A 57,671-nucleotide genomic window follows, 5' to 3' on the forward strand; every position below is an offset into this window, starting at 1 on the left:
GCGGAACCGGCGGCCCGACGACCTCTACCGGCCCGACGGGACGCACCGTCACCGCCCCCGGCAGAACCACCAGTCCCACGAGCCGGACCGGCGGCTCGACGCCCTGTATCGGCAGCCCGACGGAGTGGCTCGCCGGGCCAACGGGAGGGCCCGTCGGCCCGGTGCGTCGTCATGCCTGCACCTCGGTTCCGGCCGAGGACGCATCATTGAAGCGGGTTCCCCCCGAGATCGATTCGCTCGGATCCTCAATGCGTATCCGGCGGAAGGACATGTGGCCCCGTGACGCTGTCGGGCCGCGCTGCCCCTGGTAGCGCGAGCCGTGCGCACCGGAGCCGTAGGGAGCCTGAGCGGGGCTGGACAGGCGGAAGAAGCAGAGCTGGCCGACCTTCATGCCCGGCCACAGCTTGATCGGCATGGTGGCGGTGTTGCTCAACTCGAGCGTGACGTGCCCGGTGAAGCCGGGATCGATGAAGCCGGCGGTGGAATGGGTGAGCAGGCCGAGACGCCCCAGGCTCGACTTGCCCTCCAGACGGGCGGCGACGTCGTCGGGTAGAGTGACGCGCTCGTAGGTGGAGCCGAGCACGAACTCGCCGGGGTGCAGGACGAAGGGATCGTCGGGGCCGACGTCGATGACGTGTGTGAGGCCGTCCTGCTCCACAGCCGGGTCGATCACCGGATAGCGGTGGTTGTCGAACAGGCGGAACCAGCGGTCCAGCCGCACATCGATCGAGGCGGGCTGGAGCATCTCTGGATCATAGGGTTCGAGGACGACACGGGCGGCGTCGAGCTCGGCGCGGATGTCGCGATCGGAGAGGAGCACGGGTCGATTGTGCCATGCGCCTGACGCTGCCCCACGGGGGTCGCGATCGGAGAGGAGCACGGGTCGATTGTGCCATGCGCCTGACGCTGCCCCACGGGGTTAGCGCAGTCGGCGCAAGGCCCGCGCCGGCGCGCTCGCAGCGGGAGGACGCGCCGGTCGCACGTCAGCTGGACAGGGGGATCCCGCGGGCGTCCACGCCCCACGGCTGCGAACCGGGCTGCGCGCACAGGATGAGGATGCCCTCGACGAGCGCCCAGATCTCAATCCCGATAACGATGAAGACCCCGATGACGATGAAGCTCAGGATGAAGCCGATGATCGTCCCCACCAGCTGGCCGACGGCCTTGTTGGTGTAGCCCAGATAGAAGTTGTGGACGCCGAACGAGCCCAGGAAGATGCCGAGCAGACCGGCGGCGACCTTGGACTTCTGGTCGTAGTAGGCGCCGGGCTGCTGGAAGCCCATCTGCCCCGGGTCCGCCCCCGGATAGTAGCTCTGCTGGGCCCCGGGGCCCGCCGCATAGGCCGCACCGGGCTGCTGGTAGCCCGCCTGCTGATAACCGGGCTGCTGGTAACCGGGCTGCTGGTAGCCCGCCTGCGCACCCGAGGCCGCGGAGGAAGGATAGGGGCTCTGAGCCGAGTAGGGGGCCGCCGCCTGGCCGCTGTCGGCGCTGGGGGTGCCGCCGCCGGGCATCGCCTGCGGATATCCGGAGGGGTCATACGCGTTACTCATCAAGGGCCTCTCACTGGTGGGGAAGGGTCGCCCGAGTGACGACCCCGGCCCAGGCTAACGGGTCTGCGGCCCGCATCTCCACAACTGCGGGGGGCGGAGTACGACTCGGAGAGCCTGATTGGACACGTTTTCACGTTCGGGGCCACGTGAGGTATGCTGCTCCAGCACCTCACGGCAGGTGAGCGCGGGTGTAGTTCAATGGTAGAACTTCAGCTTCCCAAGCTGACAGCGCGGGTTCGATTCCCGTCACCCGCTCCAGCAGGGCCCGGGGCCGCAGCGGTTCCGGGCCTCATTCTTGACCCGGCGTTCCCGCGCCTGTCGCCCGCCCCTGACCGCCTTCGCCTCGTCGCGCCTCTCGGCCCGGCAGGGGTTCAGCGCCTGCGCCCGGCGGCCACGAGCAGCAGACCGCCGATGACGGCCGCATTGTTGAACATCCCCGACACCGCCGCGCGGCGCTTGGCCTCGTCCTCCAGCTTCCAGAAGGGGTGCCCGACGACCGTCGTCGGGATGAGCATGCCGATGAGAGCCGCGGCGGACAGGCGCGGCGCCACGCCCAGGGCGAGGGCCCCTCCGGCGATCGCCATGCCCGCGCCGTTGAGCCGGACCAGATCCTCTCCCGCCACGTCGATCATGACCCCGTACTCCTCCTTGGCGGCGTCGACCTTGGGGGCGAGGAGATGCGCGCCCTTGACCTGGTTGATGCCGCCGCTGACGAAGACACCGGCCAGAAGGCCTCGGGCGAGGAGGTGAAGAGGACCGGTCATACGTGCGCTCCTTGGGGTGAGTGGTCCAGATGCGTCTTCGCCCCAGCGTATCGGTCGAAGCCGCCCGGCGCCGCCACCTGGCCGCCCGGGTCGGCGCCCGACGAGGAGGGAACCCGACGAACAAGTGTTCGAGAAGCCGACTCTTCCGCCGACGGCGCCCGGCGAGGAGGGGACTCAGGTCAGGGCGTTCCATATGCTCGACGCCACCGCGCCGGTCGCCGCGGCGTCGACGAGGAACCAGGTGGCGAGCCACAGCACCGCGGGCACGCCGGTGAGCGCCGCCAGCGTGCGATGATCCTGCGCGCCGTCCCGGGAGACGGCGACATCGCGCAGGGAGTCCCAGGCGCCCACGAGCAGTGCCAGCCCCACCCCCGCGACGATGCCCGCGCGCAGCGGGACTCCGGCCACGGCGTCGCCCCACCGCCACAGGACGAACGTGAGCGCACCCACGAACGCGACGAGGAGCACCGTGCGCACGGAGCGGGACATGACCAGGAGCACGACCAGAACCACGGCGGCCAGGATGAGGACGAGGCCGCTCCAGCCTCCCAGCGCGGCGAGGGCGATGAGAGCGCCGAGCACCGCCGGAGTCGGGTAGCCCGCCCAGGTGGTGAAGATCCGTCCGGGGCCGCGCTCCTTGCCGGCGGTCACGGCATGCCCGGCGAGGTTCTTCTCGACGACGAAGCCCTGGAACCTGCGGCCCACGAGGACACCGGCGCCGGCGTGCCCGGCCTCGTGCACGATGGTGACGAGGGTGCGCCCCCAGCGCCGCGCCGTCGGGACGACCAGCACCGCCGCCAGAACCGCGAGGGCGATCCACAGGGCGTACCGGCCCGAGGCGCCGTTGGACAAGGGAAGGGCGGCGTCGGGCCACCACGAGTTCCAGTCGATGTTCACGGCGGGAAGTGTGCCAGGTATGGCTGCAAGGAGCCTGTGCGGTCCGGGCCCGGGCCTCAGCCGCGGAGCACCCGGGGGAGGAGGGCGCCGTCGTCGGGCTCGCACCGATATGCCCGACTCGACGCCCGCCAGCGCCGCCGAACCGATCTCGAGCCGGAACTCGACCGATCTCGGCGAAGCACGACCGATAGGGTTCCGAGCATGACCGACCGCCCCTCCCGGCTCGTGGTGGCCGCCGCCGTCGTGGACCGTCTGGCCGGCCCCACGGCCATGCTGTGCGCCGCCCGCTCCTACCCGGCCGAGCACGCCGGCCAGTACGAGCTGCCCGGTGGCAAGGTCGAGCCCGGCGAGGCGCCGACCCGGGCGCTCGCGCGAGAGCTGGCCGAGGAGCTCGACCTGGTCGTGGCCCTGGGCCCCGAGGTCCGTCCGGCCCCCGAGCTGGCCGTGACGGCCCCGCCCCGGGACGCCGCCGCGGACGGCTCCTCCACCCGCCTCCCCGGCGACGACTCCCCCGCCTGGCCCGCCATGCACGGATACCGGATGCGCGTCTGGCTCGCGGAACCGGCCGACCCGGACCACGGACCGCGATGCGGGCGGGCGCACACGTCGGTGCGATGGGTCGCATGGGACGACCTCGAGGCGCTGCCCTGGCTGCCCGCCGACCTGCCCATCCTGGCGGCGATCCGCGCAGCGGCGGACGCTTCGGCGCCCCGTCCCCCGCACGTCGTACGTTCTATATGACGGTTATCGCATTTCCGTCACCTCGTAGGTTAGGGTGATGGCATGCCGAAGATCATGGGAGGTTCGCTCGCCGAGCACCGCGAACGAACCCGCACCGCCTTGTTCGATGCGCTCTCGAGGCTGATGGCCGCACGCTCCTTCGACAAGATCACCCTGTCGGACGTCGCCGCGCACGCCGGCGTCGGGCGCACCGCGGTCTACAACCACTTCGCCGACAAGGAGGATCTCCTCCTGGCCTTCATGGAGCACGAGACCGCCCGCTACGCCGAGGAGCTCTCCGCCGCGCTGGCGGGCGTCGAGGACCCCATCGATCGGCTGCGCGTCTACGTGCGCCAGCAGGCCCTCATCAAACGGCACTTCCACTTCCCCGCGTCCGGCCCGCTGGCGAACTCGGTCTCCCGCGGAACAGCCGGTCGGCTGCGCGCGCACGCCGGGCTCATGGCGCAGATGCTCGCCCAGATCCTCAACGACGCCGTCGCCGACGGGGCGATCCCGCCGCAGGACCCGGCCCAGGTCATCCCACTCGTGCACGCCTGCGTCATGGGCGGGCGCCCGACGCCGACGGACCCGGTCGCCCGCACCGCCTACCTCGACGCCCTGGACACCTTCGTGCTGCGCGCGGTGGGCGCCTCCGCACCGGCGCACGGCGTCCCGATGGTGCCCCCCACCCACGCGACCCAGGAGGTCGGCGACGAGACGCGGGCCGGGATCGCCGGGCCCGCCGTCCGCGCGGTCGCCGGCTGACCGCACTCCCGGCCGTCCCGTCCTCGGCGTCCCCAGTGGCCTCAGCCCCAGTGGGGAGGCACGTCGCGCAGAAGCCGGCTGTCGTTGGCGCCGACGCTCTCCTCGTCGCCCCGGTACCCGAGCGCCTCGTCCTCGCGCGCGAGCGCGTCCGTCAGGGGGTCGATCCCCCGGCGCCGCTCGACCTCGGCGTCCGCCTCGGGACGATCGCCGCGCGCGACCCGCGCCCGGTCCTGCGGCGAGAGCGCGACGGCGCGCCGCCGCCGGCTCAACGGGTCCGCCGCACGGCGTTGGAGAGCACCGCGCTGATGCCCGCGCCGTGACGCGTCAGCGCGAGCGCGGCCCGCAGCTCCTCGATCTCGGCTTCCTCGTCGCGCTTGACGCCGTCGGAGCGGATCCACGCCATCATGTCGTCGAGCTGGTCATCGGAGTAGGCCTGCAGCGGCAGCCCCTCGACGATCGGGGGCCGCCGGGTGCGCCCGTCGTCGGCGCCGTGCGCACCGACGGCTCCCGGCCGCGTCGCTCGGGGACTCGCCTCAGGCCCACGAGCGCTCCTCGGCGGTGGCGGCGCCGCGGGCTCGGGCGGTGGCGGCGGTGGCGCCGTCTCCTCCACGTGCGCGGGCGGCGCCGGCTCGCGGAGCACCTGCTCGGCCCTGGAGCGCGCGGTCAGGACGGACATCACCAGCGCCTCGACCCGGCGCGCCTCCGCCTCGGGATCGACGAAGACGCCGGCGGAGAAGGCCGTGTGCACGAGCCAGCCCCGCCGCTGGAGTCGTTCCACCCAGTGGCGGTCGCGGCGTCGCAGGCTCGGCTCGGCGACGTAGGCGTCGTCGTCGGTCAGCACGGCCACGAACAGCTCACCGGGGTAGTCGGGGTGCCCGATGGCCAGAGGGATGCGCGGACCGCCGGGCACGCCGTAGCGGGGCACCACCTCCAGTCCTTTGCGCCACAGGTGCTCGGCGAGATCGACCAGGAGCCGATCGGGCACCGCGGCGTCCTCGATCTCCACGGCGTCCGTCCCCGAGGCGCGCAGGAGTACCTCGCGCAGCAGCCGGGCGCCCGGGGCGTGCAGCCGCTCGGGGTCGAGGTCGTCGGGCCCCAGGCAGGAGACGACCCGCGTGCGGTTGCGCGACACGCACAGCGCCTCCACGAGCCCCACCATCCCGCCGGCCCGGGAGACGGGGCCGAAGCTGTGGATGGTGCGGCCGTGCGGAGTCTTGGCGTAGCCGACGGAGACAATGGCGTGGTCCCGGCGCAGCGAGCGCGCCTCGGACAGGTCCACGACGACGAAGGGCTCGGCGATCCCGGCGGCGAAGAACTCCTCCAGGGCCACGGAGCCCGCCACCGCGGCGGCGGCGGCCCTGCGGATCTCCTCGGCGTGCCGTTCGTTGAGAGCCACGACCGCCAGGGAGCTCTCGGGATGGCTCAGGGCGTGGTCGATGACCAGATCGACGACGTGCTCGACCTCGGCGGGTACCGACTCCACGGCCATCTGGCCGGGTGCCGGCATGCCCCGCCCTTCCACGAGGTCGAGGGACAGGTTGGACGTCCCGGGCGGGGAGGGCACGGCCTCGACGACGCCCTCGTAGCCGTTGGTCGCCAGGAAGGCGGCGATTCGCGGGTCGAGGGTGTTGCGACCGGTGGGCAGGGTGACGCTGGGCAGCAGCGGCCCGAGCTCGGCGGCCAGACCGGAGGTCGCCCGCCGCGGGTCCCCCACGACCAGGACCTGCTCGGCCCGTACGAAGGCCGGCATCACCTGCGCGACCGGCATCTGGGCGCTCGCGTCCAGGACCGCCAGATCGACGACGGCATCCGGCGTCAGCACCTGGGGGACGAGCGTGGGCGGGACGATCCACACCGGCTTGGCGATCAGGGACACCGGGTGGGCCGCGATGATGTCGCGCAGCGGAACCCCGTCGTCGCGGGACAGGGCGCGGTACAGCTCGCGAGCGTCATCCTTGTCGGCCTCGACGGCGGCGCGCACTCGGCGGGCGCAGGCGTGGGCCACGGGAGCGGCCAGCGAGCCCGCCTGGGCGGTGTCCAGCTCTCGCAGCGAGTCGGCCATGTCGTTGAGGGCGCGGGCGTCGAGCCCGCCCAGGGCCGGGTCGTCGCGCAGGATCCGCGCCAGCAGCGAGGACCACCAGCAGTAGGTGAGCTCGTCCTCGATCTGGCCCGAGTCGATGCCGCGGTCGGCCAGGTCCTTCGCCAGCGGCACCAGGCCCAGGTCGTCGAGCTGCGCCGTGACGCGACCGAGCTCGGGGAGGATCTGAGCCGTGGTGTCGTCGTCGGCCAGGGCGCGCACATGGGTCTTGAGGTCCCCCAGGCTCATGTCCATGAGGTCCGGGGCGCCCTGCGCGCGCCCGAGCACGGGCTGGACCTCGGCGACGGCCCGGCGGGCCCGAGTGGCGATCGTCCTCATCTCGTCCAGCCCGGACGGAAGAGTGGGCCATCCGCCCTCGGGATCGTGGCGCCGCCAGACCTCACGGCGCTGCTGGACCTCGACCAGCTCGGCGTGCAGGTCATCGACATCGCGCCCCGGGCGCACGAGGTCCTTGGCCTGCCGGATGAAGCGCCGACGGGTCGAGGCGCTCATCTCGATGCTGCGCTCCTCGCGCCATCGCCTGGAGGCCGTGGCGATGACCATGTCCGCGGCCGAGCGCTCGAAGACCTCGGGGATGAAGATATCGAGGGAGTCGCGCACGCCGTCGAGCATGTCGAGCTGCTCGCACCAGTCGGCGAGGGTGGAGGCGCAGGTGAGCCCGGTATCGGAGGCCACCTCGGCGGTGTGCCGCAGAACGGCCGGCAGGAGCTCATCGGCGAGCCGGCCCAGCTGGGCGAGCACGTCGGTGGCCTCGTCGATATCGGTGATGCTGATGCCGTTCCAGACCGACGAGCGCGTCCGCGGGGAGAAGACCCCCAGCATGTTGGCGCGAGTGAGGAGGGCGACGGCACGGCTGCACCCGTCGTCGTCGAGGCGCTCGAGTCGCTCCGGCGCGATCCGCTCCTTGGTGCGCGCCCGCACGCGCCCGGTGGTGAGGTCGGCGAGCCTCTGCAGGGCGTCGTGGGCGGACACGCCCCAGGGCTCGCGGCGTCTGTGGAGCGCCTCGACGTACCGGGTCAGGTGCGCGCGCACGGACGTCAGGCGCTCGCGCATATCGACGATCGCGGCGACGTCGAGCGCGGGCGGCGTCGCCCCGAGGGCCTCCTTGATGCCCTCGCCCGCGTGACGGCGCCAGGAGGCGTCCTCGGTCAGGTCCAGCACGATCTCGCCCAGCCCCAGGTCTCGCAGCGCATCCGCGACGGCGTGCCCGTCGGCGCTGGTGGCGGGCACGTGGAGCACGGTGCGGCCCGAGGCGGCGGCGTCGGCGGCGATGGCGGCCAGGGACGCGGCCGCGTCGGAGCCGGGCGGGGCGTCCAGCAGCAGCGAGGCGCCCGAGCCGACGGCCTCGACGGCGTCGAGCTGCGCGGGGTCGAGGTCGCCCGCGCCGCGCTCGGCGCCGGGCGGGCGGTCCTCGGCCCCGGGGGCGGGCAGCTCGACGTCGAGGGCGTCGCGGGCGATGTCGTCCCCGGCGAGCGCGGCGACGAGCGCGGAGGTGCGGGCGCGCTCGATGGTGGCGTCGAAGTCCTCGATGAGAGCCTGACCCGGATGGACGAAGGCCCCCACGACGAGGCGCTCGTGAATCTCGAAGCCGGGCAGGTACTCCCGGCCCAGGCTCCCGATGCGCGCCAGAGCGGCGCGCGGGGTGAAGCCCTCCGCGGACAGGGCGGCGTGCGCGATGGCCTCGACATCGGTGGTCGAGCCGTAGCGCTGCAGGGCCCGGGTGAGCACGGGGTTGACCTCGATGGAGGGGTCCAGGGTGAGCGAGGGCTCGGCGGTGGCGCTGGACAGCCGCACGGGGCGCAGGAGCACGGGGGCGTTGACGTGACGCACGATCATCCGGGCTCCGGACGCGTCACCGTGCTCGGCGGCCCTGGCGTCGCGGCGGGAGGCCGACATGCCCGATGCGGCCGACGGCGGTGTGCCCGCCGCGCCCGACGCAGCCGATGCCGGCGCACCCGCCGCGCCGGCATCGGCCGGGCTGACGGGCCCGGGATTGGCCGGGCTCACCGTCTCGGGGCTCGCCGGGCTCGCGGGTGCGGCGGGACCAGCGGAGTCGCCCGTCGCGTCGCCCGCTCGGGGCCGCGGGGCGAACGGGGCCATGAGGCGGGGCGCGGGTTCGTCGGCCGGCACGGTCTCGGTCCAGGTCGCCACGCCGATGGCGAGGTAGACGGGGGCGACGCCGAACTGGCGGGCCAGCAGATTCATGTGCCCCGCGACATCCCTCAGGCTCTGGCGCGCCCGCCCCAGGGCCTCGTGCTCGCGCACGAGGTTGCCCAGGTGCGTAGGACGTCCGGCGTAGAGCTGCGCCAGCCCGGAGGGATGGGCGGTCGTGAGGTCCACGACAGCATCGAGCAGTCCGATGTCGTCCAGGCTGGAGGCGCCCCCCACGTCGATGAGCTCGTCGCGCCAGGCGGTCAGGGCATCATCCACCAGGGCCCGGCGCTCGGGGGACACGGGAGGCGCCGGAGGCTCGACGGGCGGAGCGGGTTCCTCCTGCGGCACGGGCGGCGATGGAGTGGACGCGACAACATCTTCGGGCTGACCCGTCGGCTCGCCGGCGCGACGCCGGCTGCGTCCGAATGAGAAGAGTGAAGGCGTCATATACCCAACATATCGGCAGGAGGTCGCCGAAGGGCGCAGGCACTCCGACCCGAGCCACGACATGTTGGGCGGCGCGGGTGTGACCTCCTCCGCCGATCTCGGACCGGCTCCAACCCGGTTGCGGCCCGGTCGGATCGCGACCCGGAGCTCTCTCGAGCCGGTCCTCGGCGTCGAGATCGGTTCGCCTCCGCACCGAGAGATCGTCCGGGGTTCTCGCGCGCCGAGCGTCGGCCCGACCGCACCCGAGGGCCCGGTTGAGACCCGGCGGGCCGGTCGAGATGCGGAGCCGCCCGATACGCGAGAGGCCCGCCTGCTCGGGCTGGTGGCGGGGCCGGCATCCAACGGAGCCGCCCGATACGAGAAAGGTCCGCCCGAGCCGGGCCGCAACGTCCTCACGCAGCGAGGAGGCCGCCGGATACGCGAGGGGCCCGCCCCGATGATCCATCGGGGCGGGCCCCTCGCATCATGTGCCCCCGGCGCGATTCGAACGCGCGACACCCGCTTTAGGAGAGCGGTGCTCTATCCCCTGAGCTACGAGGGCCCGCGCCCAACCCTACCGCACGCGGCGCCGAGGCGGAGCCACGGGGCCGCGGCAGGATCGAGATGCTCCCGCTGCTCGGACCTTCAGGCGCGCCCCCAGGGGATGCCCTGGCTGCGCCCTCCCGCGGAGGCCTCATCCTTGGTCCGGGCGGGCACCACCATGACCGGGCAGGACGCGTGCGACAGGACGCCCTGGCTCACCGAGCCCAGCAGCAGCCCCGAGAACCCGCCCCGGCCGCGTGAGCCCACGACGACCAGGTCCACGGCGGTGGAGAACTCCGCCATGAGCTCGGCCGCGTTGCCGTCCAACGCGTGACGACGCACCACCACCTTGGGATGTCCCTCGATCGCGTCCGCCACGGCGCGGTCCAGGCCGGAGCGGACGTCGGCGAGTACCTGCTCCCGATCAACGGCCGCCGGCAGCCACGCCAGCGCGCCGGCGCCGGAGGCCATGGGCACGGCGGCGATGGCGGTGAGCTCGGCATCCCAGACATCGGCCTCGTGCACGGCCCAGCGCAGCGCCTTGCGGGCCGAGTCCGAGCCGTCCACGCCGACCACGATGCGGCGCACGGGCGTGTAGTCGGAGCCCTCGGTATGACGGGGAACCACGATCGCGGGGCAGTGGGCGTGGGCCGGCAGCGCCGACGAGACGGTTCCGAGCAGGCGGTCGGCGAAACCGCCGCCGCCGCGAGTGCCGACGACGGTCAGGGCCGCCTCGTCGGACAGGTCGACGAGCACTCCGGCCGGGTCGCCCGTCTCCAGGGAACTGGTCACGGGCACTCCCTTGTCCCGGATTCGGGCGACCGCCTCATCGACGACGGCCTGGGCGCCCGACCGCACGGCCGTGTCGTCGAGAGCCGCGTACCCGCCGTCCAGGGAAGCAGTGGTGAAGGAGGGCAGGGAGTACGCGCACAGGATGTGGACCCGCCAGTCCTCGCAGGCGGCCCGGGCGACCGCCCAGTCGACCGCACCGAGCGACTCCGGTGATCCATCAACTCCGACCAGGATGACTCCGCCTTCGGACATGACTTGTGCCCCTTTCTCCAGGCGCCGGGAATCCGATACGGATCATTCTGCCTCGCGATGCCGTGTGGTCAAAGCCACTGAACGCCACCGCCTTGTGTGGCTTGCGTCAACAAACGAGTGTCCTGCCTCAGCCCGGGCTCCGGAGGCTCGAGGAGGGTCGTGGCTCGGGCGGGACCCCGGGGAAGAAGGCGGGCCCCGGGGGAGAGCGCGGTTCCCGGCCAGAGGGCGGAGCCCGAAGAGAACGGGCCCGCTCAGAGGCCGGTGTCCGGAGGAGCACGGCCAGGGCCCGACGAAGGCGGGCAGAACCCAACGAGTACGGGAGGCGCAAGCGCGGGAGGCGAGGAACGCGAGAAAGCGGCCGTCCCGAGGGGACGACCGCTCCACCGCGCCGGCGCGACGACCTCAGCCGACTCGCACGTAACCGATCGGGGTCTCGTAGATGTCGCGGTAGACGACGCCGGTGGACTCCGTGCCGGCATCGATCATCTTGCCGTCACCGGCGTAGATGCCCACGTGGTGGCCGAAGTAGACGATGTCGCCGGGCTGGGCCTCAGCGGCGGAGACGAGCCTGCCCGCCGAGCCCTGCGCCTGGGCGGTACGCGGAAGAGAGATGCCCATCTGCGCGTAGACGTACTGGACGAGGCCCGAGCAGTCGAAGGCGTCCGGCCCCGCGGCGCCGGAGACGTAGGGCCGACCGACGTACTGCATGGCGATCGCCACAGCGCCCCCGGCGTTGGATGCGGGTGCCGGGGCGGGGTTCGACGTGGAGCGCCCGGAATCGGCCGCGTTCTCCGTGGCCGAAGCGTTCGTGGCGGTGGTGGAGTTGGAGGCCGACTCGTCGGTGCTGGTGTTGGCCTGCGGTGCGGGCTGCTCGACGACGGGAGCCTCGGCGGTCACGTCGGCAGCGACGTCGGCGGCCTCGGTGGAGGCGTCCGGAGAGACGTGAACCGCGGCATTAGTGGATACCGCCGCACGAGCATTGGCCGCGAGCGTGCCAACACCGGCCTCCTTCAAGGAGCCGGCGGAGGCCTCGGCCTCCGTGCTCCCGGCCGCGTGAGCGCCCGAGGCGATCATCGTCAGCGCGAGACCCGAGGAAGCGGCAGCGGCGAGGCTGCGGCGCGCCACCGGGGTGACGGACGTGACGGGACGGGCATCCTTGCGATGACGAGCCTTGGTGCTGGACATTTCTCTCCTTGTTGAGCTGCCGAGGTGAGCTGTCGGGTTCGGACTGGAGAAGCCCGGCCTGCTCTCGCAGACTTCACCCCTGAGGTTCGCGGAGCGCAGCGCACCGCGATCCATTCTGTGGTTCCCCCGTTCCTGCCATAGCTTGGGAAAGGAGCCCCAGTTCGAGCGGCAGGACGAAGCCTCGAACCGAGGATCACGAGGAGGGCCTCGCAACAGGGGCAACGGTACCCGAGGGAAGCCCGGCGTGTCACGGCCAGATCACGCACACGACTGTGGGAGATCACACTTTTGTTTCGTGCGCCTCCTCCCCCAGGATGAAAAACCGTCCCCGATCTTGAGAAACTGAGACCGGGGACGGCCTGGGACGCGAAGAAACGCGCCTCTCACATACGGAGGAAGGTACCGCCGGACCGGACGGGGAGGTAGCGAACGCCGGTGCTCTCGTCCTCGGCGGAGACCATCATGCCGTCGCCGGCGTAGATGGCGACGTGGCCGGGCCACCAGATGACGTCGCCGGGCTGGGCCTCGGCAGCCGAGATGGGGGTGCCGGCGCTGCGGATCCCCTCGGACGAGTGGGGCAGCGAGGTGCCGAACTGGCCGTACACGTAGGACACGAGACCGGAGCAGTCGAAGGCGCTCGGCCCCGAGGCGCCCCACACATAGGGGGAGCCGACGTACTGCATGGCGAGGGCGGCGATCGAGCCGGCCGAGGAGGCGGGCGCCGGAGAAGCGGGGGCGGGCGACTCCTCCGCGGAAGCCGCCGGGGCCTGCTCCTCCTCGGCCGGTGCCTGCGCCGGGGCCTCCTCCTGAGGAGCGGCCTCCTGGGCGGCGGGCCGCTGCTCGACGACGGGCGCCGGGGCCTCGGCGGTGACGTCCGCGACCGGGTCGGCGGCCTCGAGCCTGGACGTCTGGGACGTGGTGATGGCCGCGTTCGTGGTGACGGCCTCACGAGCGTCATTGGCGAGGGTGTCGACCCCCGTCTTCGTCAGCGCACCGGCGGAGTCGCCGACGTCCGCGCCATCCCCGGCGGCATTGGCGCCGGAGGCGATGATTGTGAGAGCCAGACCCGAGGATGCGGCGACGGCGAGGCCGCGGCGGGCAACGGGACCGGCGGTGGACAGCGGGGTCAGCGGAGGAGCGGCCTTGCGGTGACGGGCCTTGTCGCTTGAAGTCACTGAATTTTCTCCTGAAGAGCCGACGGAGTTAGCTGTCGGGTTCGGGCGGGAGACGCCCGGCCCGCTTGCGCGGGCTTCACCCCAAGGCTCGGGCCAACCGCGTGGGCGGGACCCGAGCCGGAGAAAGTGGTTCCCCCGGGCCTGCCGATGGTGTCTTGAGTACGATCACGGAAGAGGCGAGGCACCGGCAGGCTTAGGCTCTGCCCGCCTCTCCACAGCCGACTTCATCGACTGCGCCAATTACGTTAGCGGACTTTTACCTCCCGTGTGAAGCCGGTGGACGCCGGACCTCTGTGGGATCACCCACGCGCCCGGGCCCCTCGTCACAGCAGCCGCGCCACCCGCCGCGGACCCGGGAAACTCGGGGAAAACGACGTCGGTACCGCCCGGAACCCGTCGTCGTCGAGGCGCCTCCGCGCACCCCGCCGGAGGAGGGGCGGAGGCGGGAGGCGCCGAGCCCGAGCGGGAAGGCCGATGGAACGGGGAAGGGGAGCGAGTCCCGTCGGGCGAGGGCGCGACGGCTCATCGCAGTGAGACGCGACGGACGACCGTGGCAGTCCCCGGCGGAGCTCATCGGGCGCGGGCGAGATCGGACGGGACTCGGCCCGCATGCGCTCACCTGCGCAGGAAGAGATGGGGCGCGAGGTCGCGGGAGAGCATCACGGGCTCCTGCGTGGGACCGGCCACGCGCACGCCGCCGGAGGCCGCACGCAGACGGACCGTCTCACCGACCCGGATATCGGCGTCCTCGACCCGGGCGATGAGCTCGGCATCGGCCTGAATGGGCTCGCCCACGCGCGAGACGACCGCACTGGTCTCCCCAGATCGGCTCAGGTGCGCCGCGCTGACCTCATCGGCGGCGGGCGCCGGGCGCGCCGCGGCGTCCAGGGGGATGTCGTTGCCGAACGGGTCCGTGTCGGTGTCCCGGAGGATCTCCGCCAGACGCTCCTCGACCTGCTCGCTCATCACGTGCTCCCAGCGACAGGCCTCCTCATGAATCAGGCGACGGTCCATGCCGATGACGTCGAGGAGCAGTCTTTCCGCAAGTCTGTGCTTGCGAATGACCTCGGTGGCCCGGGCTCGACCCGTCTGCGTGAGCTCAAGCGACCGGTTCTCCGCCACATGAATGAGGCCGTCGCGCTCCATACGGGCGACCGTCTGGGAGACCGTGGGCCCGGAGTGGTCGAGACGCTCCACAATGCGCGCCCGCAGGGGAGGAACGCCGTCCTCCTCCATCTCGTAGACGGTCTTGAGATACATCTCCGTCGTGTCGATGAGCTCACTCACGCTCAGCGCCTCCTCGCGATTCGACGGCGTCGGGCGGACGCCATGCGGGCGGCGGGTCCCGACCGGCCCGCGCCCCGGATTCCACAATATCCGGGCGTCATGGAGCCAACCCGCGATACGGCGGAGAGACCGGGCCCCGCGCCCCGGGGCTCCCGGTTTCTGCCCCCGCCGATCTCCTCCAGCATGTACAGGCCGAGCCCCGCGCCCAGGGGCTCCCGCGTCCCCGCCCCAGCCGCGCCCACCGGATGCCGTCGGGCGGGGCGGGGTCCCAAAGCCCTCCTCGCGGGCCCGAGGACGCCTTGAGCCGCGCCGCGTAGGCGGCCGCCTGCCGGCGGCTCTCCTCGCGGGCCCGAGGGCACTGCCTGGCGACGTCGATGATGTCGCCCCGTCGGGGCCGGCGGCTCTCCTCGCGGGCCCGAGGGCACCGCCTGGCGACGTCGATGATGTCGCCCCGTCGGGGCCGGCGGCTCTCCTCGCGGGCCCGAGGGCACCGCCGAGCGCGCCGCGGCTCACCCGGCGTCGTCGTCCGGCGAGGAGCCCCGCCGCGGCGGCAGCGCCCGCCCGTGCGATCCGCCCGCCGACAGGTGGCGACGAGTAGAGGAGTAGGTCAGGCTCACGTGCCAGTGGCGGCGGGCCCACACGGCTGCGATCAGGGAGACCGCCACCGCCGCGGCGCCGCCCACCAGCAGGGACGTGCGCGGCCCCCAGGTGTCCGAGACCCACCCGATCAGCGGCGACCCGATCGGCGTCGTCCCCAGGAGGCACATCATGTACAGGCTCATGACGCGCCCGCGCATGTCCGGCGCGGTGGTCAGCTGCACCGTCTGGTTGGCGGCGGTCAGGACGGTGAGCACGCACAGCCCGACCGGGATCGTGGAGGCGGCGAAGAGCCAATAGCTCGGCATGACGGCCATGACCAGCGTGAAGGCTCCCAGGAGGAACGAGGCGCCGACGACCGTGCGCACGCGCGGGGAACGACGGCGCGCCGCCCACAGGGCGCCGGCGAGCGAGCCGATCGCGAAGACCGAGGAGACCGTGCCGTAGGCGTCGGACTCCATGGCGAAAGCACTGCGGACCATGGCGGCCATGGTGACCTGGAAGTTCAGCGTGAGCATCGAGACCACCGAGATGACCACGATGATGACGATGATGTCCGCGCGGTGGCGCATGTATGCCAGTCCCTCGCGCACCTGTCCCTTCGCCCGCGCCGCGCGGGGGAGATCGTAGAGCTCGGAGACGCGCATGGTCATCAGCACCAGGGCCGGGAACAGGAAGGTGAGCGCGTTGACCAGGAAGACCCAGCCCGCCCCGATCCAGGCGATCACCAGACCGGCCGCCGCGGGTCCCAGCAAGCGGGCGGCGTTGAAGGAGGCCGAGTTCAGGCCCACTGCGTTGGCGAGGTCTCCGGCGGGGACCATCCGCGCCACGAAGATCTGCCGGGCGGGAGCGTCATAGACGCTCGCGACGCCGGTGGCGAGGGCTGCGAGATAGACATGCCACAGCTGGGCGCGCCCCATCAGGACGTCAACGGCGAGGAGCGCCGAGACGACGCCCATCGCCGTCTGGGTGATGACGAGGAACCTGCGCTGGTCCACACGGTCGACGACGAGCCCGGCGTGCGCGCTCAGAAGCATCGCCGGCAGGAACTGGAGCGCGGTCGTCATCCCCGTGGCCGCTGCGGAGTCGTCGGTGAGAACTCGCAGCACGAGCCAGTCCTGGGCCACGCGCTGCATCCACGTCCCGGTGTTGGCGACGAGGGCGGCGCAGAACCAGAGACGGTAGTTGTGGAACTTCAGCGACTCGAAGGTGCTGCTCACGGTCGGAACGACTCCAGCTTCTTTGAGAGGACGCGCAACGCCCTGACGGAGCGGCGGGACCCTGGGACTCGGGGTCGCCGACGAGTGCAGCGGGCGGGTCCGGGGCGGGTCGGCCGGCAGCCGAGCACTGGCCGACGGGCGAGCCGTCCCACCGGTGCGCAACGGGTGCCCGCCGACGGGCCGCCGCCCGGCTCCGGTGCGGGACGGTGCGCGTGCGATGTCGTGCGGATCGATTGATTTTACGCCCGCGATGCCCGGGCCAGCGCGACGCCGGGGTGGGGACAACGCCGGGGGCGGAGGGCGACGGTGGGGCCAAGGCGGGAGCGGCGCTCTCGGGCCCGCGAAGGCCGGGCCCGCAGTCGTCGAGATCGGTTCGGTTCCGTGCCGAGATCGGTCGAGTTCCGCGTCGAGATCGGTTCGACGGCGGCGCGCCCGGGGGCCGGGGCCGCGAGGCAGGCATTTCGGCGCGAGTCCGACGGCGGCGTCGTCGGACTCGCGCCGAAATGTCGACCTCGACGGGGGCGAGGCCGTGCGCCGGCGGGAGTCGTTCCCCCATGAGCGCCGGACCGCTCGCCCCGCACGGGCCCGACCGGCACCGCGGGGTCGTACCCGACGCCGCACGGTCGTACCCTAAAGCCCCCCTACAGTACGACCCGGCGCCGCAGCGTACGACCGCGCGAGCCCGGGTACGACCGCGCGAGCCCGGGTACGACCGGCCCGAGGCAACGGCCGCCGGCCCCGTCGGACGTACGACCGCACGAGCAACGGCACCACCGCACAACCCTCCCACCGCACCAGACCCCACCCGACCCATCACCCCCACACCCCGACCACGGCCACCCACCCCGACCGCAAGCCGCACAGCACGTCCGTCCGACAACCACCACCCACCACCTGCCCCGCCACGAACCACCCCACCGCACAACCACGACAACGAACCGAACTCGAGCCGGAACCGAACCGAACTCGACGAGGGAGAGAGGGGGAGGGCCGCCGGCGGTTACCGGCGCGCGCCGGCCACCGCCGTCGTCGGCTCACACGATCCCGAGGATCGCCTTGATGGGTGCGAGCGTGAAGTAGATGACGAACAGGAGGGAGGCGCCCCATATGAGCGGATGGATCTCCCTGACCCGCCCGCGCGCCAGCTGAACCACCAGATAGGCGATGAAGCCCGCGCCGATGCCGTTCGTGATCGAGTAGGAGAACGGCATCATGATGATGGTGATGAAGGCCGGCAGGGCGACCTCCGGAGACTTCCAGTCGATGTCGGTCACCTGGGTCATCATGAGGAAGCCGACGACGACCAGCGCCGGGGTGGCGGCCTCGTACGGCACCATCGAGACGACCGGCGCGAGGAACATGCTCAGCAGGAACAGGACGCCGGTGACCACGGAGGCCAGGCCGGTGCGCGCGCCCTCCCCCACGCCCGCCGCGGACTCGACGTAGGACGTGTTGGAGGAGACACCGCCCGCGCCGCCGGCGATCGCGGCAAGGGAATCGACGGCGAGGATCTCGCGGGTCCTCGGCGGGTTGCCGTCGGCATCCAGGAGGTCTCCCTCGGCGCCGATCGCGATCATGGTGCCCATGGTGTCGAAGAAGTCCGCGAGCAGCAGCGAGAAGACGAGCAGGACGACACTCACGATGCCGACCTTGTCCAGGGAGCCCAGCAGGCTGAATCGCCCGAGAGTGGCCGGATCCGGCAGCTCGACTGGGGAGCCCGACAATGACGGGACCGACAGGGCCCAGCCGGTGAGGTTGACCGGCCCGGCGTCGGGGTCGTCGTTGTAGGCGCCCAGGTGGACGACGGCCTCGATGACAGCGGCGAGCACCGTGGAGGCGACGATGCCGATGAGGATGGAGCCCTTCACCCTGCGCACGTGCAGGATGAGCATGAGGAACAGGCCGAGGAGGAAGACGAGCACGGGCCATCCCTGAAGGGACCCGCCCAGCCCCAGCTCGAGCGGAGTGCCGCCGGCGCGGACCACCTTGGCGTCCACCAGGCCGATCAGGGCGATGAACAGGCCGATGCCGACGCTGATCGCGGTCTTGATATGGGCGGGGACCGCTCTGAAGACGGCCTCGCGGAAACCGGTGAGCACCAGGATGAGGATGATGACGCCCTCGATGACGATGAGCCCCATGGCGTCGGCGTAGGTCATGCCATTCATGCCGACGAGCGTGTAGGCGATCATCGCGTTGATGCCCAGCCCCGCCGCCAGAGCCATGGGGTAATTGGCGACCACTCCCATGAGGATGGTTATGACCCCGGCGATCAGGGCGGTGCCGGCGGCGATCTGCTCGGTGGTGCCCAGCGGGGCGATGCCGTCGTGCGGGGTGGACAGGATGAGCGGGTTCAGCACGAGGATGTAGGCCATCGTGAAGAAGGTGACGACGCCGCCGCGAATCTCGCGGGCGAGCGTCGAGCCGCGCTCGGTGATGTGGAAGAAGGCGTCGAGGGCGGAGCCGCGGGAGGCCGCCGTCCGGGAGGTGGGGGTGTGCGTACTCACAGCGTGATTCTTCCAGACGGAATCGGGTGGCGCTCGCCGCGCTCGTCACGTGGACATCTCGATCCGACGACTCGCGCGCCGCTTCCGCATGCGGCACGGGTCGCCCCAGGTCATCGTGCCTCTCCCTGCCTATACGGGGCCGCTTCCGCATGCGGCACGGGTCGCCCGACGCCGCCGGGCCGGGCGGCAAGACTGCGGGGCCGGGTGGGAACGCCGCCGGGCTGGGCGGGAGCCCGACGGCGTGGGAGGCTGGCTCCATGAAGATCCTCCTGACTGAGACCGGTTATATCGACCCCTCCCCCATCCGCGACGCGGGGCACGAGGTCGTCCTGTTCAGCGAGGCCGAGCCCGTCCCGGCCGAGCACCGCGACGCCGAGGGCCTGGTCCTGTGGGGCGGCGGCGGACCCGGGAGCGCCGATGTGCTGGCGGAGATGCCCGGATACCTCACTCGACTGCGCTGGATCCAAACGCTGGCCGCCGGACCGGACAACGTCCTGGCCGCCGGTTTCCCGAACTCAGTGGCGATCACCTCGGGCCGCCACTTCCACGACCGCACCGTGGCCGAGCACGTGGCCGCCCTGGCGCTGGGCTGCGTGCGCTCCCTGCCGACGGCGGTGCGCGCGGCCGACCGTCACGAGTGGGAGCCGACCCTGGGCGGCGCCCATCCGGTCCACGACCCGGAGCGCCTGACGACGCTGTTCCGGGCGCGAGTGCTCATATGGGGCTTCGGGGCGATCGGGATCACGACGGCGCAGCTGCTGACCGCCTTCGGGGCGAGTGTGCGCGGGGTCGCGCGCTCCGCCGGACAACGCGCCGGGTTCGAGGTCATCTCGGTCGACAACATTGAGTCGGCCCTGCCCTGGACCGACCTGCTGGTGATGATCCTGCCGAGCACGCCGCAGACCGCGGGAGCGTTGAGCGCCGAGCGGCTCGCACGGCTGCCACGCCGCGCCGTCGTCGTGAACGCGGGTCGCGGCACGACGATCGACCAGGAGGCCCTGGAGGCGGCCCTGCGCTCGGGCGCCATCAGCGCGGCGGGCCTCGACGTCGCCGATCCCGAGCCCCTGCCCGCCGACTCGACGCTCTGGGATGCTCCGAATCTCCTTCTCACTCCGCACGCCGCCGGAGGCCGGGTGGTCGGAGCGGTGGAGCGGATCATCGCCAATGCGGCGGTCGTCGACGCGACGCCGCCCGGTGAGCCGATCACCGGCCTGGAGGCCCTGGTCACCCGCTGACGCCGTCCGGGCGCGCCGCCATCGCCGCCGGCCCGGACCGATCTCGACGCGGAGTACTACCGATCTCGGCGGGGAAGGTGAGCCTCCAGCTCGGTCAGGCTCGCAGGTCCCACCACCTCGGGCGCGGCGCCGCGCTCCTGCAACCCGGCCTTCAGACTCGCGACAGCATCCCGAGCGGCGGCCGCCCGTTCCGCGGGCTCGCCCGCAGCCGCGCGCCTCTGCGCCTCCTCGGCCTCGAGCGCCTTCGACTGTCGCGCCGTCGCCCTCCGGGCGCGACGCGAACGGGACGAGCGCGCAGTCTCGTCCTCCTTGCGCGCGACGAGCTTCTCGACCGACTTCCCCGGCTTCCCGGGCTTCTCCGTCCCCTCATCCGGGGCCGGCACAAGCGTGATCGCCATCGCACGGGCGCTGCGAGCGCGCTTCGCGTCGGCACGGCCTTCCCCCGCCCTCGCGGACTCGCGCCCCCCGGCGCTCTCGGACGCCGCCTCCGCCTCAGCCCCGCGACACCCCTCTCCGGGAGGAGTCCCGGCCCCGGCCCGGTCGGCCCGGTCGCTCATCCGGCTGCGCCCACCACGGATCGAGGAGCCATCGGTGCCGAGCGGCTCCATCAATCCCTCATCCATGCGCGACGGCGTCACCGGCCAGTCGGAGTCCTGATCCGGCAGGTCGGTCTCGGAGTGAGCACCGCAGCCGTGGTCCATGGACACGACCCGGCCATCATCGACGGCCAGCTCATTGGCGCAGACGCCGAATACTCGACGCATCCGCCCGGCCATGGGCAGGAGGAAGCCGCAGGACGAGCAGGTCGCGTCCGCCTTGCGAACGCCATCCGCATCCGGACCATGGTCGCCGTCGTACCACCGCTGGGCGGCGCGTTGGATCCCTTCGAAGCTGAGCACGCGGGCGCGTCCCAGGTCGAGCTCGTCGAGGGCGGTCCTGTCGCCCTCCTCGCCCGCGGCCTCCCAGCCGGCCTCGAGACGCTCGTCGGTCTCACGCCGGGGCAGGCGGTCGGAACGAGCGAGATCACCGGAACGGAGACGATCGGCCCAGGGAACCCAGGGCGGGGCGAGGAGCGCGCCCTCGCCGGGCAGGAGCTCCAGCTCGCAGACCGTCGCAGTGCGACTGCGCGGAGGCCGAGCCATGGTCACCGCCCAACGCCAGCCGTTGTAGCCGGCCAGGTTGCACTCGAAGAGGTGGGTGACCAGACGTTCGGCCTGCAGCTTGGCCGCCGTGTGCTCTCCGACCGACAGCGGCTCGGTGATCTCCCCCAGGGCCGCCCGGGCGCGCTCGACGGCGGCCGGGGAGGTGAGGGTCCGGTCCTTGGCGGCCGCCGTGCTCTCGGCCCTGGTCGGCAGGGAGCCGGGCCGCTCGACGGCGGCCGGTTCCGGAGTGCCGTTCGAGGCGGCTCCCGCGGAACCGGTCGTATTCGATGCGTCTGCGTCAGTCACCCTTCCAGTGTAGGGGGCGGCGCAGACGGGTCGACCAGTGGGCCCGGGCGGCGCACCCGGTCCGCACGAGGTCGTGTCCCCGCTTTCCGATACGGCCCGTCGAGTCGGGCTTATCCGCACGAGTCCGGCGTTCCGGGACGAATCGGGCGTTCCGGGACGAGTCGCGCTTCTCCGCGCGAGTCCGACGGCGGCGTCGTCGGACTCGCGCAAGGATGTCCGACTCGCGATTCCGGTGGCCGGGCGCGCCGTCGCCGGACCGATCTCGATGCGGAACTGAACCGATCTCGACGAAAGGGGGCAGCGGGGCCACCCGGATCCGCCCCGCCCACCCGCTCCTCACGCCCGGCTCCACTCATCACCTACTCAGCACTCACTCAATATTCACTTGGTATTCACTCGGTATTCATTCAGTATTCACCGACACGATCCGGTGAACAGCCACCGTCAGCTCCGTCTGGCGCACGACGTCGGCGATCCGCACCCGTCCGGACTCGACGGCGAGCACACGAGCCCTCCGCTCCTGCACGGCGCCGTCCGTTCCCGCCAGCCGCAGCCGCACCTGCTCCCGTGAGGCCTGGGCCTGACGCAGCAGGGCCAGGGCGTGGGCGGGGTCCGTCGCGGCGCTCGCGGGCATTCCGGAATCGACGCGCGTCTGCTCTCCCGTGCGCAGACGGGAGACCAGGGCCGCGAGCTCGCGCGCATCGTGACGGCGACGGCGAACCGCGTGCTGCGAGCCGGGACGCGCCGGCTCCGGCGCCCGCGCCTCGCCACGCCGGCCCCTCTCGGCATCACCCGCGACGAGCAATCGACCGGAGGCGTCCTCCAGGACGGGGGCGCGCCCGGTCGCCCGCAGATCGCGCAGCACCCTCGCGGGCGACGCCGAGGAGGCCAGGACGCCAGGACCGATCTCCGTCAGCGCCAGGTCGCCCAGCCGCGCGTCGGTGACGAGGCCGGCCGCCACCGCCGGGTCGTCCACACGCAGAAGACTGGCGGCCGCTCGAACGCGCACGGCGCCATGACGGCGGACGGCGTCCTCGATGAGCACTGTCAGGGCGGAGGGCAGCGGGGTCGGGCTGTGCGCGCCCAGCGCCTCGATGAGCCCGTCCCCGGAGCAGCCCGCGTCCAGGGCCCTGCGCACCGAGTCCGCGGTGAACCTGACGGTCACGGCTCCGCCGCGCGACTCGACCACGGCGCAGCGCTCGAGCACCGCCGCCAGCGCCGGGGCGGGGCGCCCCGGGACGATCGCGGTGAGGTCGGACTGAACCAGCAGCATATCGACCGGGTCGGGAAGATCGGCGGCGAGCGCCTCCTCCAATCGGGTCAGGAGCTCCTCGCTCCCGTCATCCCCGTCACCCGGCCACTCGGCCCCGGCCCCGGCGGCATCGGCGTCGTCTCCCCCCTTCGGGAAGCCCGCCAGAAGGCGCCCGGCGCGACTCAGCGCCCCGCCCCCGGTCAGGCCGAGCAGCTCGGCCTCGGACAGCACCGCCGTGACCGCGCCCTCGGGAACGGGCCGCCGCGGCCTGGCGAAGGTCAGCGCGGCGCGCACCCACGTCGGGGTCACCGCCGTCCCCTCGGGCAGCGAGTCGAGCAGAGCCAGGACACGGCGACGCAGGGCGCGGGCCCAGGCGGCCTCGACGTCGGCGCCCAGTACCGGGCGCAGGGTGCCGTCGTCGCCGCGCCGGCCGACGAGCCAGGCCGTGCGAGCACTGGTGGCCCACGCGGCCGCCAGTGCCGCCCACCGCTCGGGAAGCTCGGCGGACAGCCAGGCGGCAGCCGTTCGAGCGGGCACCCAGGTGGCCCCGGCGTCATCGAGCCCGAGCAGTCCGGCGGCGGCCGCGGCCTCGATGAGGGTGGCGGCAGTGGCGGGCTCGACGTCGAGAACCTCGGCGGTGCGGCCCAGCGCGCGCACGCCCACCCCTCCGGTGCGTAGGACCGGCCCGCCCTCACGGCCCCACTCGGCGAGCAGGGCGGCCACCAGGCGGACGGCCTCCTCGCCGTGGCGAGTGGCCTCCGCGGCAACGGCGTCGGCGGGCAGAACCTCCAGATCGGCATGGTCGGGGGCGGCCAGGGGCTCGCGGGACAGGAGGCCGCCGCGCAGCGCGAGAGCGACCTGCCGGGGCATGACGAAACGGGTGCGACCGGCGGTGTCGTGGTCACGCACCAGCCAGCCGCGCCGGACGAGCTCGACCGCACCGGGCGCTCTGCCGCCGGCCCGCAGCGTACCCACGGGCGGCCCCCAGGCGAGAGCCTGCAGCATGCCGAGCGCCGCCTCGGACACGTCTCCCGGATCGGCCAGGAGCGCGGGGAGGGCCGGCGGGAGAGCGGGCGGATCGTCGGTCAGGGGCCCCAGGCCGAAGGGGTGCGGACCGAAGGCGTCCGCAAGGCCCGCCACGGGACCGGCCTCGATCACCAGGGCGAGCCGGGTGAGCCGCTCCAAACGGGCGACGACGCCCTCGGGCTCCAGACCGAGGGCGTCGGACAGGGGGGCGGCGTCCTGAGAGCCGAGGGCGACAACGGCCTCGGCGACGGCGAGGGTGGGGGCGTCGAGGCGGGCCAGGGCCGCCTCCACGCTGGGACGCGCTCCGGCGCGTGCCGCGAGCGCGGTGAAGGAGGCCGACGGCGGAGCGATCAGATCGGGACGAGCGGTGAGGAGCCCGGCGACGTCGGCGTCGGGCAGGGCGGCCAGGTGAGCGGCCAGCTCCTCAAGGGTCGCACCGGTGACGTCGGGGGCGCGAGCGCTCCGCTCACTGCGCGTCTCGTCGCCGCCCTGCCGTATACCTGTGTCCATTCTCACTATTCTAGTGGGCCTGCGTCCGCCCGCCACCCGAGGAGCCGCGAGGCGATGGCCCGCGATGGCCCGGTCCGGAAGCCGCCCATCGGCTGCCCGCGGCCCGCTCGCCTGCTGCCCGCCGTCCGTCCGATGGCCCGCTCGCCTGCCGCCCATTCGACACCCTGGCCGCCGCGCACCGCGCCGGTTACCGCGCATGAATGAGCAGTGTCAGTGCCAGCGCATCAACCGAACCGCGTGCGTCGACCGCGTCGACCGACATGCCGGGGCCCGTCGTCCCGGGCTTCCTCCCATCCCACCCCGCCGCGACCGACTTTGCCGCCCTGCGTCTGATCTGGCCCCCAGTGGCCGACCCGGGCGAGGCCGCGGACGTCGTGGGACTCACCATCGCGGAATTCCTCCCCCGACGCCTTCTCGCCCTGGGCGCGGTCCTGGCCTACCTGCCCCTGGTCAACGACTGAGGCCGGCCGGACCCGCGCCCCGGCGCACGACCGTAGCGGTCCGGTATCACGGAAGCAGTCCGAGGAACACGTCGCCCGAATCACGGCGCGAGCGCCACGGGACTTGGGATACTGCCCATCATGTCCGACCCTGCGACGCCCGACGGCCCCCTCATCGTCCAGTCCGACAAATCGGTCCTCCTGGAGGTGGCCCGCCCCGGCGCCGATGATGCCCGTCGCGCCATCGCCCCCTTCGCGGAGCTGGAGCGGGCGCCGGAGCACGTCCACACCTACCGGATCACCCCGCTCGCCCTGTGGAACGCCCGCGCCGCCGGCCTGGACGCCGAGACCGTCGTCCACGTCCTCATCAGCTACTCGCGCTTCCCGGTGCCGCACGCCCTGCTCACCGAGATCGCCGAGACCATGGGCCGCTACGGCCGCCTCCAACTGATCACCGATCCGGCCCACGGCCTGGTCCTGCACGCCACCGACGTGCCCGTCCTGGAGGAGGTCCTGCGCTCCAAGCGCACCAAGGGCCTGCTCGGGACTCGCCTGTCCCCCGCCGACGTCGTCGTCCACCCCTCCGAGCGCGGCCATCTCAAGCAGGTCCTCATCAAGCTGGGCTGGCCCGCGGAGGACCTGGCCGGCTACGTCGACGGCGAGGCGCATCCGATCGTCCTGCGCGACGACCCGGCCGGGGTCGAGGCGCACGAGCCGGGAGCCTTCGCGCTGCGCCCCTACCAGTCCGAGGCGGTGGACTCGTTCTGGGCGGGCGGGAGCGGCGTCGTCGTCCTGCCCTGCGGAGCCGGCAAGACGCTGGTGGGCGCCGCGGCCATGGCGAGGAGCTCGACGACGACTCTCATTCTGGTCACCAACGCCGTCTCGGCTCGCCAGTGGAAGGAGGAGCTCATGCGCTTCACCTCCCTGGGCGAGGACGAGATCGGCGAGTACTCGGGATCCCGCAAGGAGATCCGGCCCGTCACCATCGCCACCTACCAGGTCCTGACGACCAAGCGGAAGGGCGTCTACCCGCATCTGGACCTGCTCGACTCCCACGACTGGGGACTCGTCGTCTACGACGAGGTGCACCTCCTGCCCGCACCGATCTTCCGCATGACGGCCGATCTGCAGGCGCGCCGCCGTCTGGGGCTGACCGCCACGCTGGTGCGCGAGGACGGCCGGGAGGACGAGGTCTTCAGCCTCATCGGCCCCAAGCGCTACGACGCCCCCTGGAAGGACCTGGAGAATCAGGGATGGATCGCCCCGGCTGTGTGCACCGAGGTGCGCCTGGCCCTGGACGCCAGGGAGCGGATGGCCTACGCGACGGCGGAGAAGGAGGACAAGTACCGCCTGGCGGCGGCCACACCCGCCAAGCTGCGCGTGGTGGACCACCTGCTGGCCCGTCATCCCGGGGAGTCCTCACTGGTGATCGGCCAGTACGTCGATCAGCTGGAGGAGCTCGCCGAGCATCTGGACGCCCCACTCATCACCGGGACCACCACCGTGCGCGAGCGTCAGCGGCTCTACGACGCCTTCCGCGCCGAGGAGGTGAGCACGCTCGTGGTCTCCAAGGTCGCGAACTTCTCCATCGACCTGCCCGGGGCCTCCGTGGCCGTGCAGGTGAGCGGCTCCTTCGGGTCCCGGCAGGAGGAGGCCCAGCGCCTGGGGCGGATCGTGCGGCCCAAGAGGGGAGGGCGCCAGGCGCACTTCTACACGGTCGTCACCCGGGACACGATCGATCAGGAGTTCGCGGCCCACCGGCAGCGCTTCCTGGCCGAGCAGGGCTACACCTACGACATCATCGACGCCGACTCCCTGCAGTAGAGGCGGCGGGGCGGACGGCGCGGCGCCCGTCGCCGAGCCGGCCTCCGAGCGCGCCCCGACGAGGTCGGCATTCCTGCGCGAGTCGGACGACACCGGCGTCGGACCCGCGCAGGAATGCCGACCTCGCGCAGACATGCTCGACTCGTGGAGGGCCGGCCGGGAAGACCGGACCCGACGGCGCCGGCGTGCGCCATCAGCGTTGTGCGACGGCGACCCTGTGAGCCGCTCGGGCGCGCGCGTCGCGCACCAGGACCCGGGCCAGGGCGCGGCCGAAGGCCTGAATGACCGGCTCCACCTCCTCGGCCTCGGCACGGGCGCGCGCGCCCGCCTCCACGGCCTCGGCGGGAAGCTCGACCGTGGACAGCGCCCCGGCCTCCTCCCCCACGGCAACGCCCATGGCCCGGGCCGTCGAACGGGCCCGCCAGTAGTCGATGCGCGCGGGAGTTGACTCGGGATGGTGCTGGAGGGCCAGGAGCTTGCCCGCACGCCACGCCTGCACCGGTGCGCCCGATGAGGAGGCCAGCAGCGTCGCCCCCTCGGGCAGGCGGACGACGTCGTCGTCATGGGAGACGATGACGGGCAGCCTGGTGCCATCCCGGGTGGGGACGCCGGCTCGGACCGCGGCGCGCACCGCCTCGTCGACGATCTCGGAGAAGGCCGCGTCCCGCTCGGCGTCCTCGGTCAGCTCCAGCTCGACGACGCCGCCCTCGCCTCCGTGCGGGGAGGGGACCGCGGTGGCGCCGCCCAGCGCCTCGGCCGCCACCTGGGACCCCAGGCAGATGGCGACCGCGGGCACGCGCTCATCCACTGCGCCCCGCAGCAGGGCGCGCAGGTCCGCGAGCCAGGGGTGAGCGGCGTCGTCGTGCGCGCTCATGGCCCCGCCCAGGACGACGAGCCCGCTGCCGATCTCGGACAGGTCGGGGATCGCGTCCCCGGACCAGGGCCGCACCATGTGCAGGACGGCTCCCTCGGCGAAGAGCCATTCGCTCAGGCGCCCCAGAGGCGCAAGAGCCTCGGGCTCAACCACGGTGATGACCGGAGCGGATGCGGGCGCAGCGCGCCCCTCGGGCTCGGCGTCGCGAGCAGCCTGCGCCACCGTGGATGAGTTCGGGTTATCAATCATGGCCACTAGGGTGGACTGACCCTGTCATAGGCGCAATGTGAGCATGTTCGCCCGTCCAGCGGTGCGCCGCTGGACGGGCGGGCGGAGAAGCACGGCCCGCATCGCCGAGCATGGTGACCCCGCCCCCGGGCGGGCGGAGAGGCGCGAAGGTGCTCCGCGAGCCACCGGTCGACTACGGATTCGCCCACAACCAGCGGCTGACCTCGGCCCAGACCTCGGTCCCCAGCACGGGTCGCAGCGGAATGGCCGAGGAGGGGCCGTTCGGGTCGACGACGGGGTTGGAGTCCTCCATGATCTCGTAGAGCATGGTGGTCACGCCGAGGGTCAGCATCTGCCCGGTGGCGGTGAAGCCGTCCCTGTCCCGGTCCTCCCGCATGCGCATCGCCATGGTCCAGCGCCCGGTTCCGGCGTCGTGGACGAAGTCGGAGGCGCGCGGTCCGCTGGCCCCGATGTCCCGCATGATCCGCGCGGCGGCCTCGATGTCCGCGAGGCGCGCGGCGGCGGCCAGGGTGTCGAAGACCTCGTCGGGGCCGTCGTCGATCATGGGGCGGGGGTACAGGTGGTCGTTGGCCAGGGCGATATGGGGGACCTCGACGTCGTCGCAGGCGTAGAGGTGGATGCCATCGGCGTCGTACCGTGTGACGGTGCAGCGGGGTGCGGCGAGCGAGATGATGAGGTCGCGCACGGGCACCGTGTCGGTCGGGTCGAGACGGCGGAGGGTGTACCGGGCGTCGGCGGCCATGAGACCCGCGAGGACCTCCCGAGCCGCCGCCGTCGGGCCGTAGGGGTCGATGACGCCGAGGTCCTCCAGACCGACGAGGGCCCCCTCGGCGTAGGTGGCGCGATCGGCGACGGGACCGGTGACCATGCGTTGGAGAACATCCCACTGGGCCGTCTCCAGGATGATGACGCCGCGGTCGGTGTCGAAGGAGCTCATGCTGCGACCTCCAGGGTCTCGCTCATGGAGAGGAACTGCTCGGAGACGGTGCCGAACTCGCGGGTGGTGCAGGTGAAGGTCGCCGTCCACAGGTTGATGCCCTCGGGGGTCTCGTCCAGCCAGGCGATCTGGAACACGGTGAGGGCCTGGTCGTCGAGGATGTAGATGCCACTGCGCAGACGCCGTCCCTCGGGCGGGCCGGCGGCCGCGAACTCGTCGATCATGCGCATCCCGGGGATGCTGTCCGCCATGACGCGGGCGGAGCCGACGAGGACCTCCGCAGGATCCTCCTCCGGGCTCAAAGAGGTGCGAACGACCACGAGGTTGGGGGCGTAGGCGGGCGTGCTGGGCACGGCCGCCGCCACGTAGCGGACCGTGTCTCCGGCGGGGTCGAGCATGCCCGGCGGAAGCTCCTCGGGGGTGATCGTCCGCCACCCCGGGGCGAGCTGGACGTTGATTGTGTCGCGCATCGTTCTCCTCATCCTCCGCGTGTGTTCCCGACCCGGTGGCCCCGGGGCGACGGGGCACCGCCGAGCGGCTCGCCGGCACGGCCACAAGGGTAGCGTCAGCGCGGCATTCACCCGATTCCAACAGACTCCATCCGGGGCCGGGCCGGGGCCGCCCGGGCCCAGCCTAGGCCCGCTCGGGTCCAGCCGGGGCCGCCCGGGTCCAGCCGGGGCCGCCCGGGTCCAGCCGGGGCCGCCCGGGCAGGCCCGAGTCCGCCCGAAGGCGGGGCCTCGGCCCGCCGACGGCCGATACTCGCGCCGGCCCCTCCTACTGAGTGTCGACTATTGAGTACCGACGGAGGGGGTGACGGAGCCGATAACGCATCGACTCTTCTCCAACTACCCCTTCCAACTACCCCTCCGAATACATCGGCGCCGGGAAAACAAAGCGGAATCAGCTCCAGCACCTCCACCACCATCCCCGCGGCCCCGGGCAATCTCACTGGGACCCCATCACGCGCGAAGAAAACTATAGAGAGAATTCCAGCGAGCACCGATTTGATACCGGGATATGATGGAGGCATCTTGGTGGCGGCATCCGGATGCCGCCCAGGATGTTCATCGGAGATTTTTCGCGAGCCATCCACTCCGTTCGTCATACACTGATCAACGAGTCCGCCCCCTGACGACATCAACGAGAAGAAAATATGACGACCGCATCTTCAATTGTTCGACGCACCGCCACCGCCGGCACAGCACTCACTCTTCTCATCGGATTGTCCTCTCCTGCCGCGGCCAGCAGTGATCCCGGCGGTTCTCAGCGCTTCGAGACGGACGCCACAACGGGTGCTCAGTTGGCAATCAGCGGAGAGGGCGACTGTGACACGCTGTCCGTCGAGGTCACATACTCGAAGAGCCCTTCCGTCGATGCCTCCATAGAGTACGACATCACGGACGACTGCCATGTTTCCGGCATCGAGGGTACGGAGTCTCCCTCGACCGCTTCAGCGCCGTCCGCCCAGGTGGATGAAGTCGGGGATGAGGCCGCATCGTCCTGCAACTGGATCCATTCCTCTCAGACTGTTCAGGATATTATCAATATCGACATCGCCAAGCACCGACTCAATTCGCATCGCTGCTGGGATGATTCATCCACCTGGATGACTCGATGGACCGCCACGTCCTCCACATCAGTGTCCTGGAACCACCCTTCAGGAAAGCCGGTTGAACTTCAGTTCGATACGTCACCGGCCGAAACCGCGACCACGCGAACATCCGCCTCATTCCATAGCGACTGGCTATGGTGCAACTTCAGAAGCGATTGGCAAGAAATTGAGTTGAGGAACACCAACGTCTCGTACGACGACGGGACCTACAGAGTCACCTTCTGGCAGAGTCGCTCATGCCCGGGCACTCACATGGCGACCGCGTCCAAGAGCAATGACAACCCCGAGTGGTGATGACCCCCGATGTCGGTTCCGACTCTCCCGGTACTCCACCGCCCGGTCGCCTGGGCGCTAGCGGCGATCACCGCGCCGATGGCGCTGTACGGGGCGTGGGTCGCCCTCGTCTACGACGGCGGCACCTCCGTTCTGATCCCCTTCGCGTTGGTCAGTATTATCGGCACCGCTCTGGCCATCGTCGGAGCGGCCAGGCGCAACGATGCTCTTCTGGGCACCGGCCTTCTTCTTCAAGTCGCGTGCCCCATCGGATTCGCCTGGATCGCCGCTCTCGCCGAGGCGGTGATCGGAGCGGCCCTCCTCGTGCGCCTTCTCATCGGGCGCGTGCGGGCTGCGCCGAGTCGTCCTCCTCACCGATGACGGCGGGAACCTTCTCCTCGGGCACGTCCGGGTGTCCACATCTGCCGCAAAGGCCCGGATCCCGCCGGAATGCGCGAGAGGAATCGTTGATATTCCGGGTTTTCTCCGCCGCCGATACTGGCTCGGGACTCCTTTGCGGAAGATGTGGACATTGTGCCGCCCAGATGAGTCCGGCTACGCCGCAGAAACCCCACGGGCCCCATCAGGAGGCCGCACCCTCACTCTCGTGCCCCATGTCTCCACCGCCACGCGCGCGAAGGGGCCGCTCCTGGCCCGAAGGGGGCAAGGGTGAGCCGGGTCCACCGCCACGCGCGCAAAGGGGCCGCTGGCCCCACCGAGAGCTCCCGGCACGGCCAGCGGCCCGTACGCGCGAATCCACGTGGCGGGCCTCATTCGCGCCCACGCCTCCCAGGCCGATGATCGCGAGGTGGTCATCCTCAGTCAGGATGACCGGAGGCGTCGGGGCCACCACTCGGGTAGCCCGCGCGCCGCCACACCTCCTCAGCCGCATCGGCGCCTCCGGCACTACCACCCGCACCCGATTGCGCGGCCCGCCGACTCCAAGATTACGGCACCACCGCACAACCCTCCCACCGCACCAGACCCCACCCGACCCATCACCCCCACACCCCGACCACGACCACCCACCCCGACCGCAAGCCGCACAGCACGTCCGTCCGACAACCACCACCCACCACCGGCCCCGCCACGAACCACCCCACCACACAACCACGACAACGAACCGAACTCGAGCCGGAACCGAACCGAACTCGACGGCGAGGACCGAGAATCGACGGCGGCCCGCCGTCCTCCGTGCGGAGGGCGACGGGCCGCCGTCACACGAACACGCGCGGCTACCGCATGACCGGGATCATCATCAGGACCGGCGTCCCGTGAGCGTCACTTACCCTGATTGGCGACCGCGGCGATCTTCGCCTCGGCCTCGGGGTCGAGGTAATGACCGCCCTTCTCGACGGGCTTGAGCGTCTCCTCATCCAGCTCGTAGACCAGCGGAATACCAGTGGGGATGTTGACGGCTGCGATGTCGTCGTCGGAGATGTCGTCGAGATGCTTGACGATGGCGCGCAGCGAGTTGCCATGCGCGGCGATGAGGACGACCTTACCCGTCTTGACCTCGGGGATGATGGTGCCCTCCCAGTACGGGAGGAGACGGGCGAGGACGTCCTTGAGGCACTCGGTGGCGGGAATCGGCTCACCCGCGTAGCGGGGATCGGTGTCCTGGGAGAACTCGCTGCCGGCCTCGATCGCCGGCGGCGGGACATCGTAAGAGCGGCGCCAGAGCATGAACTGCTCCTCGCCGTACTCATCGCGCGTCTGCTTCTTGTTCTTTCCCTGAAGCGCGCCGTAGTGGCGCTCGTTGAGACGCCAGTCGCGCTCGACCGGGATCCAGTGGCGGTCGGCGGCGTCAAGGGCGAGATTCGCCGTCGTGATAGCACGGCGCAGCATCGAGGTGAAGAGCTTCTCAGGCAGGACCCCCGCCTCCTTGAGCAACTCACCTCCGTGCACGGCCTCGGCACGGCCCTTCTCGGACAACGGCACATCGACCCAGCCGGTGAAGAGATTCTTCGCATTCCATTCGCTCTCGCCGTGGCGGAGCAGCACAAGGGTGTAAGCCATGGCTCTATCTTGCCAGGCCGCGGCAGACACGGCCAGGCCCCTGAGTCCCAGTGGACGCAGGGGCCCGAGTCGCGCGTCGGCCGCGGCGGACGTGTGACGACGAGATCAGTTGGCGGCGTCGTAGGCCTCACGGACGGAAGCGGGGATGCGGCCTCGGTCGGAGACCTCATAACCATTGGAGCGCGCCCACTCGCGCACCTTCTGCGTGTTCGAGGAGGTCCTGGCGGCCCCCGCGCGGCGGCGGGTGCGACGTCCGCTGACACGCCGGGCCTTGACTGTCCATTCTTCAACGGTCTCACGCAGCGCTGCTGCGTGGTCGTCATTGAGATCGATCTCGTAGGTTACGCCGTCAAGGGCGAAGGTAACGGACTGAGTGGCCTCGGAGCCGTCGATGTCGTCCACAAGAATGATCTGAGTCTTCTGCGCCATAGCACACACCTTTCGGGTTGGCGGTCCCCGCTTTCCAGCGAGCAAATCATTGGTGACAACGCTAAGCGCAAAGAGAATTGAATGCAAGCCCGAACAGCGACCGATCTATCCGCGTCCGATCCCGTTTCCGCCGATCTCGATGCGGGTATCCACCGGTCTCGGCGAGAGGGTGGGGAAGAGCGGGCGCCAGCGACACCGGCGGCGGGGAGACCCGAGAGGGGCGGCGAGGGGGCGAAAACGAAAAATCCCGGGACCTCGGGGTCCCGGGATGAGGCGTCTGCGGAGAGCCACCTGTGGGAATCGAACCCACGACCTATTCATTACGAGTGAATCGCTCTGCCGACTGAGCTAAGGTGGCGTGCTACGAGCGCAGCGGGTCGCACATTACCGGCCTCGGAGCACGTCGCGCAAACCGCGCGCCAACCACGCGGAAGTGGTTCTGGACACAGGCTCGGGCCCGCACCGCCAACGGCGGCGCGGGCCCGCGGCCCGGACGATCCCCGGGACCGCGACTCGCACTCACGACGCCGTTCCCCGCAGTCGCGCACCCACCGGAAGCGTCATTCCCGGGACGCGGGCTCCCCGCGCCGCGCAAGCGATCTCGATCCGCGAGTCGCCTCCCTCGTTCTTCTCAATTGACGTATCCCGCATCGATGACAGGGGGTGGCCCCCACCACCCCTCTTTCTTCATTTGAATGGTCCGCGCACCGTACGGAGCCCCGCACCGCCCCATACTCCGCGACCGCCACCTGAGCCCATCAACCCGTCGCGATCCGCCACGACCGGCGCTCCGCCGCGCCCCGTCATGACTCCCGCACTCGTCGCGCCTATTATGCCCGCTATGCCAGCAGCTATGCCGTCCGAGTCCGCACCCGGCGTGCACATCACCTATACCGGTGGAACCATCGGGATGATCGACTCCCCTCATGGGCTCGTGCCCAGCGCCGAACTCGGCGAACGGCTCTTCGCACATTTCAAGGGCACCGACCTGGACGGGCGGATCTCTCTCACCGTCCTCGACCCTCTCATCGACTCCGCCAACGCCACTCCCGACTCGTGGCAGGCGATCGTCGACGATCTGCGCGAACACCGCGCCGCGGCCCCGGCGGAGAGCGCGGCGGGCTCCGAGAGCGGGCAGAGCGCAGAGAATGGGGAAAACGCGGGGAGAGCAGAGAGGAGGGGGAGCGCGGAAGGCCCGGGGACTGCAGGGGGATACGTCGTTCTTCATGGCACCGACACGATGGCCTACACCTCGGCCGCGTTGTCCTACGCCCTGACCGACTTCGACCGGCCGATCGTCGTCACCGGCTCCCAACTGCCCCTGGGCGTCGTCGGCTCGGACGCGATCCCCAACGTCACAGGAGCCCTGCGCGCCGCCACGAGCGGGCTCGCGCCCGGCGTCAGCGTCTTCTTCGGGCACCATCTGCTCGCTGGAAACCGCATCACCAAGACCAGTTCGTGGGCCTTCGACGGATTCTCCTCCCCCGGCGCGGAGCCTCTTGCAGCGGCCGGGGCGCCCTGGCGGTGGGCGCCCTCCCGCGCGTCCGGCGCGGGCTGGTCACGGCCCCTGCCGTACGCGCGCCACGACGTCGTCGTCATCGACCTCGTCCCGGGCATCACCGCCGCCCGGCTGAGGGCACTGGTCACGCCCCTGCCCGAAGCGATCATCCTGCGGGCCTTCGGGGTCGGCAACGTCCCGAGCGCGGAGCCCGGGCTGACCGACGTCGTCGTCGATGCGATCGATGCGGGCGCGGCCGTCGTCGTCGCCTCCCAGTGCCACGAGGCCGAGGTGCTGCCGGGTCGCTACGAGGCGAGTGACGCGATCGCGCGGGCCGGGGCGGTGGGCAGCCGCGACATGACGCTGGAGGCGACCTACGCCAAGGTGCAGTTCCTCCTCGCCCAGGGACTGCGGGGCGCTGAGCTGGCCGAGTGGATGAGCCGGTCGATCGCGGGCGAGCTCACCGAGTCGCACGACCGCTGAGCCCGGCGCCCGGCGGCCCGGGAGCCGCCCCGGCCCGCGCAGCGCCTCCGACGGCGGAGCCGCGCATCACGGTGCGAGCGGGCTCACCGATGTCGGTGATCGCAGTGGGATCCGCCGCGCCCCCGCGAGCGGGCCGGCCGCCGCGCAGCGCCTCCGACGACGGAGCCGCGCGCCGCCGTCGGGACGATCCGCCGCGCGCCGGCGGGAGTCACGCGGGGAGTGCCGCCCCGCGCGGATAGGCGCTGTCGACCCGCCGCGCGCCGGCGGGAGTCACTTGTCGGCGGCGCAGGTCAGTCCCGCCTCCGGCAGTCGGCCGGCGAGCAGGTAGGCGTCGACCGCGTCGGTGATGCACCTGCCCGCGCGCCCGTAGGCGGTGTGGCCACTGCCCTCCCACGTGAGCAGGTGGCCGTCGTCGAGCTGGGCGGCCAGGGCCTGGCTCCAGGCGTAGGGGGTGGCCGGGTCGCCCACGGTGCCGACGACGAGCATCGGAGCGGCTCCGGAGGCGCGGATGGGCTCGCGCGCCCGGGTCGACTCATGGCCCCAGGCCTGGCAGTACAGGTCCGAGTAGGTCAGCTCCTCCCCGAAGGTCGGCGAGGCCGCCTCGATCTCCTCGGCCTCGGCGTCCCAGGACTCGGTGTCCCCGGCGACGGGGTAGTCCAGGCAGTTGATCGCGCCGATGGCCTCATCACCGTTGCTCTTGTAGGTGCCGTCGGAATTGCGAGAGGAGAACAGGTCGGAGATGGAGAGTAGAGTCGAGCCGTCATCCTGGTTCATGGCCCGGTCCAGGCCCTGGGTGAGGGACGACCAGGACTCGGGCTGGTACATGATCCTGAGAACCGCATCCAAGGCCAGCGAGTACGTCAGCGGCCGGCTCGAATCGGATGTCTTCAAGGGCAGGGTCCGGGTCTGCTCGAGGAAGTCCCGCACCTGCTTGACCCCGGAGTCGACATCGCCCATCAGGGGGCACCCCTTCTTGCTCTGGCAGTCCTCGACGTAGGCTCGCAGAGCGCCCTCGAGGCCCTGCGCCTGGCCCAGGGAGACCTGTCCCCCGGTGAGTGTCGGGTCGACCGCACCGTCGAGCACCATGCGCCCGACGTTGCCCGGGAACAGCTCGGCGTACGTGGCCCCGAGGTAGGTCCCGTAGGAGTAGCCCAGATAGCTCAGGGCGCCGTCCCCGACGGCCGCCCGCAGAACGTCCAGGTCACGGGCGGCGGACACGGTGTCGATGTGGTCGAGCAGCCCCTGGACACCGGTGCCGGCCTCGCACTCGCCCTCGAGCCTGGTGGCGCGCTCGGTGACATCGGCCCGCGCCTCGGCCGCCGAGGTCTTCCGGGTGTTCCGGTCATCGTCCTCGCCCGAGCGCTCCGCATCGAGCTCGGCATCGGTCAGGCACTCGACGGCGGTGGAGCCGCCCACGCCGCGCGGGTCGAATCCCACGACGTCGTACGACTCGAGCAGGTCGTCGGACAGATAGCCCTTGACGTTCTCGACCAGATTGACGCCCGAGCCTCCCGGCCCGCCGGGATCGACGAACAGGGAGCCGATACTGGTGCCGTTCGCCGAGCGGCGCTTCAGGGCGATCTCGATGGCGGCGCCGCCGGGATCGTCGTATGACAGCGGAACGGTGATGCGCGCGCATGAGTAGGTGCCTGAACCGGTATCGGCGTCGGACCCGGCCTCCCGCATGCCGCCCTTCTCCCCGCACGGATACCAGGAGACCTCCTGACCGTAGAACGTCTCCAGCCCCGCCGGCGTGGGCGCCGGGTCGCCGTCGGCGATGGGCGTGGGAGCGACCGCGGGATGACTGCCGCAGGAGGTCGCCGTCACAGCCGTCAGAAGGGCGGCCGCCGCCGCGAGCGCGCGACGGGCACAGGAACGCGTACGGAAGATAGTCACGTCAACAGCCTACGGCCCCGGTTTCCGCACGCTCCTCCTTCTGAAGGGGGACTTCGGCGCCCTCCCCCGGCCCGACCGCAGCCGCCGCCGTGGCTCGCGGGAGGACTCCTGCGGGGCGTCCGCACCGCCGCGCACCCCGCGGGCCCGCCCGGGGCCCGCGGAGCCGCAACGGGGATCCGTCAGGGTCTCCCGTCCGGGCGGTCCCGGCATTAGCGTGATCGGCATGAGTGAGAAGGCCCCCACCTCATCCACGACGGGCGTCCCCGCACCGGCGGACGCCCGAGCCGAGGTCAAGGACTTCCTGACGACCAGGCGCGCCAAGATCACTCCGCAGATGGCGGGGCTGCCCGTGGTCGGCGGGAACCGCCGGGTTCCCGGTCTGCGTCGCGAGGAGGTCGCCATGCTCGCGGGCGTGAGCGTCGACTACTACACGCGCCTGGAGCGGGGCCGCGTCGCCGGCGCCTCGGAGGAGGTCCTCGAGGCGCTCGCGTCCGCCCTGCAGCTCGACGACGCCGAGCGCCGGCACCTGTTCGACCTCGCGCGCTCCGCGTCCCCCACCGGCCGCGCCCGACGGCGTCGTTCCCGCGCGGACGGCAGCACGCTGCGGCCGAGGATGCAGTGGATCCTCGACTCGATGAGCGCTCCGGCGCTCGTGGAGGATTCCCTGAGCACCTACGTCGCCTCGAATCTCATGGGGCGGGCCCTGTACTCCCCCTTATTCATCGATCCCATGCCGCAGGCGGGTCAGAACGCCAACATGGCCCGCTTCATGTTCCTCGACCCTCGCAGCCATGATTTCTTCCCCAACTGGGCATCGGGCGCGGAGGACCTCGTGGCCATGCTGCGCCTCGCCGTCGGAGCGGGCCCGACGGACGAGCGTCTGACGGCGCTCGTGGGGGAGCTGTCCACGCGCAGCCGCGACTTCTCCGAGCTGTGGGCCCGCCACGACGTGCGCTACCTGTGCCGTGGCGAGAAGGTCGTCCACCACCCGGTGGTCGGCGAGCTGCACCTGGCCTACGAGCCGATGCCGCTGACGACGGCGCCGGGCCTGCGCATGACGGTCTACGCCGTCGAGCCGGGATCGCCCAGCCAGGACGCGCTGCGCCTGCTCGCCTCCTGGGCGGGCACGGAGTCGGCCCCCGCCGCGAGCCAGGGGTCAACCGCCTCGACGGCGTGCCCCTGAGCGGGCCGGATCGCAGGAGGCGGACTCCGCGAGGTCCGCGCGCTCCCCGGCACCCCCGCCACGAGGCGAACGTGCCGGTGCGAGACCGACATTCCTGCGCGAGGCGGGCATTCCTGCGCGAGTCGGACAACGCCGTCGTCGGCCTCGCACCGAAATGCCCGACTCGTGGTCCCGGCGACCGGATGCGGCGCCGGCGGACCGATCTCGAGCCGGAACTCGACCGATCTCGGTGCGGAAGCGAACCGATCTCGGCGAAAGGGGGCGGCGGCAGTGCCCGAGGTGCCCGCGACGCCCTCAGGCCTGGGGGCGCAGCTGGACCATGAGGGATTCGACGGCCAGCAACGGAGCGGCGTTGGAGCGCAGCCGCGCCCGGCACTCCTCGATGGCGGCGATGCGCGCCAGGGACTGCTCTGGGCAGGTGGAGGCGGCGACGCCGTCGAGCGCCTCGGACAGGTCGATATTGACCCGTTCGACGTCGCTGCCCATCTGGGCGGCGAGCACATCACGGTAGAAGGAGAGCAGATCGATCATGGCCCGGTCCAGGACGTCGGTGCGGGCGCGCCTGGCGCGGCGCTTCTGGTCCTCCTCCAGCTGGCGGACCTGAGCGCGCAGGGCGGGCGGCACCCTGGCGCCCCCCTCCAGGCCCAGCGCCCGCAGCAGAGACGTCCTCTCCCTCGCGTCGCGCTCGGTGGTGGCGTCCTTGGCCTCGGCCTCAGCGGCCTCGACGAGCTCGGCGGCCGCCAGGACGGCATCGCCGACGCTGCGCAGGGACACGGGCGCGAGCAGGAGCCGGCGTCGGTGCTCCCAGGCGCCCGGATCGGTGGCCAGGTGCCGGGCGAGCCCGATGTGCGACTGGCTGGCCCTGGCGGCCCGCGCGGCGAGACCCGGCTCCGCGCCGTCGCGGCGCACGAGCAGCTCGGCGACGGCGTCGGCCGGCGGGATGCGCAGGGTCACCAGACGGCAGCGGGAGCGGATGGTGGGCAGGACGTCGTCGGCGGACGGTGTGCACAGGATCCACACGGTCCGGGGCGGGGGCTCCTCGATGGACTTGAGCAGCACGTTGGTGGTGCGCTCGGCCATGCGGTCGGCATCCTCGACGAGGAGGACGCGCCAGCGACCGGTCCAGGGGCGCCGCTGCGCCTCGCCGACGAGGGTCTTGACCTCCTCCATGCTGATGAGGAGCTTCTCGGTGGCCAGGCGCACGACGTCGGGGTGGGAGCCGGCCATGACGTCGCGGCAGGGCTTGCACTGCCCGCAGCCGGGGACCGGGCCGGTGCACTGCAGGGCGGCGGCGAAGGCGCGGGCGGCGACCGAGCGGCCCGATCCGGGCGGGCCAGTCACGAGCCAGGCGTGGGTCATGGCCGAGCCCTCGGGCCCGCCGGATCCGTCAGCGGGGTCGGTGGGGCCGGCGGAGGTGGCGCCGTCGGCGAGGCCGGCGGCACCGGCCCCATCCGTGGCGACGGCCGAAGGGGGCTCCGCGACGCCCTCGCGCGCCTCGGCGACGGCGCGGGCCGAGCGGGCGGCCGCCTCGAAGGAGGAGACGACGGCCTCCTGCCCGACGACGTCGTCCCACACGCTCACCGCGCGCCCCCACGGTGAGCGGTCGCCGCGGCGACGAAGGCCTCCAGGCCCACGAGCACGCGCTGGTGGGCCGTCCCGCCGCGCTGGAAGCGGGCGCCATGGCGCTGAACGGCGCCGACGGCGGCCTCGATGACGTCATCGGCGACCTCGTCGACGGAGCGATCGGCGTCGATGACGACGAAGCGGGCGGGCTCGGCGTCGGCGAGGGCGAGGAACTCGGCCCGCAGAGCGGCGTGGAAGGCGCCGGGCTCGCGCTCGAAGCGATCCTTGGCGCCGCGTGCCATGGTGCGGCGGGCGGCGAGGCCCGGGTCGGCGTCGAGCAGGACCGTCAGATCCGGGAGAAGGCCGTCGCTGGCCCACAGGGACAGGGCGCGGACCTCCTCGGGCCCCAGCGCCCGGGCGGCCCCCTGGTAGGCGATCGAGGAGTCGAGGTAGCGGTCGCTCAGGACGACGGCGCCGCGCTCGAGGGCGGGGCGCACCAGCGTGGCGACGTGGTGGGCGCGGTCGGCGGCGTACAGGAGCGCCTCGGCACGGGGAGCGATGTCGCCGCCGTGCAGGAGAAGCTCGCGAATGGAGCCGCCGAGGTCGGTGCCGCCGGGCTCGCGAGTCAGGACGCGGTCGACGCCGGCGGCGGCGAGGAGGTCGGCGAGGATGCGGATCTGGGTGGTCTTGCCGACGCCGTCGCCGCCCTCGAAGGAGATGAACAGGCCCGGGTGCGCGGAGCCGGGCGCGTCGGGCGCCTCGAGGGCGTCCTGCGGGCGAGAGGCGCTGTCGGTCACGGTCCCAGCGTAGCGGGCCTCGTCGGCGAATCCGCGCCATCGCCGAGATCGGTTCAATTCCGGCTCGAGATCGGTCCGGTTCCGGCTCGAGATCGGTCCGACGGCGCCGCATCCGGTCGCTGGGACCACGAGTCGGGCATTCCTGCACGAAGCCGGCATTTCTGCGCGAGGCCGACGACGTCGTCGCCCGACTCTCGCAGAAATGCCCGACTCGCGCGGAAAAGCCCGGGCCGGCGGGCACCGCCGGAGCGGCCCGGCGCGGCTAGTCCTCCTCGGCCTGGTTCTTGATCGTGTTGTAGTCGCCGAGGTCCTGAATCTGCGGGGTGTTGCCGGCCCACAGCACGGTGTTGAACCTACCGGTGACGGTGACGCTTCCCGTGTCGCGCACGTAGACGTGGACGCCGGTTCCGTTGACGATGACGTTCTGGGCGTAGTCGACCACGACGTCCACGTGGTCGGAGTTCACCGTCAGGTCAGTGACATCGCCCTCGATGACGATGTTCTTGAAGCTGCGATCGACGACGACCTGACCGTTGCTCGGCGTCATCGTCATGTTCTTGTCCTGCTGCGCCGTCACCCAGTCGTCGTTGGTGATGGTGACCCCGGCGCCCGGGCGCGAGGGATCGGCGGACGGCAGCGGCGGCAGCGCGGTGGGCGAGCCGCTCGGCGACGGCGTCGTCGAGGGCACGGGCACCGACGGCGAGTCGTCGATCCGCCTCGTCGTCGGCGTCTGCGACGCGGAGGCCGCGGACGTGGGGGCCCCGGAGGATGCACCGGAATCGGAGGGCGCCTCCGCGGCGCCCCCGGAGCTCCCCGAGCCTCCGCCCGCGCGGTCCAGGGTGATCGAGCAGGCTCCCAGCCCCGCGCTCAGGGCCAGGGCGCAGGCCAGGGCGACCAGGCGGCGCACGGGGCGGGACGGCGCAGGACCACCCGCGGAGGCGCCGGAGCGGGAGGCGGCGGGGCCGAGCGAGCCCGCTGAGGACAGAGGGCCGGATGAAGACGGGGAAGGGGTCGGGGCCGCGAGGGACTCCGGGATCGCGGAGGCGATGGTCATGGGATGCTCCTTGTGGATTCCTTAACGGATTCCTTGTGAACTTCTTGCGGGTGAGGACGGGAACGGGTCAGAAGACGGGGATCATGATCTCGACACGGCGGTTGAGCTGGCGCCCGGCCGGGTCGTCCGAGCCGTCGGGAGCCGTGTTGGGCGCCACCGGCTGAGTCTCCCCGTAGCCAACGGCGGTGAGCTGGGTGGAGGTGGCGCCGGACGCGCGCAGGGCATCGACGACGGCCTGGGCGCGCTGCTCGGAGAGGGTCTGGTTGTAGGCGTCGTCCGCGACGGAATCCGTGTGACCGGCCACGGTCGCCTTCGGAGCACCGGCCTGGGAGAGCACCCGGGCCAGGGACGCGAGCACCTCGTTCGACTCCGGGCGGATCTGGTGGGAATCGACGTCGAACAGGATGCCGGCGTCCAGGGAGATGGCGGTGCCGCAGGACTGCACCGGTTTGATGGCGTCGATCGAGGGGAAGGACCCGACCTTGCCGACCGGCGACAGGGGCTCGGCGGCAGTGCTCTGGCCGTTGACCAGCGCCGTGCCATCGCCGCGGTTGAGGATGGACAGCGACCCATCGCTGTAGGTGCCCGTGCCATCGCCGTTGTTGACGATGCTCACGGAGCCGCGCTTGTAGGAGCCCGAGCCGTCGCCGTTGATCACGGTGCTCTCCCCGGTGGTGGAGTCGGTGGAGGTGCCCGAGCCGTTGGTGTTGACCGTCACGGACAGGTGCTCGTCCACGTAGGTCCCCGAGCCGTCGCCGTTGGTCACGATCCGCGTGGTCCCGTCCGTGTAGGAGCCCGACCCGTTGCCGTTGTTGACGACGGTCGCCTTGCCGTCCGTGTAGGAGCCCGAGCCGTCGCCGTTGTTGACGACGGAGCCGGTGGCGTCGGAGGAGGCGACACCGCCATTGCCGGTCAGGACGGTGCTGGTGGAGCCCAGGTAGATGCTCCCGGCCTGGTCGCAGCGGGCGGGTGAGACGGTGACGCCGGGGACGGAATCGACGGCGGCGGTCTGGTCGGAGGTCAAGGAGCCGCGGTCGGCCGTGAGCAGGCCCATGTCGGGCAGAGTGAACAGGGGGACGGGCGGCGCCTCGCCCAGGGCGTACCCGGGCACCGTCGTGCCGGCCGAGGCGGAGGCGGACGCGGAGGGAGTCGCCGGGGCGGCCGAGTCCGCGGCCCGGGGGCTCGTCGCCTGAACGGAGGCGGGGGCGGTCGACGGGTCGGCGGCGCCCGCCTCCGAGGAGGGCGCCGCCACCGGAGCCGAGGCGCGGCAGGCGCCCAGGGCGAGGCAGGCGGCACTGAGCAGGACCGCGCAGGCGACGGGACGCCGGGGGCGCACTCCGACAACGGCGATGCGGGCGTGGGTGACGTGATTCATGTGGATGACCCTACGATCGGGATGTCGCTGCGATGTCATCGCCCTGTCGCGGTCCTGCGACAGGCGGTGCGCGCAACCGGCGGTGCGCGCACCGTGGTACTTTCGCGGTATGACGCTCTTCTCGGGTACTCGTCTCGGGCACCTGGCGGCAGCGCTGGCGGTCCTCGTCCTGGTCGTCGCCCCGACGGCGGCCTGCCGGTGGAGTCCCGGGAGCGCGCGGGACGAGACGGCGGCTGGCGACTCCTCCGCGGCGGAACCGGCGGAATCCGGGCAGGCCTCGTCGAACGGCGCGCCCGCGGGCCTGGAGCCCTTCTACGACCAGGATCTGTCCTGGAGCGACTGCCCGGACGGCGCCGTCGGCTATCAGTGCGCCACGGCGAGCGTCCCGCTGAGCTACGACGACCCGGCCGGGCAGACCGTCTCCATCGCCCTCAGGCGCCTGCCGGCCTCCGACGGCGGAGCCGAGCTCGGCTCCCTGTTCCTCAACCCCGGCGGTCCGGGCAGCAGCGGTACCGGCATGGTCGCGTCCGCCGCGTCCGCGTACACCCCCGAGATGCTCGCCTCCTACGACCTCGTCGGCTTCGACCCGCGCGGCGTCGGCGACTCGACCCGTCTGACCTGCTGGTCCCCCGACGACCTCGCGCACGTCGGCGACGAGGACGGCGACGGCAGTGGTGACGGCGGTGACGGCGGTGCCGCCGGAGACGACGCCGCGGGCGCGGCGCCCTCCGACGAGGCGGGCGGGGACGCCGAACCCCCCGAGCCCTCTGAATCCGCTGGCCCCGCCGGCCCCGGGGCCGCGCCGTCGGACGACGCCTCCCCCGCCCCGACGATCGACGACATCTTCTGGACGTCAACGGTCGCCAAGGGCGCGGCCGACGCCGCCGCGTGCCGGAGGTACTCCGAGATCCCGGATCTCATCGATCACATGGGCACGTTCGACACGGCCCGGGATCTCGACGTCCTGCGCTCCGCGGTCGGCGACGAGCGGCTCGCCTACCTCGGCTACTCCTACGGCACCTCCATCGGCAGCGCCTACGCCGAGCTCTTCCCCGGCAATGTCGGGCGTGTCGTCCTGGACGGCGCGACGGACCCGACGCTGACCCGCTCGGAGACGGCCGACGCCCAGTTCGCGTATCGGGAGAGCCGGCTGCGGGCGTATCTCGACTACTGCCTGGGGCAGGACGGATGCCCGGTCACCGGCACCGTCGATGAGGCCGTCGCGCAGGTCACCACCTTCTTCAAGAGCCTGAACGCCGCGCCGCTCACCGTCACTCTGGACGGACGGACCAGCCGGATGGACGGCTCGGCGGCCTTCAACCGCGCGCAGAGCCTGTGGCTGGCCCGCCCCGAGTACTGGGACGCGCTGACCGGGGCCCTGTCCCGGGCGATGACCCGGCGCGACGGCAGCGAGCTCGCGCGCGCGAGCGCCCTGGCGCCGGAGTCCGGCCAGATCACGACGCCGAGGACTCAGGAGGAGGCGCGCTTCGCGATGATCCACACCGCGGTGACCTGCGCCGACTCCCCCGACGTCGCCGATCGGGCCGTATGGAACGCGAACGCGTCGCGGGCGTCCGAGGAGTACCCGTTCATGAGCGCCATGGGCTCGCTGCCCGCCGGGACCGACGCCTACTGCCACGGCTGGGGCGTCGTCTCGGCCTCCGCGCCGACCGCGACCCGAGCCCCCGGCTCGGCGCCGATCCTCGTCGTCGGCGTCACCGGGGACTCGCAGACCCCCTACTCGTGGGCGCAGTCCCTGGCCTCGCAGCTCGACGCCGGGCACCTGCTCACCGTCGAGGGCCACCAGCACGGCGCCTCGCTGTCGAACGCATGCGCCACCTCGCGCGTCAGCGACTACCTGGTCGATGGCTCGCTGCCCGATGAGGGGGACGTCTGCCGGATCGATCCGCTACCCGCCGACGTCGCCGACGAGCTCGCGCAGTAGAGCCATGAGAACCGCGGTGGCGCTCGGAGCGGCCGGGCGCCCCGGCCCGAGCCCTCGGGCCGGCGACCCCGTCGGCCCCGGCCCGAGCGCTCAGGCCCCTCCCGTCGGCCCCGCCACCGGAAGCGCCAGCCACACGCGCGTGCCCACTCCCTCGCGCGAGGTCATGCCCGCATTCCCGCCATGGCGCCTGGCGATCGTGAGCACCAGGGGCAGCCCCAGCCCGGAGCCGGGCAGCGCCCGGGCGTTGTCGGCACGACCCAGCTCGCGGAAGACGAGTCCCATCTCCCGCTCGGGCACCCCGATGCCCGTGTCGGCGACCTCGATCGTCACCATGCCGCTCTCCTCCCGGCCGCGCACCTCGATCGCTCCGCCGGCGGGGGTGTACTTGGCCGCATTGGACACGACGTTGTAGACGGCCGAGTAGAGGAGGTCGCCGTCACCGCGCACGTGCGGCAGGGGCCAGGGGATCGACGGCAGGTCGAGGCGGATGCGCACGGCGACCCCGCGCCCGGCGGCCTCCTCGATGACGGAGGTCACGGCGTCCTGGACCGTCTCGGCGAGATCGACGTCCTCCAGGTCGAGGGGCGCCGCCTCGAGCTCGGAGAGCTTGCGCAGGTCGGTCAGCAGACGGCTCATCCTCCGGGACTGGGCATCGACGACCTCGAGGTTGACGGCGATGGCGGGAGAGGCGCTCTGGGAGGCGTCGGCGACGGCGGCGCGCACCGCCGTCAACGGGTTCTTGAGCTCGTGGTCGAGGCGGCGCAGGAAGTGACGGTGCTGCATGCGCGCCTCCTCCTGGATCTGACGTCGCAGGCGCCGGCGGTCGGCGTTCCGACGGTACCGGCCGACGATCATGATCAGCGCGATCAGGAGGACGACGACCAGGACCTCGCCGACGACCAGCGCGGGCGACGCCGCGATGCGCAGGCGCAGATCGCCCCACAGCAGTTGCGTCGCGGCGGTCAGCACCACCGCGACGCCCAGGAGGAGAACCCATCCCACCAGGGCGGGGCGCAGCAGCCGGTCCTCATCGGAGGACGGCCCGCCCTCGCCGGTCCGGGTCACGCGTGGACCTCGGCGCGGAAGCGGTACCCCACGGAGGGGACGGTCTCGATGTAGACGGGCGCGGAGGCGTCGTCGCCCAGGACCTGGCGGATCTCCCGGACGCGGTGGTCGACGGCCCGCGTCGAGGAGGCGAAGTCGATGCCCCACAGGGCCGACAGGAGCGCGTCCCGGGTGTGGAGCTCGCCGGGATGGCTCATGAGGTAGTCCAGGAGCGTCACGGCCTTCGGCGTCAGGGAGAGCTCGCGCCCCCGCAACTCGACGCGACGCGCGGGCCGGTACAGGACGAGGTCGCCGGACACGAGGCGGGTCGCGGCGGTCAACGGCTGCCTGGTCCCCCGACTGCGACGCAGGACCGCGCGGATGCGGGAGGCGAGCTCGGCGGGGTCGAAGGGCTTGGACAGGTAGTCGTCGGCGCCGTCGTCGAGGGCGGAGACCCGCTCGTAGGAGGCGTCGACCTGGGTGAGCAGGATGATGGGCGTCCAGGCGCCGCCGGCCCGCACCCGCCGCACCAGCTCCCGCCCGTCCATGCGCGGCATGAGGACGTCGGAGACGACGATGTCGACCTCGTAGGCGGCCAGGAGATCCAGCGCCTCGACGCCGTCCGAGGCGAGCATGACCCGATACCCGCTGCGCTCCAGGTAGGGGCCGAGAGAACGGCGGATGGGGGCCTCGTCATCGACGAGCAGAACCGTGGCGGGCGAGGAGGCCGGTGCGGCGGGCCGGGTCATGAGCGCCCTTCCGAATTCACAGAATTCACTGAGCCCGCAGAATCCGTAGAATCCGCTGAATTCACTGGACTCGTCGAATTCGCCGAGCGCGCTGAATCTGCAGGATTCACTGGGTGAGTTTCCCGGTGGTGTTGCCGGCGCCCTGGTCCTGGATGTCGGGGTCGTCTTCGAGCCAGTGGACGGTGACGCCGGAGCCCTGGATCACGAGGTGGTCGATGTCGCGCGCATAGACCACGACATCGGATCCCTGAATGGTGAGGGTGTCAACGTCCTCAGCGGCGATCCTGGTGCTGGCGCCCTGAATCGTCAGGCTGTCGAGGTCGCCCACCAGGTTGAGGGTCTCGCCCGCACCGGGGACCGCGTAGCTGCCGGAGACCTGTTTGCGCTCGCCGTTGCTGAGAATGTCCTTCCACGTGGGATCGGTGATCGCGGCGTCCTCGGCGTCGCCGCCGTCGTGGTCGTGGTCGTCGTCGCCGCCGTGGTCATCGGAGTCCTCGGTGCTCATGGAGCCCCGGGGGCTCGCGGAGCCGTCGGCGCCGGCCGAGCCGCTGGAGCCGGAGTCCGCCTTCTGGGCCTGGGAGGCCGCAGGCGAGGCGGAGGAACCGGAGTCGGAGCCATTGAAGGACATCGAGCAGGCGCCCGCCGACAGGGCGAGCGTCAGAGCGGCGGCTCCGGCAAAGGCGGTCCTGGGAAGGTGCATGTGAGTCAGTTCCTCTCGGGAATCAATCGGGGAATTCGTGCGAAACGTATCCTACCTGTCGGTTCTCCTCAAACTGTCGCAGCTCTGTCGCAGGGCTGCGACGGCGGCCCCGTGATACGGCCGGGCCGGGAGTCGGGCATTTTCGCGTGAGTCCGACGGCGCCGTCGTCGGACTCACGCAGGAATGCCGGTTTCGTGCAGAAATGCGCGACTCGCGGCTCCGGCCGCCGGGCGCGCCGTCGTCGGAGCGATCTCGGTGCGGAACCCGACCGATCTCGAGCCGGAACCCGACCGATCTCGAGCCGGAACCCGACCGATCTCGGCGCGGAACCGAACCGATCTCGGCGTTAGGAGGACGAGGACTTGTCGGCCCGGGAGGCCGTCGATTTCCTGCGGGAGGTCGTCGATGCCCGGGCGGACTTCGACGACTTCTGAGCGGTCTTCGTCGTCTTCCTGCGGGTCGTGCGCTTCTTGACGGGGCCCTTGGCGCGCTTCTCCGCGAGCAGCTCGTAGGCGCGCTCCGGGGTGACGGTGGCCGGGTCGTCACCCCGCCGCAGGGTCACGTTGATCTCCCCATCGGTGAAGTACGGCCCGAAACGGCCGTCCTTGATGACGACGGGCCGGCCGGACTCCGGGTCCGTGCCGAGCTCGCGCAACGGGCCGCGGGCGGCGGCCTGGCCTCGACGCCGCTTGGGCTGCGCGAAGAGCTCCAGGGCCTGCTCGAGGGTCACCGTGAAGATCTGCTCCTCGGTCTCCAGGGAGCGCGAGTCCGTCCCCTTCTTCAGGTACGGGCCGTAGCGGCCGTTCTGGGCGGTGATGTCGACGCCCTCGGGGTCCTGGCCGACCACGCGCGGCAGGCTCAGCAGGTCGAGGGCCTGCTCCAGGGTCACGGTGGACAGGTCCATCGAGCGCAGCAGGCTGGCCGTGCGGGGCTTGGGCCCCGCCGTCTTCGCAGACCTGGCGGACTTGGTCGTCCTCCTGGCCCTCGTCGTCCTCCCGGACGGCTCCCCGGGCTTGTCGGTCTTGTCGGCCCTGGCGGTCCCGGAGTCCTCCTCGGGCTCGGGGAGCACCTCGGTGACGTAGGGCCCGTAACGGCCGTCCTTGGCGATGATCGTGTGCCCGGTCGCCGGGTCGACGCCGAGCTCGCGGCCGTCGTCGGCGGCCCGCTCGAACAGCTCTCGCGCCTTGGCCACCGTGAGCTCGTCGGGGGCGACGTCGGCGGGCACGTTGGCCCGTTTGCCCTCGGAGTCCTCCAGATAGGGGCCGTAGCGGCCCACCCGCAGGGTGATGCCCTCGCCGATCTCGATGGAGTTGACGGCGCGGGCGTCGATCTCGCCCAGATTCTCCACCAGGGACCTGAGGCCCTGCTCGGCCTCGGTCCTCTCCGTCCGCGTCGCGCCGTCGCCGCCCCCGGCGGGCTCCTGCGCGCCCTGTCCGAAGTAGAAGCGGGTGAGCCAGGCGACCCGGTCCTCCCGCCCGGCGGCGATGCGGTCGAGGTCCGCCTCCATGGAGGCGGTGAAGTCGTAATCGACCAGCTCGGCGAAGCTCTCCTCCAGCAGGCGGGTGACGGCGAAGGCGAGCCACGTGGGCACGAGGGCCTGACCGCGGTGATCGACGTAGCCGCGGTCGGAGATCGTGGACATGATCGCCGCGTAGGTGGAGGGGCGGCCGATCTCGCGCTCCTCCAGGGCCTTGACCAGGGAGGCCTCGGTGTAGCGCGGCGGCGGCGTGGTCTCGTGGCCCGAGGCCCGCGAGGACAGGGCGGTGAGCTCGTCGCCGGCGCTCATCGCCGGCAGGCGCGCGTCCCTGTCGCCCTTGGCGCCGGCCCTGCCGCCGGACTCCGACTCGTAGCGCTCGGCGTCGCGCCCCTCCTCGTAGGCGGCCAGGAATCCGCGGAAGGTGATGACGGTGCCAGAGGCGGTGAACCCCGCCGTGGAGAAGGCCGGGCCCGCATCCCGCGAGTCCCCGCCCGCGGTGCGCAGAGGCACCTCGACCCTCACGGTGGCGGTCGAGCCGACGGCGTCGGCCATCTGGGAGGCGACCGTGCGCCTCCAGATGAGCTCGTAGAGGCGGAACTGGGAGCCGGTGAGCCGGTCCGCCACCTGGGCCGGGGTGCGGAAGTGGTCCCCGGCGGGGCGGATGGCCTCGTGGGCCTCCTGGGCGCCCTTGGCCCTCGAGGCGTAGACGCGGGGGCGCTCGGGGACGTACTCGGCCCCGTAGAGCTCGGCCACCTGGGCGCGCGCCGCCGCCACGGCCTGACCGGACAGCACCGTGGAGTCGGTTCGCATGTAGGTGATGAAGCCGTTCTCGTACAGGCTCTGCGCCACCCGCATGGTCTCGCGCGGGTTCATGCGCAGCTTGCGGGAGGCCTCCTGCTGGAGGGTGGAGGTGGTGAAGGGGGCCGCGGGGCGGCGCCTGTAGGGCTTCTCCTCGACCTCCGCCACGCGCGGGCGGCCGCGCTCGACGGCGTCGGCCACGGCCCTGGCCCCGACCTCGTGCAGGTGGACGGCGCCGGCCTCGACGGCGGCCGGGCGTAGCGCGCCGGCGTCGGTGAAGTCCCGCCCCGTGGCGACGCGACGTCCGTCCAGGGTCGCCAGGCGGGCGGTGAAGGCACCCTCCCGGCGGGCGTCGTCGGCGGTCGGCGGAGCGGCGACCGGCCCCGCGGTCCCGGGGAGTCCTGCGGAGTCAGCGGACTCTGCGGACTCGGTGAACTCGGCCTCGACCCCCCAGTAGCCGGCCGCGACGAAGGCCATGCGCTCGCGCTCGCGCTCGACGACCAGCCGGGTGGCCACCGACTGGACGCGGCCGGCGGACAGGCCCGCACGTACCTTGCGCCACAGCACGGGGCTGACCTCGTAGCCGACCAGGCGGTCCAGGATGCGCCTGGTCTCCTGGGCGTCCACCAGATGGACGTCCAGGTCGCGGGTGCTGTCCAGGGCGCGAGTGACGGCCTCCCGGGTGATCTCCGTGAAGGTCATGCGGCGCACGGGCACCTTCGGCTTGAGGACCTGGAGGAGGTGCCAGGCGATGGCCTCGCCCTCGCGGTCGTCATCGGTGGCGAGATAGAGCTCGTCCGCGCCCTTGAGGGCCCTGCGGAGCTGGGTGACCGTCTTCTTCTTATCGGGGTTGACGATGTAGTAGGGCTTGAATCCGTCCTCGACGTCGACCGCGAACCTGCCGTAGGGGCCCTTCTTCTCGGCGGCCGGCAGCTCGGAGGGCTGGGCCAGGTCGCGGATGTGGCCGATGGAGGCCTCGACGTCGAAGTCCTCGCCCAGGTAGGCGGCGATGGACCTGACCTTGTTGGGGGACTCGACGATGACGAGCTTGGTGGACACGGCTGCCTTCCTCGCGTTTCTTCCGACGGCACGGCGCCACCGCGGGCCCGCTCGGAGATGCAGGAGGCCGCCGGGCGGCCTCCTGCGGGTGACTGTAACGCATGGTCCGGCGCAGCCGGACACGGATTCGCCTCGCGGTCTCACCCGAGCCGGGCGAATCCCGGCGTCGTCGGCGCCGGACCCGTCCACGACGGCGCCCGGCGGGCTCGCCGACCGGTTGCGCCCGCTCGCCCGTCGGTCGACTCGCCCGTCAATCGACCTGGGCCAGGGCCGACCGGAGCAGTCCGAGGCGATGACGGATGACGGCCTCGTCGAAGGGCAGGTGCAGGCCGCGGCACTCGGCGGCGAGCGCCGCCATGCCGCGCACCTCGGGGGCGCCCCGGTCGGCGAGGGAGGCGGCCTGGGCGACGGCGCCGGAGGCCCCCCGGCCGCCGTGGCGGTCCACCCAGCGGCTCAGACGGCGAACCATGCGATCCAGGCTCGGCGTGATGCGGCCCAGCTCGGCGTCGAGCGCCGCCGCGCCCTCCTCCACCTCGATGCACAGCGGTCCGAGTCGGGAGAAGCCGTCATCGAGGGCCCCGCACAGATCGTGGATCGACCCCGCGGGATCCTCCTCGCTGCCGTCCAGGACGGACCGGGCGAAGCGCCCGACCATGAGCGTGAGCAGACGCATGAGCGCCACCGAGAAGCGCAGCTCGAGCACCGACTGGCGCAGGACGTCCATGCGGTCGGGCAGGGCGCGCAGCGCCGGCGTCGTGGCACCGGACAGCTCGATGACCTGGGAGGCCAGGGCGTCCGCCCTGTCCATCGTGTTGAGGGCGCGCCCGCCGACGACCCGCCCGAAGGCCTCGGTGCGGTTGGCCACGTCCAGGAGGACGTCCTCGGTGCCGGCCATGGAGGTCAGCAGCCGCAGGTACTCCTCGAGCTCGAAGACGAGCAGGTTGGTGTCCCTCTCGATCTGGCCGACGACCGTCAGGATCTGGGTCACGGGCCCGGCCACCGGCGGCGGGGCCGGGACGCGCACGCCCGCGGACACCAGGGCGGAGATCTCACGGGGCAGCTGCTCCAGAGTCATCGCCTGCAGCGACTCGATCCCGATGGCTCCCAGCTCGCGGGCCAGTTCGCCGGCGCCGTACTCGCCGATCTGACGGCGCGAGGCGCCGCGCGCGGCCGCCTCGCGCTCGCGGGCGCGCACGACGCGGTAGATCTGCTCGGCGGCCTGCTGCGTGGCGGTGTCCAACGGCTTGGTGCGCACCGACAGATAGCCGCCCTGAATCGGCACGATGGTAGCGAAGACGCGGTAGTCCAAGCCGTCCGCCGCGCGGTTGAGCACGTAGGCGCACACGGGCAGGCCGGCCTGGAGGTCATTCCACATGAGCTTGAAGACGCCGGCCGGCATATCCAGGTGCCGGATGATGTTGTGCGGGGCCCTGATCAGCCTGTCGCGCGTGTAGCGCGACAGGGTGTCGAATGTGCGGTTGGTCCTCAGGATGACGCCCTTGGCGTCAGTCGTCGAGAAAAAGATGTCGTCCGGCCCGAAAAACCGCTCATATCCGACCTGAGACTCCACGTCTGCTCTCTCCTGAATGCTCGTCGCGCGCCCCCGCGAGCGGGGTGCGGCGTCTCATGTCAACTCAGCGATCGCACTGGACACTGAGTTGCTAGCGTCAACCATAGCACTCGCATTATAGGAGAGATCCAGACCCCGGCAACGCGCGGCCAGCGCGGCCAGCGAGGACATCTCCGGGAATCCCGTGGCGGAGAGGCTCTCCGCCTCGCCCAGCAGCGCGAGGACGTCCCCCTCCGCGCCCTCGCGCAGAGAGGCGTGCTCGCTCTGCAGCGCACGCAGCCAACGATCGAAGGGGCGCCTCGTGCGATCGAGATCGGAGACGACGAGACGCATCGCACTGTCGAGCGCGTCACGCCGAGAGCCGAGATCGTCGCAGGCGGCGCCAACGGCCTCCAGATCGGCGCCCAGGGCGCGATGCAGGTCGGCCATCGCGGCCGGAACATCCTCCTCCGTGCCGTTGACCACCGCGGCGGCGTACGAGCCGAGCACCAGGGTGTGCAGGCGCATGAGGGAGGCCCGGAAGCTCAGCGCCTGGACGGCCCGATACAGCGAGACGACCGTCACCGTCAGGCCGGTCAGCTGCTCGACGGCGTGACCCGTGCGCTCGGCGACGCGCAGGCCCACGTCGGGCACCGACGACTCCGGATCCTGACTGTCGAGCATGCCGACGAGCTCGCCGGTGCGGCGCGCCCGGTCGATGATCGCGGGGGCCTCCCGCATCCAGGCGCCCAGACCGTCCAGCAGCGAGCGGCAGCCGCTCATCTGCCCCACGAGCGTGTCGCTGTCGCGCTCGATGTCATGGGCGCCGTCGAGGATCGTGGCCGCCGGCCCCTCCATCCCCTCCTCACGAGCCGGAACACGCACGCGCCTGCCGATCAGGAGCACGGCCTCCGTGGGCAGCGACGCCGTGCTGAAGGCCGTCAACGAGGAGAACCCGAGGGCGTCGAGCTCGGCGAGCAGCGCCTCGGCGCCCTTCTCGGCCACCTCGCGGCGCGAGGCGCCCTGGTCGGCCGCCTCGCGCTCACGCGCCCGCACGCGGCCGTAGATCTCGCGGACCGTGGCGAACGCGCTCTCGTCGAGCGGCTTGGTGCGCACCGAGACGTACCCGTCCTCAATGGCCGTCACCGTCGCGAAGACCCAGTAGTCGCGCCCGTCCCCGGCCCGGTTGAGCACATAGGTGCACACGGGCCGCCCGGCCTGGAGATCGTCCCACATGAGCTTGAAGACGCCGGCCGGCATGTCGTCATGCCGGATGATGTTGTGCGGCGCGCCGACCATCTCCTCGCGCGGGTGGCGCGCGAGCGTCATGAAGGTCTGATTCGCATTGCGGATGACGCCTTTAAGATCGGTCGTCGAGAAGAAGACGTCCTCGGCGCCGAAGAGGCGCTCATTGCCCTGGATGGTTTCCACGCAGTGTCCCGGTACGGTAGAAGTGAAATCTATGCATCGGTAAGCCTGCCTCACGCTGCGGCACCGGCGCACATCGTCAATGGTTACAAAGGCGTAACACAGCCTCGGAATGGCCTATAAGCGGCACATATCACACTCGTTTCCCATACCATCGTCCCATCATCGGCCCATCGACAACGGGATACCCGTCACACAGTCCCGGCACAGGAAACTTCTGTTGGATAGGCGCATGACCACCTCCGCTGAGACCCTCACTCGCCCTGACGGCTCACCCGTGCGCGTCCTCGTCGTCGACGACGAGCAGATGCTGGCCGACCTGCTGGCCTCGGCGCTGCGCTACGAGGGGTGGGAGGTGACCACCGCGGGCACCGGCGTCGCCGCCGTGCGCGCCGCCCGGGAGATCGAGCCCGACGTCATCGTCCTGGACATCATGCTGCCCGATTTCGACGGCCTGGAGGTCATGCGCCGCATCCACGGCCGCCAGGCGAACGTGCCCATCCTCTTCCTGACGGCGAAGGACGCGGTGGAGGACCGCGTCGCGGGACTGACCGCGGGCGGCGACGACTACGTCACCAAGCCCTTCTCCCTGGAGGAGGTCGTCGCCCGGCTGCGCGCCCTCCTGCGACGATCCGGGGCGAGCGCCGAGCAGCAGGACGACCTGCTGGAGGTCGGGGACCTGCGCATGAACGAGGACTCCCACGAGGTCTGGCGAGGAGAGGACGAGATCCGCCTGACGGCCACCGAGTTCGAGCTGCTGCGCTATCTCATGCGCAACCCGAAACGGGTCCTGTCCAAGCCCCAGATCCTGGATCGGGTGTGGAACTACGACTTCGGCGGGCAGGCGAATATCGTCGAGCTCTACATCTCCTATCTGCGCCGCAAGATCGACAAGGGCCGTGAGCCGATGATCCACACCATGCGCGGCGTCGGCTACGTGCTCAAGCCCGCCGGTCCGAGCGGACCGCAGGGCTGAGGTCCGCCCGGTTCGGCCCGTGAACGCCCCTCCGCCGTTCTCCGCGCTCCATCCGCGCAGCCTGCGCACACGACTCGTCGTCGGCGTCCTCGGCCTGGTGCTCGTCATGGCCGCCGCGATGGGAGCGCTCTCCACCCTCACGCTGCGCCACACGCTCATGAACCGTCTCGACGACCAGCTGACGGCGGCCTCCCACCGCGCCGACGTGCGTCGTCACGGGACGAAGCACGACGAGTCCGCCCTCAACGACGACGCCCGCAGGAGCGCGGAGGACGCGGAGGACGCGGCGAACGGGGAGAAGAGGGAGGAGCCCGCCGACCCGTCGTCCGCCGGCCCGACCGCGGCGCCGTCGTCGGCTTCCTCCGGGCAGCCGCCCGGCGCCTGCGAGACCCGGGGCCCGGACGGGGCGAAGCCGGTTCCCGCGGGTCTGGACGCCGCCGGGCAGCCCACCGGCACGCTGACCCTGATCGCCTCCGGTGCGCGCGACGACCAGAACGACGGGGGCGCCGATCTCGCCTCCTCGACCGTGACGGCCGGGTACATCGACGACGACGGCCGCTACCAGGAACTGACCCGTGCCGAGTGCGAGGCGCTGCTGTCGCTGGAGGCCAACGGACGGCCGGTGACCGTCGACATCGGGTCCCTGGGCTCCTACCGGGTGCTGGCGGCCAAGGACGCCGAGACCGGCGACATCGTCATCACGGGCCTGTCGATGAAGGTCGACAACGCCCTCGTGCGCACCCAGCTGCTCATCGAGGGCGCCATCGCCGTCGCCGGCACCCTCGTCGTGGCACTGGCGGGGCGCGTCATGGTGCGCTCCTCCCTGGCGCCCCTGGCACGGGTCGCGTGCACGGCCGAGCGCGTCGCCTCCCAGCCCCTGGCGCACGGCGAGGTCAGCATCGACGAGCGGGTGCCCGAGGCGGATCTGGGATCCTCCCTGGAGGTCGGCCAGGTCGGTTCTGCGCTCAACACCCTGCTCGGCCATGTCGACGAGGCCCTGACGGCGCGCCAGCGCAGCGAGACCCAGGTGCGGCAGTTCGTGGCCGACGCCTCCCACGAGCTGCGCACACCCCTGGCATCGATCCGCGGCTACGCCGAGCTCATCGCCCGGGAGGGGGCCGACGCCGCCCTTCCCGAGGAGGCCGTGCACGCCCTGGACCGCGTGCACTCCGAGTCGCTGCGAATGACACGGCTCGTGGAGGACCTGCTGCTCCTGGCGCGTCTCGACGCCGGGCGCGAGCTCCGGCACGACGAGGTCGACCTGGTCGGCATCCTGCTGGACGCGGTCTCCGATGCGCACGCCGCGGGCCCCGACCACACGTGGGATCTCGATCTCGCCGTTCTCGACGCGCCCGCGGACCTGAGCGAGGACGAGCTCGAGGACTTCGAGCCCGAGCCCCCACTGGTGCTGGGCGACGAGGCGCGCCTGCGCCAGGTGATGGTCAACCTGCTGGCCAATGCGCGTGTTCACACTCCCGCGGGCTCGCACGTGACCGTGACCCTGACGCGTCGGTCGGCCGCAGGGGCCGATGGCGGCTCCCGGGACGGTGCGGGGACCGAGGCGTCCGCCGGGCCCCCGGCAGGGGCAAGAACTTCCACCGGCTTCTCGGCGAGGGCCGGCGTCCCCGGCGGCCCCCCGGCGAGGGCCGTGCGCGGGGGCGAGGAGCTCGTCATCACGATCGCCGACGACGGCCCGGGCATCGACCCGGAGGTGCGCAGCAGGATGTTCGAGCGTTTCGCCCGCGGGGACGCCTCGCGGGAGCGGAGCACCGGGTCGACGGGCCTGGGCATGAGCATCGCCCTGGCGATCATCCAGTCCCATGGCGGCACCCTCACCGTGGACTCCCAGCAGGCTCCCGAGGGGTCGCCCGAGGACGCGCCGCACGGCACCGCCTTCACGGTGACGCTGCCCGCCGCCGAGTAGCGGGCCGACAGGAGTCAAGGGCCCGGAACTGCCCATACGCCACCATGCGGGCCGGCGACTCTCCCTCCGGAGGCGCGCAGCGCCGACCCGGGCGGCGACGCGTGCGCGCAGTCGGGGCGTCAGTCGAGTCGCTTGTGCCGCGCGGTTCCCCAGTCGGTCAGACTCACCAGAGCCGCCATCGCCAGGCAGGCGACTCCCACGACCGCGGCCGACCCGGTGGCGTAGGAGGCGAAGAGCACGCGGCGGGAGGCCAGCTCATCGGCTCTCGCCCAGACCCACACCCCCAGCACCACCGCCACCAGCGTGCTGCCCGCGCCGAGCACTGCGAGGAGCGTGTTCCCGGCCTTCTGAGTCCGCAGGCGCGGAAGAGTCGGCGTCGTCGCGCGGACCGGACCATTCTCCGGTCCCCGCGCCGCGCCTCCGTCCGATCCCCCGCCCGAGTCCCCCGCGGCCCCCTCGGCACGCGCATGCGGAGCGGCTCCGTAGAAGGCGGAGTCCCAGGCTCCCCCGGCCACGGCAACGGCGCCCCAGGCCACGGGAACGAGAACGGCGGCCAGCACGTCGGAGGGGCGGTGCCACTGGCACACGAGGGTGGAGTATCCCATCGCGATGGCGAACAGCGCCCCCGCCCAGGCCGACAGCGCCCGCCATCTCCTGCCGGACAGCAGGATGAGGGCGACGGCGGCCGAGGTCGCCATGGTCGTATGGCCCGAGGGCAGGGTGTTGGCGTTGTCCCAGCGCGCGGAGATGTCGTAGTCAGGCCGCCACAGGATCCAGTACTTGAGGGCCTGAGCGGACAGGTTCGACCCCACCACCGCGATGACGGCCCACACCGCCCGACGGTGACTCCTCCTGAGCAGGCCGATGAGAAGGATGACGGCGACCAGGCCCGCCGCTGCCTGCATGGAGACCACCGAGAGCAGGGTGCGGGCGTGGCCGGTGACGTAGTGCGCCCCGATCTCCGAGCCCTTCAAGGCGGCCGCCTCCAGCACCTGCCCCCTGTGAGAGAGCACGAAGACTCCCCACAGGCAGAGGACCGCTCCCAGGCAGAACGCCGCGAGCAGCGCTCCGCGCAGGCGCATGCGCTCGGCGGGGGTACGAGCGCGTAGACGG

Annotated in this window: 43 protein-coding genes, 3 tRNA genes and 2 riboswitches (1 of these 48 cut by a window edge); of the genes, 13 read left to right on the forward strand and 33 right to left on the reverse strand. The window is 71.9% G+C overall.

Annotated features, from left to right (window positions below; genetic code table 11):
* Positions 1-169 precede the first annotated feature (169 nt).
* Both dcd and G448_RS0113585 read right to left on the reverse strand, forming a co-directional pair.
* Positions 170-820 (reverse strand): dCTP deaminase, encoded by a 651-nt coding sequence (gene dcd, locus G448_RS0113580; RefSeq protein WP_026408421.1) that lies wholly within the window; start codon positions 818-820, stop codon positions 170-172.
* 163 nt (positions 821-983) lie between these two features.
* On the reverse strand, positions 984-1,550 hold the full coding sequence (locus G448_RS0113585) for a TM2 domain-containing protein (RefSeq protein WP_026408422.1): 567 nt from the start codon (positions 1,548-1,550) through the stop codon (positions 984-986).
* A 184-nt stretch (positions 1,551-1,734) separates the two neighbouring features.
* Between G448_RS0113585 and G448_RS0113590 the strand changes: the two genes are divergently transcribed.
* Positions 1,735-1,808, forward strand: a tRNA-Gly gene (locus G448_RS0113590).
* Between the two features lie 113 nt (positions 1,809-1,921).
* On the opposite strand, the gene G448_RS0113595 is transcribed toward G448_RS0113590, so the two are convergent.
* Together G448_RS0113595 and G448_RS16805 are read right to left on the reverse strand one after the other, a co-directional pair.
* Positions 1,922-2,314, reverse strand: a complete 393-nt coding sequence (locus G448_RS0113595) for a DoxX family membrane protein (protein WP_026408423.1) — start codon at positions 2,312-2,314, stop codon at positions 1,922-1,924.
* 174 nt (positions 2,315-2,488) lie between these two features.
* Positions 2,489-3,211 carry a M50 family metallopeptidase gene (locus tag G448_RS16805; protein WP_034495457.1) on the reverse strand — a complete coding sequence of 241 codons (723 nt, stop codon included), beginning with the start codon at positions 3,209-3,211 and terminating at the stop codon, positions 2,489-2,491.
* A gap of 201 nt (positions 3,212-3,412) precedes the next feature.
* On the opposite strand from G448_RS16805, the gene G448_RS0113605 reads away from it, so the two are divergent.
* Entirely contained in the window at positions 3,413-3,952 is a 540-nt protein-coding gene (locus tag G448_RS0113605; protein WP_026408424.1) for an NUDIX domain-containing protein, read from the forward strand.
* A 42-nt stretch (positions 3,953-3,994) separates the two neighbouring features.
* Entirely contained in the window at positions 3,995-4,696 is a 702-nt protein-coding gene (locus G448_RS0113610; protein ID WP_026408425.1) for a TetR/AcrR family transcriptional regulator, read from the forward strand.
* Between the two features lie 41 nt (positions 4,697-4,737).
* Here G448_RS0113610 and G448_RS0113615 read toward each other — a convergent pair whose 3' ends face one another.
* The 9 genes from G448_RS0113615 to G448_RS0113660 all read right to left on the reverse strand — a co-directional run bounded on the left by G448_RS0113615 (position 4,738) and on the right by G448_RS0113660 (position 18,932).
* Positions 4,738-4,965: a hypothetical protein gene (locus G448_RS0113615; RefSeq protein WP_026408426.1), complete on the reverse strand. Its 228-nt coding sequence runs from the start codon at positions 4,963-4,965 to the stop codon at positions 4,738-4,740.
* Positions 4,962-9,395: a hypothetical protein gene (locus tag G448_RS0113620; RefSeq protein ID WP_026408427.1), complete on the reverse strand. Its 4,434-nt coding sequence runs from the start codon at positions 9,393-9,395 to the stop codon at positions 4,962-4,964. Before G448_RS0113620 ends, G448_RS0113615 begins: the two co-directional genes overlap by 4 nt.
* Positions 9,396-9,863: 468 nt before the next feature.
* Positions 9,864-9,936: transfer RNA gene (locus G448_RS0113625), tRNA-Arg, on the reverse strand.
* A gap of 83 nt (positions 9,937-10,019) precedes the next feature.
* The gene (locus G448_RS0113630) at positions 10,020-10,961 is read right to left on the reverse strand and encodes a universal stress protein (RefSeq protein WP_026408428.1); all 942 of its coding nucleotides are present in this window, start codon (positions 10,959-10,961) and stop codon (positions 10,020-10,022) included.
* A 402-nt stretch (positions 10,962-11,363) separates the two neighbouring features.
* Positions 11,364-12,146 (reverse strand): C40 family peptidase, encoded by a 783-nt coding sequence (locus G448_RS0113635; protein ID WP_026408429.1) that lies wholly within the window; start codon positions 12,144-12,146, stop codon positions 11,364-11,366.
* Positions 12,146-12,312: riboswitch (cyclic di-AMP (ydaO/yuaA leader) on the reverse strand. (Overlaps the previous gene by 1 nt.)
* Positions 12,313-12,529: 217 nt before the next feature.
* Positions 12,530-13,321, reverse strand: a complete 792-nt coding sequence (locus G448_RS0113640) for a C40 family peptidase (RefSeq protein WP_026408430.1) — start codon at positions 13,319-13,321, stop codon at positions 12,530-12,532.
* A gap of 2 nt (positions 13,322-13,323) precedes the next feature.
* A riboswitch (cyclic di-AMP (ydaO/yuaA leader) is annotated at positions 13,324-13,493 on the reverse strand.
* A 443-nt stretch (positions 13,494-13,936) separates the two neighbouring features.
* A complete protein-coding gene (locus tag G448_RS0113645) occupies positions 13,937-14,608 on the reverse strand; it encodes a metal-dependent transcriptional regulator (protein WP_026408431.1) in 672 nt (223 codons plus the stop codon).
* A gap of 509 nt (positions 14,609-15,117) precedes the next feature.
* A complete protein-coding gene (locus G448_RS16810) occupies positions 15,118-16,425 on the reverse strand; it encodes an MFS transporter (protein WP_051269100.1) in 1,308 nt (435 codons plus the stop codon).
* Between the two features lie 1,034 nt (positions 16,426-17,459).
* Positions 17,460-18,932 (reverse strand): NCS2 family permease, encoded by a 1,473-nt coding sequence (locus tag G448_RS0113660; protein ID WP_026408432.1) that lies wholly within the window; start codon positions 18,930-18,932, stop codon positions 17,460-17,462.
* A gap of 257 nt (positions 18,933-19,189) precedes the next feature.
* On the opposite strand from G448_RS0113660, the gene G448_RS0113665 reads away from it, so the two are divergent.
* Positions 19,190-20,167, forward strand: coding sequence for an NAD(P)-dependent oxidoreductase (locus tag G448_RS0113665; protein WP_026408433.1), 978 nt, complete (start codon positions 19,190-19,192; stop codon positions 20,165-20,167).
* 56 nt (positions 20,168-20,223) lie between these two features.
* Here G448_RS0113665 and G448_RS0113670 read toward each other — a convergent pair whose 3' ends face one another.
* The gene (locus tag G448_RS0113670) at positions 20,224-21,615 is read right to left on the reverse strand and encodes a DUF3027 domain-containing protein (RefSeq protein ID WP_245572353.1); all 1,392 of its coding nucleotides are present in this window, start codon (positions 21,613-21,615) and stop codon (positions 20,224-20,226) included.
* 403 nt (positions 21,616-22,018) lie between these two features.
* Positions 22,019-24,403, reverse strand: a complete 2,385-nt coding sequence (locus tag G448_RS0113675; protein WP_026408435.1) for a helicase-associated domain-containing protein — start codon at positions 24,401-24,403, stop codon at positions 22,019-22,021.
* 200 nt (positions 24,404-24,603) lie between these two features.
* Between G448_RS0113675 and G448_RS0113680 the strand changes: the two genes are divergently transcribed.
* Both G448_RS0113680 and G448_RS0113685 read left to right on the forward strand, forming a co-directional pair.
* Complete coding sequence (locus G448_RS0113680) at positions 24,604-24,864, forward strand: hypothetical protein (RefSeq protein ID WP_156911058.1); 261 nt, start codon at positions 24,604-24,606, stop codon at positions 24,862-24,864.
* A gap of 120 nt (positions 24,865-24,984) precedes the next feature.
* Positions 24,985-26,667 carry a DNA repair helicase XPB gene (locus G448_RS0113685; RefSeq protein ID WP_026408437.1) on the forward strand — a complete coding sequence of 561 codons (1,683 nt, stop codon included), beginning with the start codon at positions 24,985-24,987 and terminating at the stop codon, positions 26,665-26,667.
* Positions 26,668-26,860: 193 nt separating this feature from the next.
* Here G448_RS0113685 and G448_RS0113690 read toward each other — a convergent pair whose 3' ends face one another.
* The 3 genes from G448_RS0113690 to G448_RS0113700 form a co-directional block, all read right to left on the reverse strand.
* Positions 26,861-27,790 carry a type 1 glutamine amidotransferase gene (locus G448_RS0113690; RefSeq protein ID WP_026408438.1) on the reverse strand — a complete coding sequence of 310 codons (930 nt, stop codon included), beginning with the start codon at positions 27,788-27,790 and terminating at the stop codon, positions 26,861-26,863.
* Positions 27,791-27,962: 172 nt separating this feature from the next.
* Positions 27,963-28,727, reverse strand: coding sequence for a hypothetical protein (locus tag G448_RS0113695; RefSeq protein ID WP_026408439.1), 765 nt, complete (start codon positions 28,725-28,727; stop codon positions 27,963-27,965).
* Entirely contained in the window at positions 28,724-29,197 is a 474-nt protein-coding gene (locus G448_RS0113700; protein ID WP_026408440.1) for a DcrB/PsbP domain-containing protein, read from the reverse strand. Before G448_RS0113700 ends, G448_RS0113695 begins: the two co-directional genes overlap by 4 nt.
* Before the next feature lie 683 nt (positions 29,198-29,880).
* On the opposite strand from G448_RS0113700, the gene G448_RS18305 reads away from it, so the two are divergent.
* Positions 29,881-30,633: a hypothetical protein gene (locus tag G448_RS18305; RefSeq protein ID WP_156911059.1), complete on the forward strand. Its 753-nt coding sequence runs from the start codon at positions 29,881-29,883 to the stop codon at positions 30,631-30,633.
* A 9-nt stretch (positions 30,634-30,642) separates the two neighbouring features.
* Complete coding sequence (locus G448_RS0113705; protein ID WP_026408441.1) at positions 30,643-30,993, forward strand: hypothetical protein; 351 nt, start codon at positions 30,643-30,645, stop codon at positions 30,991-30,993.
* A gap of 900 nt (positions 30,994-31,893) precedes the next feature.
* Here G448_RS0113705 and G448_RS0113710 read toward each other — a convergent pair.
* The 3 genes from G448_RS0113710 to G448_RS0113720 all read right to left on the reverse strand — a co-directional run bounded on the left by G448_RS0113710 (position 31,894) and on the right by G448_RS0113720 (position 33,418).
* Positions 31,894-32,631 carry a phosphoglyceromutase gene (locus G448_RS0113710; protein WP_026408442.1) on the reverse strand — a complete coding sequence of 246 codons (738 nt, stop codon included), beginning with the start codon at positions 32,629-32,631 and terminating at the stop codon, positions 31,894-31,896.
* Between the two features lie 105 nt (positions 32,632-32,736).
* Positions 32,737-33,060, reverse strand: a complete 324-nt coding sequence (locus tag G448_RS0113715; protein ID WP_026408443.1) for a histone-like nucleoid-structuring protein Lsr2 — start codon at positions 33,058-33,060, stop codon at positions 32,737-32,739.
* A 285-nt stretch (positions 33,061-33,345) separates the two neighbouring features.
* Positions 33,346-33,418, reverse strand: a tRNA-Thr gene (locus tag G448_RS0113720).
* A 483-nt stretch (positions 33,419-33,901) separates the two neighbouring features.
* On the opposite strand from G448_RS0113720, the gene G448_RS0113725 reads away from it, so the two are divergent.
* Positions 33,902-35,041, forward strand: coding sequence for an asparaginase (locus G448_RS0113725; protein ID WP_245572354.1), 1,140 nt, complete (start codon positions 33,902-33,904; stop codon positions 35,039-35,041).
* A gap of 270 nt (positions 35,042-35,311) precedes the next feature.
* On the opposite strand, the gene G448_RS0113730 is transcribed toward G448_RS0113725, so the two are convergent.
* Positions 35,312-36,937, reverse strand: coding sequence for an alpha/beta hydrolase (locus G448_RS0113730; RefSeq protein ID WP_026408445.1), 1,626 nt, complete (start codon positions 36,935-36,937; stop codon positions 35,312-35,314).
* A gap of 223 nt (positions 36,938-37,160) precedes the next feature.
* Between G448_RS0113730 and G448_RS0113735 the strand changes: the two genes are divergently transcribed.
* The gene (locus G448_RS0113735) at positions 37,161-38,120 is read left to right on the forward strand and encodes a helix-turn-helix transcriptional regulator (protein WP_026408446.1); all 960 of its coding nucleotides are present in this window, start codon (positions 37,161-37,163) and stop codon (positions 38,118-38,120) included.
* Between the two features lie 294 nt (positions 38,121-38,414).
* Here the strand turns inward: G448_RS0113735 and G448_RS0113740 are convergent, their stop codons facing one another.
* The 4 genes from G448_RS0113740 to G448_RS0113760 form a co-directional block, all read right to left on the reverse strand.
* The gene (locus tag G448_RS0113740; protein ID WP_026408447.1) at positions 38,415-39,701 is read right to left on the reverse strand and encodes a DNA polymerase III subunit delta'; all 1,287 of its coding nucleotides are present in this window, start codon (positions 39,699-39,701) and stop codon (positions 38,415-38,417) included.
* Positions 39,698-40,480, reverse strand: coding sequence for a dTMP kinase (gene tmk / locus G448_RS0113745; protein ID WP_026408565.1), 783 nt, complete (start codon positions 40,478-40,480; stop codon positions 39,698-39,700). The genes G448_RS0113740 and tmk overlap by 4 nt, the downstream gene beginning before the upstream one ends.
* A gap of 262 nt (positions 40,481-40,742) precedes the next feature.
* On the reverse strand, positions 40,743-41,534 hold the full coding sequence (locus G448_RS0113755; protein ID WP_026408448.1) for a hypothetical protein: 792 nt from the start codon (positions 41,532-41,534) through the stop codon (positions 40,743-40,745).
* Positions 41,535-41,601: 67 nt separating this feature from the next.
* Entirely contained in the window at positions 41,602-42,909 is a 1,308-nt protein-coding gene (locus tag G448_RS0113760; RefSeq protein WP_084436799.1) for an OmpA family protein, read from the reverse strand.
* 109 nt (positions 42,910-43,018) lie between these two features.
* On the opposite strand from G448_RS0113760, the gene G448_RS0113765 reads away from it, so the two are divergent.
* Positions 43,019-44,854: an alpha/beta hydrolase gene (locus G448_RS0113765; RefSeq protein ID WP_026408450.1), complete on the forward strand. Its 1,836-nt coding sequence runs from the start codon at positions 43,019-43,021 to the stop codon at positions 44,852-44,854.
* Between the two features lie 90 nt (positions 44,855-44,944).
* Here the strand turns inward: G448_RS0113765 and G448_RS0113770 are convergent, their stop codons facing one another.
* The 6 genes from G448_RS0113770 to G448_RS0113795 form a co-directional block, all read right to left on the reverse strand.
* Positions 44,945-45,859: a sensor histidine kinase gene (locus G448_RS0113770; RefSeq protein WP_034495591.1), complete on the reverse strand. Its 915-nt coding sequence runs from the start codon at positions 45,857-45,859 to the stop codon at positions 44,945-44,947.
* 56 nt (positions 45,860-45,915) lie between these two features.
* Entirely contained in the window at positions 45,916-46,647 is a 732-nt protein-coding gene (locus G448_RS0113775) for a response regulator transcription factor (RefSeq protein WP_026408452.1), read from the reverse strand.
* A 106-nt stretch (positions 46,648-46,753) separates the two neighbouring features.
* Positions 46,754-47,347 carry a DUF3060 domain-containing protein gene (locus tag G448_RS0113780; protein WP_026408453.1) on the reverse strand — a complete coding sequence of 198 codons (594 nt, stop codon included), beginning with the start codon at positions 47,345-47,347 and terminating at the stop codon, positions 46,754-46,756.
* Between the two features lie 346 nt (positions 47,348-47,693).
* Positions 47,694-50,681: a type I DNA topoisomerase gene (gene topA / locus G448_RS0113785; protein ID WP_026408454.1), complete on the reverse strand. Its 2,988-nt coding sequence runs from the start codon at positions 50,679-50,681 to the stop codon at positions 47,694-47,696.
* 250 nt (positions 50,682-50,931) lie between these two features.
* Positions 50,932-52,251 (reverse strand): diguanylate cyclase, encoded by a 1,320-nt coding sequence (locus tag G448_RS0113790; RefSeq protein WP_026408455.1) that lies wholly within the window; start codon positions 52,249-52,251, stop codon positions 50,932-50,934.
* A gap of 54 nt (positions 52,252-52,305) precedes the next feature.
* Entirely contained in the window at positions 52,306-53,661 is a 1,356-nt protein-coding gene (locus G448_RS0113795) for a PAS domain-containing protein (RefSeq protein ID WP_026408456.1), read from the reverse strand.
* 229 nt (positions 53,662-53,890) lie between these two features.
* On the opposite strand from G448_RS0113795, the gene G448_RS0113800 reads away from it, so the two are divergent.
* Both G448_RS0113800 and G448_RS0113805 read left to right on the forward strand, forming a co-directional pair.
* Positions 53,891-54,634, forward strand: coding sequence for a response regulator transcription factor (locus G448_RS0113800; protein WP_026408457.1), 744 nt, complete (start codon positions 53,891-53,893; stop codon positions 54,632-54,634).
* Positions 54,635-54,653: 19 nt separating this feature from the next.
* Positions 54,654-56,558 (forward strand): sensor histidine kinase, encoded by a 1,905-nt coding sequence (locus tag G448_RS0113805; protein WP_026408458.1) that lies wholly within the window; start codon positions 54,654-54,656, stop codon positions 56,556-56,558.
* Positions 56,559-56,677: 119 nt separating this feature from the next.
* Here G448_RS0113805 and G448_RS0113810 read toward each other — a convergent pair whose 3' ends face one another.
* A protein-coding gene (locus G448_RS0113810; RefSeq protein WP_026408459.1) for a phosphatase PAP2 family protein crosses the window boundary here: on the reverse strand, positions 56,678-57,671 show its 3' portion. It continues 11 nt past the right edge of the window; only the last 994 of its 1,005 coding nucleotides appear in the window; its start codon lies beyond the right edge, outside the window — the gene reads right to left on this strand; the stop codon is at positions 56,678-56,680.

The organism is Actinomyces gerencseriae DSM 6844 (genome assembly GCF_000429265.1).
GTDB lineage: Bacteria > Actinomycetota > Actinomycetes > Actinomycetales > Actinomycetaceae > Actinomyces > Actinomyces gerencseriae.

Bases quoted from the DNA above. Each gene is read 5' to 3' on its own strand.
- G448_RS0113585 (WP_026408422.1), bottom strand. From the start codon at position 1,550: ATGAGTAACGCGTATGACCCCTCCGGATATCCGCAGGCGATGCCCGGC.
- G448_RS0113595 (WP_026408423.1), bottom strand. From the start codon at position 2,314: ATGACCGGTCCTCTTCACCTCCTCGCCCGAGGCCTTCTGGCCGGTGTC.
- G448_RS0113605 (WP_026408424.1), top strand. From the start codon at position 3,413: ATGACCGACCGCCCCTCCCGGCTCGTGGTGGCCGCCGCCGTCGTGGAC.
- G448_RS0113610 (WP_026408425.1), top strand. From the start codon at position 3,995: ATGCCGAAGATCATGGGAGGTTCGCTCGCCGAGCACCGCGAACGAACC.
- G448_RS0113620 (WP_026408427.1), bottom strand. From the start codon at position 9,395: ATGACGCCTTCACTCTTCTCATTCGGACGCAGCCGGCGTCGCGCCGGC.
- G448_RS0113630 (WP_026408428.1), bottom strand. From the start codon at position 10,961: ATGTCCGAAGGCGGAGTCATCCTGGTCGGAGTTGATGGATCACCGGAG.
- G448_RS0113635 (WP_026408429.1), bottom strand. From the start codon at position 12,146: ATGTCCAGCACCAAGGCTCGTCATCGCAAGGATGCCCGTCCCGTCACG.
- G448_RS0113665 (WP_026408433.1), top strand. From the start codon at position 19,190: ATGAAGATCCTCCTGACTGAGACCGGTTATATCGACCCCTCCCCCATC.
- G448_RS0113675 (WP_026408435.1), bottom strand. From the start codon at position 24,403: ATGGACACAGGTATACGGCAGGGCGGCGACGAGACGCGCAGTGAGCGG.
- G448_RS0113680 (WP_156911058.1), top strand. From the start codon at position 24,604: ATGAGCAGTGTCAGTGCCAGCGCATCAACCGAACCGCGTGCGTCGACC.
- G448_RS0113685 (WP_026408437.1), top strand. From the start codon at position 24,985: ATGTCCGACCCTGCGACGCCCGACGGCCCCCTCATCGTCCAGTCCGAC.
- G448_RS0113690 (WP_026408438.1), bottom strand. From the start codon at position 27,790: ATGATTGATAACCCGAACTCATCCACGGTGGCGCAGGCTGCTCGCGAC.
- G448_RS0113695 (WP_026408439.1), bottom strand. From the start codon at position 28,727: ATGAGCTCCTTCGACACCGACCGCGGCGTCATCATCCTGGAGACGGCC.
- G448_RS0113700 (WP_026408440.1), bottom strand. From the start codon at position 29,197: ATGCGCGACACAATCAACGTCCAGCTCGCCCCGGGGTGGCGGACGATC.
- G448_RS18305 (WP_156911059.1), top strand. From the start codon at position 29,881: ATGACGACCGCATCTTCAATTGTTCGACGCACCGCCACCGCCGGCACA.
- G448_RS0113705 (WP_026408441.1), top strand. From the start codon at position 30,643: ATGTCGGTTCCGACTCTCCCGGTACTCCACCGCCCGGTCGCCTGGGCG.
- G448_RS0113710 (WP_026408442.1), bottom strand. From the start codon at position 32,631: ATGGCTTACACCCTTGTGCTGCTCCGCCACGGCGAGAGCGAATGGAAT.
- G448_RS0113715 (WP_026408443.1), bottom strand. From the start codon at position 33,060: ATGGCGCAGAAGACTCAGATCATTCTTGTGGACGACATCGACGGCTCC.
- G448_RS0113725 (WP_245572354.1), top strand. From the start codon at position 33,902: ATGCCAGCAGCTATGCCGTCCGAGTCCGCACCCGGCGTGCACATCACC.
- G448_RS0113735 (WP_026408446.1), top strand. From the start codon at position 37,161: ATGAGTGAGAAGGCCCCCACCTCATCCACGACGGGCGTCCCCGCACCG.
- G448_RS0113755 (WP_026408448.1), bottom strand. From the start codon at position 41,534: ATGACCATCGCCTCCGCGATCCCGGAGTCCCTCGCGGCCCCGACCCCT.
- G448_RS0113760 (WP_084436799.1), bottom strand. From the start codon at position 42,909: ATGAATCACGTCACCCACGCCCGCATCGCCGTTGTCGGAGTGCGCCCC.
- G448_RS0113765 (WP_026408450.1), top strand. From the start codon at position 43,019: ATGACGCTCTTCTCGGGTACTCGTCTCGGGCACCTGGCGGCAGCGCTG.
- G448_RS0113775 (WP_026408452.1), bottom strand. From the start codon at position 46,647: ATGACCCGGCCCGCCGCACCGGCCTCCTCGCCCGCCACGGTTCTGCTC.
- G448_RS0113780 (WP_026408453.1), bottom strand. From the start codon at position 47,347: ATGCACCTTCCCAGGACCGCCTTTGCCGGAGCCGCCGCTCTGACGCTC.
- G448_RS0113800 (WP_026408457.1), top strand. From the start codon at position 53,891: ATGACCACCTCCGCTGAGACCCTCACTCGCCCTGACGGCTCACCCGTG.